This is a genomic window from Streptomyces sp. NPDC090499, assembly GCF_044769305.1.
In the GTDB taxonomy this organism is placed as follows: domain Bacteria; phylum Actinomycetota; class Actinomycetes; order Streptomycetales; family Streptomycetaceae; genus Streptomyces.
This window is the reverse complement of sequence record NZ_JBIVXP010000008.1, coordinates 1-56,192: the sequence shown is the minus strand read 5'-3', so window position 1 is coordinate 56,192 and position 56,192 is coordinate 1. Positions and strand designations below refer to the sequence as shown.

At 70.8% G+C, this 56,192-nt stretch carries 58 protein-coding genes and 2 pseudogenes (1 of these 60 running past the window's edge); 43 read left to right on the top strand and 17 right to left on the bottom strand.

The window, feature by feature from the left end:
- Window positions 1–629, top strand: partial view of a betaine/proline/choline family ABC transporter ATP-binding protein gene (locus ACIQVL_RS27890; RefSeq protein WP_403443091.1) — the 3' portion only. 526 nt of this gene lie to the left of the window's left edge; only the last 629 of its 1,155 coding nucleotides appear in the window; the start codon falls outside the window, past its left edge; the stop codon is at window positions 627–629.
- 20 nt (window positions 630–649) lie between these two features.
- Here ACIQVL_RS27890 and ACIQVL_RS27885 read toward each other — a convergent pair whose 3' ends face one another.
- The 6 genes and pseudogenes from ACIQVL_RS27885 to ACIQVL_RS27860 all read right to left on the bottom strand — a co-directional run.
- Entirely contained in the window at window positions 650–1,255 is a 606-nt protein-coding gene (locus ACIQVL_RS27885) for a hypothetical protein (protein ID WP_403443094.1), read from the bottom strand.
- 56 nt (window positions 1,256–1,311) lie between these two features.
- On the bottom strand, window positions 1,312–2,250 hold the full coding sequence (locus tag ACIQVL_RS27880; RefSeq protein WP_403476671.1) for an ABC transporter substrate-binding protein: 939 nt from the start codon (window positions 2,248–2,250) through the stop codon (window positions 1,312–1,314).
- On the bottom strand, window positions 2,247–2,918 hold the full coding sequence (locus ACIQVL_RS27875) for an ABC transporter permease (protein ID WP_403476670.1): 672 nt from the start codon (window positions 2,916–2,918) through the stop codon (window positions 2,247–2,249). The genes ACIQVL_RS27880 and ACIQVL_RS27875 overlap by 4 nt, the downstream gene beginning before the upstream one ends.
- A complete protein-coding gene (locus tag ACIQVL_RS27870; RefSeq protein ID WP_403476669.1) occupies window positions 2,915–3,595 on the bottom strand; it encodes an ABC transporter permease in 681 nt (226 codons plus the stop codon). Before ACIQVL_RS27870 ends, ACIQVL_RS27875 begins: the two co-directional genes overlap by 4 nt.
- Before the next feature lie 59 nt (window positions 3,596–3,654).
- A complete protein-coding gene (locus tag ACIQVL_RS27865) occupies window positions 3,655–4,086 on the bottom strand; it encodes a TetR/AcrR family transcriptional regulator (protein WP_403476835.1) in 432 nt (143 codons plus the stop codon).
- A gap of 18 nt (window positions 4,087–4,104) precedes the next feature.
- Window positions 4,105–4,323 (bottom strand): annotated as a pseudogene (locus ACIQVL_RS27860) (hypothetical protein); the annotation flags it as partial.
- A gap of 48 nt (window positions 4,324–4,371) precedes the next feature.
- Here ACIQVL_RS27860 and ACIQVL_RS27855 point away from each other — a divergent pair.
- The 8 genes from ACIQVL_RS27855 (at window position 4,372) to ACIQVL_RS27820 (ending at window position 12,482) form a co-directional block, all read left to right on the top strand.
- Window positions 4,372–5,229 carry an AAA family ATPase gene (locus ACIQVL_RS27855; protein ID WP_403443105.1) on the top strand — a complete coding sequence of 286 codons (858 nt, stop codon included), beginning with the start codon at window positions 4,372–4,374 and terminating at the stop codon, window positions 5,227–5,229.
- Window positions 5,226–6,635: a VWA domain-containing protein gene (locus ACIQVL_RS27850; RefSeq protein WP_403476668.1), complete on the top strand. Its 1,410-nt coding sequence runs from the start codon at window positions 5,226–5,228 to the stop codon at window positions 6,633–6,635. The genes ACIQVL_RS27855 and ACIQVL_RS27850 overlap by 4 nt, the downstream gene beginning before the upstream one ends.
- A 166-nt stretch (window positions 6,636–6,801) precedes the next feature.
- On the top strand, window positions 6,802–7,953 hold the full coding sequence (locus ACIQVL_RS27845) for an NAD(P)/FAD-dependent oxidoreductase (RefSeq protein ID WP_403443110.1): 1,152 nt from the start codon (window positions 6,802–6,804) through the stop codon (window positions 7,951–7,953).
- A complete protein-coding gene (locus tag ACIQVL_RS27840; protein ID WP_403443113.1) occupies window positions 7,950–8,249 on the top strand; it encodes a (2Fe-2S)-binding protein in 300 nt (99 codons plus the stop codon). The genes ACIQVL_RS27845 and ACIQVL_RS27840 overlap by 4 nt, the downstream gene beginning before the upstream one ends.
- Entirely contained in the window at window positions 8,242–9,744 is a 1,503-nt protein-coding gene (locus tag ACIQVL_RS27835) for an FAD-dependent oxidoreductase (protein WP_403476667.1), read from the top strand. The genes ACIQVL_RS27840 and ACIQVL_RS27835 overlap by 8 nt, the downstream gene beginning before the upstream one ends.
- Complete coding sequence (locus ACIQVL_RS27830) at window positions 9,744–10,670, top strand: dihydrodipicolinate synthase family protein (RefSeq protein WP_403443119.1); 927 nt, start codon at window positions 9,744–9,746, stop codon at window positions 10,668–10,670. The genes ACIQVL_RS27835 and ACIQVL_RS27830 overlap by 1 nt, the downstream gene beginning before the upstream one ends.
- A 28-nt stretch (window positions 10,671–10,698) precedes the next feature.
- Window positions 10,699–11,700: a proline racemase family protein gene (locus ACIQVL_RS27825; RefSeq protein ID WP_403443121.1), complete on the top strand. Its 1,002-nt coding sequence runs from the start codon at window positions 10,699–10,701 to the stop codon at window positions 11,698–11,700.
- Between the two features lie 53 nt (window positions 11,701–11,753).
- Window positions 11,754–12,482 carry a GntR family transcriptional regulator gene (locus ACIQVL_RS27820; protein WP_403443124.1) on the top strand — a complete coding sequence of 243 codons (729 nt, stop codon included), beginning with the start codon at window positions 11,754–11,756 and terminating at the stop codon, window positions 12,480–12,482.
- 235 nt (window positions 12,483–12,717) lie between these two features.
- On the opposite strand, the gene ACIQVL_RS27815 is transcribed toward ACIQVL_RS27820, so the two are convergent.
- Window positions 12,718–15,009, bottom strand: a complete 2,292-nt coding sequence (locus tag ACIQVL_RS27815; protein WP_403476666.1) for an MFS transporter — start codon at window positions 15,007–15,009, stop codon at window positions 12,718–12,720.
- A gap of 124 nt (window positions 15,010–15,133) precedes the next feature.
- On the bottom strand, window positions 15,134–16,156 hold the full coding sequence (locus tag ACIQVL_RS27810) for a LacI family DNA-binding transcriptional regulator (RefSeq protein WP_403476665.1): 1,023 nt from the start codon (window positions 16,154–16,156) through the stop codon (window positions 15,134–15,136).
- A gap of 306 nt (window positions 16,157–16,462) precedes the next feature.
- Here ACIQVL_RS27810 and ACIQVL_RS27805 point away from each other — a divergent pair, with 306 nt between their 5' ends.
- From ACIQVL_RS27805 to ACIQVL_RS27770, 8 genes are all read left to right on the top strand, one after another.
- Window positions 16,463–18,382 carry a glycoside hydrolase family 127 protein gene (locus ACIQVL_RS27805; RefSeq protein ID WP_403476664.1) on the top strand — a complete coding sequence of 640 codons (1,920 nt, stop codon included), beginning with the start codon at window positions 16,463–16,465 and terminating at the stop codon, window positions 18,380–18,382.
- Window positions 18,383–18,414: 32 nt separating this feature from the next.
- Window positions 18,415–19,653 carry an extracellular solute-binding protein gene (locus ACIQVL_RS27800; RefSeq protein WP_403443136.1) on the top strand — a complete coding sequence of 413 codons (1,239 nt, stop codon included), beginning with the start codon at window positions 18,415–18,417 and terminating at the stop codon, window positions 19,651–19,653.
- Between the two features lie 111 nt (window positions 19,654–19,764).
- A complete protein-coding gene (locus ACIQVL_RS27795; RefSeq protein WP_403476663.1) occupies window positions 19,765–20,652 on the top strand; it encodes a carbohydrate ABC transporter permease in 888 nt (295 codons plus the stop codon).
- Window positions 20,653–20,696: 44 nt separating this feature from the next.
- On the top strand, window positions 20,697–21,458 hold the full coding sequence (locus ACIQVL_RS27790; protein ID WP_403476827.1) for a carbohydrate ABC transporter permease: 762 nt from the start codon (window positions 20,697–20,699) through the stop codon (window positions 21,456–21,458).
- 38 nt (window positions 21,459–21,496) lie between these two features.
- Window positions 21,497–23,230 (top strand): RICIN domain-containing protein, encoded by a 1,734-nt coding sequence (locus ACIQVL_RS27785; RefSeq protein WP_403476662.1) that lies wholly within the window; start codon window positions 21,497–21,499, stop codon window positions 23,228–23,230.
- Between the two features lie 222 nt (window positions 23,231–23,452).
- A complete protein-coding gene (locus tag ACIQVL_RS27780) occupies window positions 23,453–24,955 on the top strand; it encodes a protein kinase (RefSeq protein ID WP_403476661.1) in 1,503 nt (500 codons plus the stop codon).
- Window positions 24,956–24,996: 41 nt separating this feature from the next.
- Window positions 24,997–25,962 (top strand): pirin family protein, encoded by a 966-nt coding sequence (locus ACIQVL_RS27775; protein WP_403476660.1) that lies wholly within the window; start codon window positions 24,997–24,999, stop codon window positions 25,960–25,962.
- Window positions 25,963–26,780: 818 nt separating this feature from the next.
- Window positions 26,781–27,794 carry an NAD-dependent epimerase/dehydratase family protein gene (locus tag ACIQVL_RS27770; protein WP_403476659.1) on the top strand — a complete coding sequence of 338 codons (1,014 nt, stop codon included), beginning with the start codon at window positions 26,781–26,783 and terminating at the stop codon, window positions 27,792–27,794.
- Window position 27,795: 1 nt separating this feature from the next.
- Here ACIQVL_RS27770 and ACIQVL_RS27765 read toward each other — a convergent pair whose 3' ends face one another.
- Window positions 27,796–29,121, bottom strand: coding sequence for a DNA-binding protein (locus ACIQVL_RS27765; protein WP_403476658.1), 1,326 nt, complete (start codon window positions 29,119–29,121; stop codon window positions 27,796–27,798).
- Window positions 29,122–29,382: 261 nt separating this feature from the next.
- Between ACIQVL_RS27765 and ACIQVL_RS27760 the strand changes: the two genes are divergently transcribed.
- From ACIQVL_RS27760 to ACIQVL_RS27685, 16 genes are all read left to right on the top strand, one after another.
- Window positions 29,383–29,952, top strand: a complete 570-nt coding sequence (locus ACIQVL_RS27760) for an ATP-binding protein (protein ID WP_403476657.1) — start codon at window positions 29,383–29,385, stop codon at window positions 29,950–29,952.
- Window positions 29,953–30,035: 83 nt separating this feature from the next.
- Window positions 30,036–31,073 carry a hypothetical protein gene (locus ACIQVL_RS27755; protein ID WP_403476656.1) on the top strand — a complete coding sequence of 346 codons (1,038 nt, stop codon included), beginning with the start codon at window positions 30,036–30,038 and terminating at the stop codon, window positions 31,071–31,073.
- An 80-nt stretch (window positions 31,074–31,153) separates the two neighbouring features.
- Window positions 31,154–32,665: an amino acid permease gene (locus tag ACIQVL_RS27750; RefSeq protein ID WP_403476655.1), complete on the top strand. Its 1,512-nt coding sequence runs from the start codon at window positions 31,154–31,156 to the stop codon at window positions 32,663–32,665.
- A 3-nt stretch (window positions 32,666–32,668) separates the two neighbouring features.
- Entirely contained in the window at window positions 32,669–34,030 is a 1,362-nt protein-coding gene (locus ACIQVL_RS27745; RefSeq protein WP_403476654.1) for a glutamine synthetase family protein, read from the top strand.
- A gap of 95 nt (window positions 34,031–34,125) precedes the next feature.
- The gene (locus ACIQVL_RS27740; protein WP_403476653.1) at window positions 34,126–34,965 is read left to right on the top strand and encodes a hypothetical protein; all 840 of its coding nucleotides are present in this window, start codon (window positions 34,126–34,128) and stop codon (window positions 34,963–34,965) included.
- Window positions 34,966–35,265: 300 nt separating this feature from the next.
- On the top strand, window positions 35,266–35,457 hold the full coding sequence (locus ACIQVL_RS27735) for a hypothetical protein (RefSeq protein ID WP_403476652.1): 192 nt from the start codon (window positions 35,266–35,268) through the stop codon (window positions 35,455–35,457).
- Between the two features lie 16 nt (window positions 35,458–35,473).
- A complete protein-coding gene (locus ACIQVL_RS27730; RefSeq protein ID WP_403476651.1) occupies window positions 35,474–35,830 on the top strand; it encodes a hypothetical protein in 357 nt (118 codons plus the stop codon).
- A 9-nt stretch (window positions 35,831–35,839) separates the two neighbouring features.
- A complete protein-coding gene (locus ACIQVL_RS27725; RefSeq protein ID WP_403476650.1) occupies window positions 35,840–36,475 on the top strand; it encodes a JmjC domain-containing protein in 636 nt (211 codons plus the stop codon).
- A 92-nt stretch (window positions 36,476–36,567) separates the two neighbouring features.
- Window positions 36,568–37,086 (top strand): NUDIX domain-containing protein, encoded by a 519-nt coding sequence (locus ACIQVL_RS27720; RefSeq protein ID WP_403476649.1) that lies wholly within the window; start codon window positions 36,568–36,570, stop codon window positions 37,084–37,086.
- Between the two features lie 224 nt (window positions 37,087–37,310).
- The gene (locus ACIQVL_RS27715) at window positions 37,311–38,336 is read left to right on the top strand and encodes a radical SAM protein (RefSeq protein WP_403476648.1); all 1,026 of its coding nucleotides are present in this window, start codon (window positions 37,311–37,313) and stop codon (window positions 38,334–38,336) included.
- A complete protein-coding gene (locus ACIQVL_RS27710) occupies window positions 38,333–38,971 on the top strand; it encodes a dTMP kinase (protein WP_403476647.1) in 639 nt (212 codons plus the stop codon). Before ACIQVL_RS27715 ends, ACIQVL_RS27710 begins: the two co-directional genes overlap by 4 nt.
- Window positions 38,964–39,467 (top strand): hypothetical protein, encoded by a 504-nt coding sequence (locus ACIQVL_RS27705; protein ID WP_403476646.1) that lies wholly within the window; start codon window positions 38,964–38,966, stop codon window positions 39,465–39,467. Before ACIQVL_RS27710 ends, ACIQVL_RS27705 begins: the two co-directional genes overlap by 8 nt.
- Window positions 39,464–40,261: an STM4013/SEN3800 family hydrolase gene (locus tag ACIQVL_RS27700; RefSeq protein WP_403476645.1), complete on the top strand. Its 798-nt coding sequence runs from the start codon at window positions 39,464–39,466 to the stop codon at window positions 40,259–40,261. Before ACIQVL_RS27705 ends, ACIQVL_RS27700 begins: the two co-directional genes overlap by 4 nt.
- An 18-nt stretch (window positions 40,262–40,279) precedes the next feature.
- Window positions 40,280–40,729 (top strand): NUDIX hydrolase, encoded by a 450-nt coding sequence (locus ACIQVL_RS27695; RefSeq protein WP_403476644.1) that lies wholly within the window; start codon window positions 40,280–40,282, stop codon window positions 40,727–40,729.
- Between the two features lie 285 nt (window positions 40,730–41,014).
- Window positions 41,015–41,329: a transposase family protein gene (locus ACIQVL_RS27690; RefSeq protein WP_403476643.1), complete on the top strand. Its 315-nt coding sequence runs from the start codon at window positions 41,015–41,017 to the stop codon at window positions 41,327–41,329.
- Between the two features lie 44 nt (window positions 41,330–41,373).
- A complete protein-coding gene (locus tag ACIQVL_RS27685) occupies window positions 41,374–41,757 on the top strand; it encodes a transposase family protein (RefSeq protein ID WP_403476642.1) in 384 nt (127 codons plus the stop codon).
- Window positions 41,758–41,995: 238 nt separating this feature from the next.
- Here the strand turns inward: ACIQVL_RS27685 and ACIQVL_RS27680 are convergent, their stop codons facing one another.
- The 3 genes from ACIQVL_RS27680 to ACIQVL_RS27670 form a co-directional block, all read right to left on the bottom strand.
- Window positions 41,996–42,454 carry a DUF6228 family protein gene (locus tag ACIQVL_RS27680; protein WP_403476641.1) on the bottom strand — a complete coding sequence of 153 codons (459 nt, stop codon included), beginning with the start codon at window positions 42,452–42,454 and terminating at the stop codon, window positions 41,996–41,998.
- Between the two features lie 641 nt (window positions 42,455–43,095).
- The gene (locus ACIQVL_RS27675; RefSeq protein WP_403476640.1) at window positions 43,096–43,920 is read right to left on the bottom strand and encodes a helix-turn-helix transcriptional regulator; all 825 of its coding nucleotides are present in this window, start codon (window positions 43,918–43,920) and stop codon (window positions 43,096–43,098) included.
- Window positions 43,921–44,391: 471 nt separating this feature from the next.
- Entirely contained in the window at window positions 44,392–44,520 is a 129-nt protein-coding gene (locus tag ACIQVL_RS27670) for a hypothetical protein (protein ID WP_403476639.1), read from the bottom strand.
- 796 nt (window positions 44,521–45,316) lie between these two features.
- Between ACIQVL_RS27670 and ACIQVL_RS27665 the strand changes: the two genes are divergently transcribed.
- The 10 genes from ACIQVL_RS27665 to ACIQVL_RS27620 all read left to right on the top strand — a co-directional run bounded on the left by ACIQVL_RS27665 (window position 45,317) and on the right by ACIQVL_RS27620 (window position 53,604).
- Window positions 45,317–46,210: a helix-turn-helix domain-containing protein gene (locus ACIQVL_RS27665; RefSeq protein WP_403476638.1), complete on the top strand. Its 894-nt coding sequence runs from the start codon at window positions 45,317–45,319 to the stop codon at window positions 46,208–46,210.
- A gap of 2 nt (window positions 46,211–46,212) precedes the next feature.
- Complete coding sequence (locus ACIQVL_RS27660) at window positions 46,213–46,929, top strand: hypothetical protein (RefSeq protein WP_403476637.1); 717 nt, start codon at window positions 46,213–46,215, stop codon at window positions 46,927–46,929.
- A 132-nt stretch (window positions 46,930–47,061) separates the two neighbouring features.
- Window positions 47,062–47,700 carry a WhiB family transcriptional regulator gene (locus ACIQVL_RS27655; RefSeq protein WP_403476636.1) on the top strand — a complete coding sequence of 213 codons (639 nt, stop codon included), beginning with the start codon at window positions 47,062–47,064 and terminating at the stop codon, window positions 47,698–47,700.
- Window positions 47,697–49,271, top strand: a complete 1,575-nt coding sequence (locus tag ACIQVL_RS27650) for a hypothetical protein (protein WP_403476635.1) — start codon at window positions 47,697–47,699, stop codon at window positions 49,269–49,271. Before ACIQVL_RS27655 ends, ACIQVL_RS27650 begins: the two co-directional genes overlap by 4 nt.
- Complete coding sequence (locus ACIQVL_RS27645) at window positions 49,268–49,459, top strand: hypothetical protein (protein ID WP_362659884.1); 192 nt, start codon at window positions 49,268–49,270, stop codon at window positions 49,457–49,459. Before ACIQVL_RS27650 ends, ACIQVL_RS27645 begins: the two co-directional genes overlap by 4 nt.
- 88 nt (window positions 49,460–49,547) lie before the next feature.
- Window positions 49,548–49,784 (top strand): hypothetical protein, encoded by a 237-nt coding sequence (locus ACIQVL_RS27640; RefSeq protein WP_403476634.1) that lies wholly within the window; start codon window positions 49,548–49,550, stop codon window positions 49,782–49,784.
- A gap of 92 nt (window positions 49,785–49,876) precedes the next feature.
- Entirely contained in the window at window positions 49,877–50,392 is a 516-nt protein-coding gene (locus tag ACIQVL_RS27635; RefSeq protein WP_403445848.1) for a plasmid mobilization protein, read from the top strand.
- Window positions 50,393–50,407: 15 nt separating this feature from the next.
- Entirely contained in the window at window positions 50,408–52,141 is a 1,734-nt protein-coding gene (locus ACIQVL_RS27630) for a relaxase/mobilization nuclease domain-containing protein (protein WP_403476633.1), read from the top strand.
- A gap of 253 nt (window positions 52,142–52,394) precedes the next feature.
- Window positions 52,395–52,838: a hypothetical protein gene (locus tag ACIQVL_RS27625; protein ID WP_403445843.1), complete on the top strand. Its 444-nt coding sequence runs from the start codon at window positions 52,395–52,397 to the stop codon at window positions 52,836–52,838.
- 79 nt (window positions 52,839–52,917) lie between these two features.
- A complete protein-coding gene (locus tag ACIQVL_RS27620) occupies window positions 52,918–53,604 on the top strand; it encodes a hypothetical protein (RefSeq protein WP_403476632.1) in 687 nt (228 codons plus the stop codon).
- A 61-nt stretch (window positions 53,605–53,665) separates the two neighbouring features.
- Here the strand turns inward: ACIQVL_RS27620 and ACIQVL_RS27615 are convergent, their stop codons facing one another.
- The 5 genes and pseudogenes from ACIQVL_RS27615 to ACIQVL_RS27595 form a co-directional block, all read right to left on the bottom strand.
- Complete coding sequence (locus tag ACIQVL_RS27615) at window positions 53,666–54,073, bottom strand: hypothetical protein (protein WP_403476631.1); 408 nt, start codon at window positions 54,071–54,073, stop codon at window positions 53,666–53,668.
- 145 nt (window positions 54,074–54,218) lie between these two features.
- Entirely contained in the window at window positions 54,219–55,040 is an 822-nt protein-coding gene (locus tag ACIQVL_RS27610; protein ID WP_403476630.1) for a DUF317 domain-containing protein, read from the bottom strand.
- Window positions 55,041–55,055: 15 nt separating this feature from the next.
- Window positions 55,056–55,346, bottom strand: coding sequence for a hypothetical protein (locus ACIQVL_RS27605; protein ID WP_403445831.1), 291 nt, complete (start codon window positions 55,344–55,346; stop codon window positions 55,056–55,058).
- A gap of 101 nt (window positions 55,347–55,447) precedes the next feature.
- Window positions 55,448–55,789 carry a DUF317 domain-containing protein gene (locus ACIQVL_RS27600; RefSeq protein ID WP_403476629.1) on the bottom strand — a complete coding sequence of 114 codons (342 nt, stop codon included), beginning with the start codon at window positions 55,787–55,789 and terminating at the stop codon, window positions 55,448–55,450.
- 110 nt (window positions 55,790–55,899) lie between these two features.
- Window positions 55,900–56,192, bottom strand: a pseudogene (locus ACIQVL_RS27595) (IS110 family transposase); the annotation flags it as partial.

Genomic DNA, 56,192 nt, shown 5'->3' with positions numbered 1-56,192 from the left:
AGGACGAGTTCCTCCGGATGCAGGCCGCCGTGCGCAAGACGGTGCTGCTGGTCACGCACGACATCGAGGAGGCGGTGCGGCTCGGCGACCGGATCGCGGTGTACGGACAGGGCCGGATCGAGCAGTTCGACACTCCGGGTACGGTTCTGGGCAGGCCGGCCACGCCGTACGTGGCCGGGTTCGTGGGCGCGGACCGCGGGCTGAAGCGGCTGTCGGTGACCGACATCGAGCCGGACGACCTGGAGCAGCCGCCGGTCGCCCGCCTGGGCGAGTCCGCCGAGCACGCCGCCGCGCGGCTGCGGGCGGAGGGCGCCCGGTGGGCGGTGGTCCTGGACCGGCACGGCGACCTGCACGGCTGGGTCGGCCGGGACGAGCTGGCGGCGGGCGGCACGATCGACGGACTCGCCCACCGGATGACCGCGTGGGTACCGGTGGGCGCCCCGCTGAAGCAGGCGTTCGGTGTGATGCTCCAGCACGACGCCGGTTGGGTCGCGGTGCTGGACGGATCGCGCTTCCTCGGTGTCCTCACCCCGGCCAAGCTGCACGAGGCGCTGCGCCGCTCGGTGGACGCGGAGGCGCGTGGTGTCCCGCGCGGCCAGGTGCCGTTCGACTCGGTCTCCGACGCCTGACCGGCGGCGCCCGGTGGCCGTCAGCAGTACGTCATCGGGCAGCCGCGGCGCAGCGAGTGCTGGGCGGCCCGCAGGTACAGCGCGACGTAGAAGGCGGTGTCCAGGTCCTCGCCCCACGGGCCGGGGCGGGACTCGGCCGTCTCCTTCGCCTGGCCCTCCAGGAACCACATGGTCAGGTCGAGGTTGTCGCAGGCCTCCGGTATCGCCTCGATGGGAAGGCCGATCGCCGCCGCCAGCCGTTGTGCCAGGGCCAGTACCTCGGGGGCACCGGCGACCACCGTCTCATCGTCGTAGGCGGAGCTCAGCGGCAGCCTGATCTCCTCGTCCAGGGAGAGCGGCACCAGCACCGACCAGCCCAGCAGCAGCTCCGTCTCGCGCGGTGCGAGATGGTCCTGGCACAGGGCGGTGAGCCCGGCCATGGACGGCACCAGCTTCTCCTCGAACGACAGCCCCGAGCCACGCACGAAGGCGGCCGTCTCCGGCACCGACTCGTACGGTGCCAGCCCGCGCCGCCGCAACTCGTCGTTGAGGGCCGAGGCGAGGGCACCCCGGCCGCCCTCGTCCTCGTCTCCCTCGTCGCCGTCGAGCCACTCCTGCGCGCCGACACTCACCAGATAGATCCCCATGCCCCGAACGTACCGCCCGCCACTGACATCGGCCCCGGACGTCACGGCACCGGCCGTCACTTCAGCAGGCCCTTGTCCTGCAGATAGGTCCGGGCCACGTCCTGGGCCAGCCGGCGCCAGCTGTCGACCTGCTGGTTCATCGCGGCCAGGTCGGCCGTCGTCAGAACCTCGTTGAGTCTGCCGAGCGCCTTGGTGACCCGCTCGCTGCCGGCCCGCGCGCGGTTGACGACCGGGACGATGTAGTCGGCGTTCTGCAGGTGCCTGTCGTCGGCGAGGAGGACCAGGCCGAACTGGTCGAGCGTCGCGTCGGTGGTCGTGGTCAGCACCATCTGGTCCTGCCCGCTCTGCACGGCCCGCTTGGCCTGGGTGGTGCCGACGCCCTTGGGGTCGATCCCGGTGATGTCGATGCCGTAGACCTTCTTGAGCCCCGGTTCGCAGTACGGCCGCTGCACGCATTCGTCGCCCGCCGCGAGCCGTACCTTCAGGCCCGAGGCGCCGAGGTCGCTGAGCGTCCTGAGGTGGTGCTGCCGGGCGTAGGCGGCGGTGACGGCGAAGGCGTTCTGGTCCACCGCCCGGCCCGGGTCGAGGACGGTGAGGCCACGCGGGGTGGCGAGGCCGCGCAGCGCCTTCATCGTGCTGGCGAGGTCGGGCGAGCCCACGGGGGGTGCGTCGGGGCCGTTGGTCTTGGCGTTGAGCCAGTCGGCGAAGGTGGCCGCGTATTCGGGGACCACGTCGATCTGCCCGGACTCCAGGGCGGGTTCGTAGAGTTCGCGGTTGGCGACGGTGATGAGGGAGGTCCGGTAACCGGCCTGGTTCAGGAGCTGGGCGTACATCTGGGCGAGCAGGTCGCTCTCGGTGAAGCCCGCGGAGCCGATGGTCAGGTGTCTGCTGTCGCCCGGCGGCGCGGTGACCTCGCCGCGGTCCTCCAGGGAGGGTCCGGTGGTGCACCCGGTGAGGGCGAGGAGTACGGCGGCGGCCGCCGTACGGAGTCTCATCGCGAGCCCCGCAGCCGGACCGGGGCGAGGCGCTCGGTGAGTTCGAAGACGCCCTCGACGAGCAGGGCGAAGACCGCGACCAGGATCGCCCCGGCGACCACCATGGCGGTGCTGGCCAGGTTGAACCCGGCGGTGATGATCCGGCCGAGTCCGCCGCCGCCGGCGAGTGCGGCGATGGTGGCCGTGGCGACGAGCTGGACGGCTGCGATCCGCACCCCGTTGAGGACCATGGGGAGCGAAAGGGGCAGTTCCACGTGGCACAACACCTGGCACCCGGTCATCCCCATCCCCCGGGCCGCCTGCACGATGCTCCGGTCGACTTCGCGCATGCCGACATAGGCGTTGGTGAGCAGGGGCGGTACGGCGAACAGCACCAGGGCGACCACCGTGGGGCCCTCGCCCCATCTGCCGATCGGGGTGAGCAGGAGCAGCACCAGGACGGCGAAGGTGGGGACGGCCCGGCCGACGTTGGAGATGTTCACGGCGAGCGCGCCGCCCCTGCCGAGGTGGCCGAGGACCAGTGCGACCGGGAGCGCGATCAGGCAGCTGATGACCAGGCAGACGACGGTGAGGACGAGGTGCTGGAGCAGCCGGTGCCCGATGCCGTCGTCACCGGACCAGTGCGCGGGGTCGGTGAGCCAGGCCCAGGCGCCGGTGAGCGTCTTCACGCGCGGGCCGCCCGCGTCCACGGGGTGAGCAGTCGCTGCACCCCGAGCAGCAGCAGGTCGGCGAGGACCGCGATCAGCACGCAGAGCACGGAGGCGGTGAGCACCTGGGCCTTGAAGTAGGTGTTCATGCCGGCGTAGATCAGGTTGCCGAGCCCGCCGAAGCCGACGATCGCGCCGACGGTGACCAGGGAGACCGCGGAGACGGTGGCGATGCGCAGGCCGGCCATCGCGGCGGGCAGCGCGAGGGGCAGTTCGACGGTGAGCAGGAGGCGGATCGGGCCGTAGCCGAGGCCGCGGGCGGCCTGCCGGGTCTCCTCGGGGACGGCGCGCAGGCCGGCGAGGATGTTGCGCACGAGCAGGGTGAGCGAGTAGAGGACGAGGCCGGCGACGACGAGGGTGGCCGAGAGGCCGTACAGGGGCAGGAGCAGGGAGAACATCGCCAAGGAGGGGATGGTGTAGAGGACGGTCGTGATGCCGAGGACGGGTCCGGCCGACCAGCGCCAGCGGCGCGCGAGCACCGCCAGCGGAACGGCGATGACGAGTCCGAGGAGCACCGAGACCGCGGTGAGCCGCAGGTGCTGGCCGACCGCGTCGAGGAGGATCTGGCGGCGGCTGGTGAGATAGGCGCCGCAGATCCACTCGTTGCGCGCGAGGCAGTCGTTCGGGGGCGCGGTCACGCCTCCATTGCACCGGGCGGGCGGCCGGCCCGGCGCGTTGTGGTGATCCGTCCGGGCGGCTACTTCACGCCGGCCGCGTCCAGCAGAGTGGTCGCCGTCGGCGTGAGCAGGCCGTCGTCGAGGTGCTCGATCCGGGCGCCGGCCCCGTCGAAGATCAGCATGAGCTGCTGGGCGAGCAGCGCCGGGTCCGCCGCGCCGCCCTGCGCGGCCTGCTCCTCGAAGTAGCCCCGCAGCAGTTCCTTGGCCGCTCGGGCCACCATGCTCGCGGGATGCTCGCTGTCCTTCAGCTCGACCAGGACGGCCAGGGACGGGCAGCCGCAGTAGCCGGGGGCCGCCGCGCTCTCCTCCGCCCGCCGGAACACGTACCCGATCCGCTCGCGAGGGGTGGCCGACTCGCCGTCCGGGGACCTGAGCTGGGTCTCGTACCAGGGCCTGCGCCGTTCCAGGCTGGCGGCCAGTACCTCGTCCTTGCTGCCGAAGAGCTGGTACATCGAGCGCTTCGAGACCCCTGCGGACCTGCACAGCGCCTCGACGCCGATGGAGACGCCGTCACGGTAGAAGAGCTCGCCGGCGGCGTCGAGCAGGCGGTCGCGGGGGGGACGCCTTGTCTGTGGTGGCCGTACGGCCGAGGTTACCGCGCGGGGCAGTGTGAGGAAACCGATCGGTATACAGGGTGGCAGGGGAGGTGAACAAGCGCTTAGATAGGAACCCTGACCTGTTCCCCGCACGCGTCCCACCTGCGTGCGTTCCCCGACCCCGATCAGCCGGAGGCCCCGTTGTTCACTTCCGTCGACGACGTCTCCGCCCGCCTCGCGGAGACCGGCTACCTCGCCTCCCCCGCCGTCGCCACCACCGTCTTCCTGGCCGACCGGCTGGGCAAGCCGCTCCTCGTCGAGGGCCCCGCCGGGGTCGGCAAGACCGAGCTGGCGAAGGCCGTGGCCCAGGTCGCCGGGGCCCGGCTGGTGCGGCTGCAGTGCTACGAGGGCGTGGACGAGTCCCGGGCGCTGTACGAGTGGAACCACGCCAAGCAGCTGCTGCGGATCAGCGCCGGCCGGGACGAGACGTGGGACGAGGCCCGCACCGACATCTTCAGCGAGGAGTTCCTGCTCCCCCGCCCGCTGCTCACCGCGATCCGGGGCGACGACCCCAAGGTGCTGCTGATCGACGAGACCGACAAGGCCGACGTCGAGGTGGAGGGCCTGCTCCTGGAGGTGCTCAGCGACTTCCAGGTGACCGTCCCCGAGCTGGGCACGGTCACCGCGACCCGCCGCCCCTTCGTCGTCCTCACCTCCAACGCCAGCCGTGAGCTGTCCGAGGCGCTGCGCCGCCGCTGCCTGTTCCTGCACATCGGCTTCCCCGAGGAGGAGCTGGAGCGGCGGATCGTACGGCTGAAGGTGCCGGGGCTCGGCGAGGCGCTCACGGAGTCCGTGGTCCGGGTGGTCGGGGCGCTGCGGGCGATGGACCTGCGCAAGGTCCCGTCGGTGGCGGAGACGATCGACTGGGCCCGCACGCTGCTGGCCCTGGGCGCCGACACACTGGACGAGCAGGTCGTACGGGACTCCCTGGGCGTGATCCTCAAGCACCAGGACGACATCCAGAAGGCGGCCGCCAAGCTGGACCTGGACGCGCTGTGAGCACACCGGCCGACGCACCGGCCGACGCTCCGGGCGGTGCCCCTGCCGACCTCGCCGACCGGCTGACCGGACTGGTCGGCGCGCTGCGGGCGCACGGGGTGCGGGTCGGCACCGGGGAGACCGTGGACGCGGGCCGGGCGGTGGCGGCGCTGGGTCTTGCGGAGCGGGAGCTGCTGCGCGAGGGGCTGGCCGCGACCCTGCTGCACGGCACCGGGCAACGGGCCGTGTTCGACCAGGTCTTCGACCTCTACTTCCCGCGTGCGGTCGGTGCGCCCGGCGGCGGCTCCGGTGACCCGTCCGGCGACCGGGAGGAGCTTCGGGAGCGGCTCGCCGCCGCCCTCGCCGACGACGACACCGCGCTGCTGCGGCAGTTGGCGGCCGAGGCGGTGGGCGGACTGGGCGGATACGGGAGTTCGCCGGGTTCGGACGGCTGGTCGTCGTACCAGACCCTGGACCGGCTGCGGCCGCAGACGCTGCTCGCGCGGGTGCGGGCGGATGTCCGCGCGCGGGGCGGGAACGGCTCCGGGTTCACGGACCGGCTGCTCGACGACGAGATCCGGCGGCGGATCGAGTCCTTCCGGGGCATGGTCGCGGCCGAGGCCCGGCGGCGGGTGTCCGAGCGGCGCGGGCGGGATCAGATCGCCCGGCGGGCGGTGGCGCCGACCGCCGACCGCGTGGACTTCCTGTCCGCCGGGCGGGAGCAGCTCACCGAACTGCGCAGGACCGTGCAGCCGTTGGCGCGGAAGCTGGCGACCCGGCTGGCCGCGCGCCGCCGCCGGGCCGCGCGGGGCAGCATCGACCTGCGGCGCACCCTGCGCGGCTCGCTGTCCACGGGCGGGGTGCCGATGCGGCCGGTGCTGCGCCGACGCCGCCCGGTCCGCCCCGAACTGGTGCTGCTGTGCGACGTCTCGGGCTCGGTGTCGGGGTTCTCCGACTTCACGATGCTGCTGGTGCAGGCGCTGCACGACCAGTTCAGCAAGGTCCGGGTGTTCGCGTTCGTCAACCGGATCGACGAGGTGACCGGCCTGCTGGAGCACGGCCGGGCCGATCCGGAGGGGCTCGGCGCCCGGATCCGCGCCGAGGCGACGCTCACCGGCTGGCACGGCAGCAGCGACTACGGCATGGCGCTGGGCGAGTTCGCGGAGCGGTACGGCGCCGCCGTGGGCCCGCGGACCACGGTGTTCGTGCTCGGCGACGCCCGTACCAACAACCTCGACCCGAACCTCGCCGCCGTGCGCCGCATCGCCGGACAGGCGCGGCGCGTCTACTGGCTGAACCCCGAGCCGCACTCCCTGTGGGGCACCGGGGACTCGGCCGCGCCGGACTACGCGAAGCTGGTGGAGATGCACGAGTGCCGCACCGCCCGCCAGCTCGGCGGGCTGATCGCGCGGCTGCTGCCGGTCTGACACACCGGGTGCCGTCACCCACGAAGGTGACGGCACCGGTCGGCTGCTCTCAGCTCTCCGTGGCTCTCGCGTGGTCCATCGCCATGTCGTCGCGATGCTGCCGGCTATGGCGTGCACGATGTCGGCGGTCTTCCCGCCCGCTTGCGCTATGTGACATATTACTGCCGTGAGCATGCGACTGACCTGCGACGTCGTGGTGATCGGGGCAGGCATGGCAGGCGCCGCCTGCGCCTTCTACGCGTCCCGGGCAGGGCTGGACGTCATCGTGGTGGATCGCGGGCCGGTGGCCGGCGGCACGACCGGGGCCGGTGAGGGCAATCTGCTCGTCTCCGACAAGGAACCCGGCCCCGAGCTCGAACTCGCCCTGTTCTCCCGCCGGTTGTGGACCGGCCTGGCCGGCGAGCTGGGCGACCGGATCGAGTACGAGCCCAAGGGCGGGGTGGTCGTCGCCGCCGGGCCCGGCGAACTGTCCGCCCTGGAAGGGCTCGCGGCCGGGCAACGGGCCGCCGGGGTGACCGCGGAGAACGTCGACGCGGACCAGCTCCACGACCTGGAGCCGTACTTGGCACCCGGCCTGGCGGGCGGCGTGCACTACCCGCAGGACGCCCAGGTCATGCCGACCCTGGCCGCCGCGCATCTCGTACGGGCCTCGGGCGCCCGTCTGTCGGCCGGCCGCGCGGTGACGGAGGTGCTGCGGGGCGCCGACGGTGCCGTACGGGGCGTCCGTACCGACCGCGGTGACATCCACGCCCCGGCCGTGGTGAACGCGGCCGGGACCTGGGGCGGTGAGGTGGCCGCCCTCGCGGGTGTGCACCTGCCCGTCCTCCCCCGGCGCGGCTTCGTCCTGGTCACCGAGCCGTTGCCGCGCCGGGTACGGCACAAGGTGTACGCCGCCGACTACGTGGCCGACGTGGCCAGCGACTCGGCCGCCCTGCAGACCTCGCCGGTCGTCGAGGGCACGGCCGCCGGGCCGGTGCTGATCGGCGCGAGCCGGGAACGCGTCGGCTTCGACCGGTCGTTCTCGCTGCCGGCCGTACGGGCGCTGGCGGCCGGTGCCGTCCGGCTGTTCCCCTTCCTGTCCGGGGTCCGGGCGATGCGCACCTACCTGGGTTTCCGCCCGTATCTGCCCGACCACCTCCCCGCCATCGGCCCCGACCCCCGGGCGCCCGGACTCTTCCACGCCTGCGGGCACGAGGGCGCGGGCATCGGACTGGCCACCGGCACCGGGCAGTTGATCGCCCAGGTACTGAGCGGCAAGGCACCCGAGCTGGACCTGACCCCGTTCCGTCCCGAGCGTTTCGGCGAGGAGAGCCCGTGAATCCCCTGGAGTTGGTGCAGGCCCGCCCCGGCCCGGCCTTCACCGTCACCTTCGACGGGCGCGAGATCGTGGCACTGCCGGGCCAGACGGTCGCGGCCGCGCTCTGGGCGTCCGGTGTCACGTCCTGGCGGACCACCCGGGGCGAGGGCCGTCCACGCGGGGTCTTCTGCGGGATCGGCGTCTGCTTCGACTGCCTGGTCACCGTCAACGACCGCCCCGGTCAACGGGCTTGCGTGGTGCCCGTGCACCCCGGCGACGCGATCCGCACGCAGCAGGGGACGGGGCACGATGAGTGACGCGCACGGGCAGGAGCCGGCACCCCGCCTCGCCGTGATCGGTGCGGGCCCTGCCGGTCTCGCCGCCACCCTGGCAGCCGCCCGAGGCGGCCTGCGGGTCACCCTGGTCGACGCGGCGCCCGAGGCGGGCGGCCAGTTCTACCGGCAGCCCGCCGCCGGGCTGGGCGCCCGCCGCCCGCAGGCGCTGCACCACCAGTGGCGCGACTGGGAGCGGCTGCGCGACGGCCTCCACCGGCTCGTCGCGCCAGGGCTGGTGACGCATCTGCGGGACCATCACGTGTGGTGCGTGACGCGACGTCGGTCCGGTTTCACCGTGCACGCGCTGCACGGTCCGGCGCAGGAGCAGTCCGTCGAGGTGCGCGCGGACGCGGTGCTGCTGGCGACCGGCGGCTACGAGAAGGTGCTGCCCTTCCCCGGCTGGACCCTCCCCGGTGTCGTCACGGCGGGCGGGGCGCAGGCCATGCTGAAGGGCGGACTGGTACTGCCGGGCCGTACCGCGGTCGTCGCCGGCACCGGACCACTGCTGCTGCCGGTCGCGACCGGCCTCGCGGCGGCGGGCGCCCGGGTGGCCGCGCTGGTGGAGTCCGCCGACCCACGGGACTTCGTACGACGCTCCCCCGCACTGGCCGCCCGGCCGGCCAAGCTCGCCGAAGGCGCCCACTACGCGGCCCGGTTGCTGCGCCACGGGGTACGCACCCTGGTCCACCACACCGTCGTCGAGGCCCACGGCGACCGGCGCGGCGAGCGGCTCGCAGCCGTCACCGTCGCCGCGCTCGACACCGCGGGCCGGGTACGGCCGGGCACCCGGCGGCACATCGACTGCGACACCCTGGCCGTCGGGCACGGCATGCTCCCGCACACCGACCTCGCCGAGGTCCTTGGCTGCCGGATCGACGGGGTCGCCGTGCACGTGGACGGCGAGCAGCGCACCGACGTGCCGGGGGTGTGGGCGGCGGGCGAGGCCACCGGCGTCGGCGGCGCGGTGCTCGCCCTCGCCGAAGGGCACGTTGCGGGCCGGTCGGCCGCCGCGCGGCTGTCGGGCCGGGAGCCGGACCCGCGCGACTGGGCGGGGGCCGCTCGGGCCCGTGCCGCGCTGCGCCGGTTCACCGCGGCGATGGACGACGCCTACGCGCCGCCCGCGCACTGGACCGAGCAGGTCACGGACGACACGGTCGTCTGCCGCTGCGAGGAGGTCACCGGCGGGGCGGTGCGGCGGGCCGTGACCGAGCTGGGCGCCGGAGACGTACGGACCGTCAAACTGCTCACGCGGGCCGGGATGGGCTGGTGCCAGGGGCGGATGTGCGGGCCGGCGGTCGCCGGGCTGGCCGGCTGCCCCGAGACGGCGGCACGCAGGCCGTTCGCCCGGCCGGTGCCGCTCGGGGTGCTCGCGCGGGCCGGTGACGCCGACGAGGTCGACGAGGTCGACGACGCACAGTGCTATGTCACATACCACCCGGATGGCGCAGACCACCCGACCCCCTCGGAGGAACCCTGATGCCCACCTCTCACCCTCACCTTCACCCTCACCCCCACGCCCACGCCCACCCCTGGCGGGGCGTCCTCGTAGCCACCGCCCTCCCGCTCCGCGACGACCTCTCCGTCGACCACGACAGGTACGCCGAGCACTGCGCCTGGCTGGTCGGGAACGGCTGCGACGGCGTCGTTCCGAACGGCTCTCTCGGTGAGTACCAGGTACTCACCCCCGAGGAGCGCGCGAAGGTCGTCGAGACCGCCGTGGCCGCGGTCGGCGGGGCGCGGGTCATGCCCGGGGTCGCCGCCTACGGCTCGGCCGAGGCCCGCCGCTGGGCCGAGCAGGCCCGGGACGCCGGCTGCGGGGCGGTGATGCTGCTGCCGCCCAACGCCTACCGTGCCGACGAGCGCTCGGTGCTGGCGCACTACGCGGAGGTCGCGAAGGCGGGGGTGCCGGTGGTGGCGTACAACAACCCCATCGACACCAAGGTCGACCTGGTTCCGGAACTCCTCGCCGAGCTGCACGGCGAGGGGTACATCCACGCCGTCAAGGAGTTCTCGGGAGATGTCCGGCGCGCCTACCGGCTGGCCGAACTGGCCCCGGAGCTGGACCTGTTGATCGGTGCCGACGACGTCCTGCTGGAGCTGGCGATCGCGGGCGCCAAGGGCTGGGTGGCCGGTTACCCGAACGCGCTGCCGGCCGCGTCGGTCGAGCTGTACCGGGCGGCGGTGCGCGGCGACCTGGACACCGCCGGGCGGTTGTACGCGCAGTTGCATCCGCTGCTGCGCTGGGACTCCAGGGTCGAGTTCGTGCAGGCCATCAAGTTGTCCATGGACATCGTCGGCCGGTACGGCGGTGCCTGCCGCCCGCCGCGCGTGCCGCTGCTGCCCGAGCAGGAGGCCGTGGTCCGCGCGGCCACCGAGAAGGCCGTCGCGGCCGGACTGGCGTGACCCGACCCGCCCACCCTCAAGGAGCGTCATGCGCAGCAAACTCGTCCTGCACGCCGTCGACTCGCACACCGAGGGCATGCCCACCCGCGTGATCACCGGCGGGATCGGCACCGTTCCCGGCGCGACCATGAACGAGCGGCGGCTGTACTTCCGTGAACACCGTGACGACATCAAGCAGTTGCTGATGAACGAGCCGCGCGGGCACTCCGCGATGAGCGGGGCCGTCCTGCAGCCGCCGACGCGGCCCGACTGCGACTGGGGCGTGGTCTACATCGAGGTCTCCGGCTATCTGCCGATGTGCGGGCACGGCACGATCGGCGTGGCGACGGTGCTCGTGGAGACCGGGATGGTGGAGGTGGTGGAGCCGGTCACGACCATCCGGCTCGACACCCCGGCCGGTGTGGTCGTCGCCGAGGTGGCGGTGGAGGACGGCGCGGCGAGGAACGTCACGCTGCGGAACGTGCCGTCGTTCTCGGTCGCGCTGGACCGGAAGATCGTGCTGGCTGACGGGCGGACAGTGACATATGACATGGCATACGGCGGCAACTTCTACGCCATCCTCCCCCTGGACGAGTTCGACCTCCCCTTCGACCGCACCCGAAAGGACGACATCCTCCGGGCGGGCCTCTCCCTCATGGCGGCGATCAACGCGGAGGCGGAGCCGGTCCATCCCGAGGACCCGTCCATCCGCGGCTGCCACCACGTCCACCTGATCGCGCCCGGCTCCACGGCCCGCCACTCCCGGCACGCGATGGCCATCCATCCCGGCTGGTTCGACCGCTCCCCCTGCGGCACCGGCACCAGCGCGCGGATGGCCCAGCTGCACGCCCGCGGCGAACTCCCGCTGGACACCGAGTTCGTGAACGAGTCGTTCATCGGCACCCGATTCACCGGCCGGCTCCTCGGCACCACCGAGGTCGCGGGCCGCCCCGCGGTCCTGCCGAGCTTCACCGGCCGGGCCTGGATCACCGGCACCGCCCAGTATCTGCTTGACCCGGACGACCCGTTCCCGGCGGGCTTCGTACTCTGATTCATCCGACGACCCTCCGGACCCTCCGGCGACGACCCTCCAGGAGTTCCACCATGGCCGACCGGCCCAGCAGCACGCCCACCGCCGCCAAGCCCGCCGTCCCGGCCGCCAAGCCCGCCATTCCGTCGCTCGGCGGCCGGAAGCCGAACTTCCGGGAGCGGGTCGTGGACGTCCTGCGGGCCGCGCTGATCGCCGGTGAGCTGCGCCCCGGCGAGGTGTACTCGGCGCCGGGGCTCGCTCCCCGCCTGGGCGTCTCCGTGACCCCGGTGCGCGAGGCCATGCTGGAGCTGGTGAAGGAGGGCATGGTCGAGATCGTCCCGAACAAGGGGTTCCGGGTCACGGCCGTCTCCGAGCGGCAGCTCGACGAGTACACGCACGTCCGGTCCCTGATCGAGATCCCGACGACCGTCGCCCTCGCGGCCACCGCCGACCCCGACGACCTGGAGGCGTTGCGCCCGGTCGCCCTGGAGATCGTCACCTCGGCCGTGAAGGGCGACCTGATCGCCTACGTCGAGGCCGACCTTGCCTTCCATCTGCGGCTGCTGGCGCTGGCGGGCAACGACCATCTCGTCGAGGTGGTGCGGGACCTGCGGCGCCGTTCGCGACTGTACGGGCTGACGGCGCTGGTGGCGGCGGGACGCCTGAAGGCCTCCGCCGAGGAGCACGTGGAGCTCCTCGACGCCCTGCTGGCCCGTGACGAGCAGGCCGTGCGCGAGATCATGACCCGCCACCTGGGCCACGTCCGCGGCCTGTGGGCGGCCCGCCGGCCCGAGCGCGGCTGAGCGCGGCTGAGCGCGGCTGAGCGCGGCTAAGCGCGGCTAAGCGCGGCTAAGCGCGGCTAAGCGCGGCTAAGCGCGGCTAAGCGCGGCTAAGCGCGGCTAAGCGCGGCTAAGCGCGGCTGAGCGCGGCTGAGCGCGGCTGAGCGCCGCGCCGCAGCCGCCGCGACAGGTCGTCGGCCGACCGCGACGCCGCCGGACCGCCTGCACTTCGCCGGACCCGACGAGCAGCTCCCGCGAACTACGCTCCCGGATGGGCGAGTTCGATGTCGTGGTCGTGAACGTCGGCGCCGAAGACGGCCACTCCGGCAGCGTTCGGCGGGTAGCCGGTCGCGACGACCGTGTACTGTCCGCTGTCCAGGTCGGAGAAGGCGTACGCGCCGTCGTCGCCGGTGGTGGTCGTGCCGACGACGTTGCCCGCGGCGTCCACCAGCGTGACCCGGGCGTCGGCCAGCGGGCCCCCGGCTCCCCGGACGGTGCCGCGCACATGGGCGCCGGGCCGCAGTTCGACGTCGACCCGGGTGGTCCCGGTCCCGGCTATCTCGACGGGCAGGGCGAGCGGCCGGTGCTTGGGTGAGCTGACGGCGAGGGTCACGGTGCCCGGCACCAGCTCGCCGACCACGAACTCGCCGAGCCCGTCGGTCTGCTGGGTGGCGAGCACGTCCCCGCGCACGTCGGTGACGACCACCGTGGCTCCGGCGACCGGCGCCCCGCTGTCCGCGGCCCGCACCAGTCCGGCCAGGCCGCTGCTGCCGGTGAGCAGCAGGTCGTACGCGACCGGTGCGGAGCTCACGACGAGGGTGGTGGCCTGCGGCCGGCAGCCGTCGGCGGAGGCGATCAGGACGTACGTCCCCTCGCCCGGTGCGGCCACCGCGTAGCCGCCCTCGGCGTCCGCGACCGCGCGGCCCAGCTGGCGGCCGCCGAGGGAGATCAGGGTGACGGCGGCCCGGCCGACGCCGGTTCCGTCGGCGCCGCGCACCCGGCCGTGCACCTGGATGCCGTCGTCGCCGACGACGAGGACGGGCCCGGGGACGGTCGGCGCAGCCGCTGCCGCGCCCGGCGGCTCCTCGGCCGCCGGTCCGGCCGCCGGCTGCGGCGCCCCGCCCGTCGCGGCGACCGGCTTCCGGCGCGGGATGAACGCGGCCACCAGCAGCGCGAGGACCGCCGCGCCCGAGCCCGCCGCCATCACCACCTTGAAGCCGTTCTCGGAGGGCACGGTCACCGAGCCGAAGGCGGTGGTCATCTGGGCCAGGATCACCCCGGCGACGGCGCTCGCGGTCGACGTGCCGATGGACCGCATCAGGGTGTTGAGGCTGTTCGCGGCGGCCGTCTCGTGCGGGTCGACGGCGCCCATGATGAGCGCGGGCATCGCGCCGTAGGCGAAGCCGATGCCGGCGCCGATGATGCAGGAGACCAGCACGAGCTGCCAGACGGCGTCCATCAGCACGATGTTGAGCCCGTACCCGGCGGCCACGATCACCGCGCCGCACATCAGGGTGATCTTCGGGCCGAAGTTCTTGGAGATGAGGGCCGACAGGGGCGCCATCGCCATCATCACCAGGCCGGTCGGGGCCATCACCAGGCCGGCGGCGAGCAGCGACTTGCCCAGACCGTAGCCGGTCGCCTGAGGCAACTGCAGGAGCTGCGGAAGCACGAGGGACATCGCGAACATCGAGAACCCGAAGGCGATCGAGGCGAGGTTCGTGACGAGGACCTGGCGGCGGGCCGTGGTGCGCAGGTCGACCAGCGGTTGCCGGGTGCGCAGTTCGTAGAAGCCCCAGGCGAGCAGGACGACCACGGCGGCGGCGAACAGGCCGAGCGTGGTGCCGCTGGACCAGCCCCAGTCGGCGCCCTTGGAGATGCCGAGCAGCAGGCAGACCAGGCCGGCCGCCATGCCGAGGGCGCCGGGCAGGTCGAAACGGCCGCCGGTGCGCACCTTCGACTCCGGCACGAGGACCAGCACGAGCAGGGCGGCGACGACGCCGAGTGCGGCCGAGGTCCAGAACAGCATGTGCCAGTCGAAGTGGTCGGCGATCAGCGCGGCGGCGGGCAGGCCGAGGGCGCCGCCCACGCCTAGGGAGGCGCTCATCAACGCGGTGGCGGAGCCGAGCCGTTCGGCAGGGAGTTCGTCGCGCATGATGCTGATGCCGAGCGGGATCACGCCGGAGGCCAGCCCCTGCAGGGCGCGCCCGATGATCATCGGCACGAGGGTGTCGCTCAGCGCGGCGGTGACCGAACCGGCGACCAGCATGACGATGCTGGTCAGCAGCATCAGCCGCTTGCCGTACATGTCGCCGAGCCGCCCCATCACGGGGGTGGCGACGGCGGCCGCGAGGAGGGTGGCGGTGACGGCCCAGGCCGCGTTGGAGGCCGAGGCGTTGAGCAGCTTCGGCAGTTCGGGCACGATGGGGATCACCAGGGTCTGCATCAGCGAGACCACGATCCCGCCGAAGGCCAGCACCGCGACGACTACGTTGGCCCGCGGCGCGGCGGGGTCCCCGGCGACGTCCGGCCGGGGCTGTGCATGGGACATGGTCGGGCCTCCGTTGGGCCGCTGGGGTCTGCACGACCCTCCCGAATGTAAGTCAATTGATTGACTTAAGCAACCAGGATTCGGGGGCTGCGCGGTGAAGATTCGCCGCACGTCCGGCGTCGCGTCAGCTCGACTCGCGCACCACCAGCCGGCACGGCACCGTGTGCACTCCCGGCTCCGGCTCGGCGTCGATGGCCTGCAGCAGCCGCAGCGCGGCGATCCGCCCGATCTCGGCCAGGTTCATGTCGACGGTGGTGAGCGGCGGCCGGCAGGCGAGGGCCATGGTGTCCCAGTTGTCGTAGCCGACCACGGCGATGTCCCCCGGCACGCCCTTCCCCCGCTCGCGCAGGGCGTCCGCGACCCCCCGGGCGATCTGGTCGTTGCCGCAGAAGACGGCGTCCGTGCCGGGTGCCGTCCGCAGCACCGCGTCGGCGGCGCGCCGCCCCCAGGCCTCGCTCCACTCCCCGAAGTGCACGCGTCCCGCGGCGAGTTCGAGGCCCGCCTCGGCCAGGTGCCCGACGGCGTGCCGGGCGCGGTCGCGGGCGGCCTGGTGGTGTTCGGGCCCGGTGACGTGGGCGATGCGGGTACGACCGGTGGCGAGCAGGTGCTCGACGGCGAGCCGGGCGCCGCCGTGGTCGTCGGTGACGACGGAGGTGTCGTCCGGGTCGGTCGACGGGGAGAGGGCGTAGACCACCGGGATCGCCGGGTCGATGCCGGTCAGCGGCGGGCGGGGGTCGGTACGGCGGCCGGCGACGATGATGCCGTCGACCCGGCGGTCGGTGAGGGTGCGCAGGTGGTGCTGCTCGCGGATGGCGTCGCCGCGGGTGTCGCAGAGCAGGACGGAGATCTTCCCGGCGCCCAGCGCGTCCTCGGCACCGAGCAGGACCGGGGTGCTGAAGCGGCCGATGCCGTCCGTCGTCATCAGGCCGACCGTCCAGCTGCGGCCACTGTGCAGGCTCTGCGCGTGCTGGTTGGGCCGGAACCCGAGCGCTGCCACCGCGTCCAGCACCCGCTGCCGGGTCTCCGGGCGCATCCGGCCGGCGCCGTTCAGCGCCTTGGACGCCGTACCGACGCTGACACCGGCGAGCGCGGCGACATCGGCGAGCCTGGCCCGGCCGGTCGGCGGAGAGTCTGGAGCAGAGGTCACGGGCAAACCTTTTCCTTGACGGTTTCTCGACCGCGCTGTTTCTCGACCGCGTCGCCCATCGCACGGCGACAGAGCCGCCCGCCATCCTCGCAGCCGGTCGAGTGAAGCACCAGATCCGGCGGGCAAGTTGAGAAATCCGCGCCGGGCGTCTTGACCCTTCCCTCCGACTGCCCTGTACTTCTCGGCGAGAAAACGGTTGCTCAAATTGGTCTCACGCTTCGGCACGCCCGAGGCTCCAGACAGCGTTCGACATATCGACAGCACTGACGTCAGGACGCCCAGCCCCCCTCCTCACCCCGGAGAGCCATGCCCCGCACCCACTCCGCCCTGCCGTCCCCTCTCGGCCCGGTCCGTCCCACCCCCGACGCCCGTACCGCGCTGCGCCCTGCGGCCGTCGACGTCGACGGCGGCTTCTGGCACGACCGCCGCGCGACCAACGCCGGCGTCTCCCTCCCACAGGGCCCGGACCTGCTGGAGTCCGCCGGAAACCTGCACAACCTGCGGCTGGCGGCGGGCACCGCCGAGGGCGCGTTCCAGGGCGCGTACCCGTTCGTCGACACCGACGTCTACAAGTGGCTGGAGGCGGCCTCCTGGCAACTCGCCGATGAGGGCGCCGAATCGCTGGCCGCCGACGTCGACCGGATCGTCGCCCTGGTGGCCGCCGCCCAGCAGCCCGACGGCTATCTCAACACCTGGTTCCAGCTGGTCAAGGGCGGAGAGCGGTACCGGGACCTGCGCTGGGGCCACGAGCTGTACTGCGCCGGCCATCTGATCCAGGCCGCCGTCGCCCACCACCGCTCCACCGGCCGCACCAAACTCCTCGACGTCGCCCGCAAGTTCGCCGACCACATCGACTCGGTGTTCGGTCTCCCCGGCAGCGGCAGGCCCGTCGACGGCATCGACGGCCACCCGGAGGTCGAGACGGCGTTGGTGGAGCTGTACCGGGAGACCGGTGAGCGCCGCTACCTCGACCTGGCGGGCTACTTCGTCGACCGGCACGGCCACGGCCTGCTCGACGGTGACGCCTACAGCCAGGACCGGGTCCCGCTGCGCGAGGCGACGAACGTCGAGGGCCACGCCGTACGGCAGTTGTACCTGCTGGCGGCGGCCGCGGACCTGGCGGCGGAGACCGGGGACGCCGAACTCCGGGCGGCGGGCGAGCGGTTGTGGCACGCCATGACGACCACCAAGACCCACCTCACCGGCGGCGTGGGCGCGCACCACGACAGGGAGGACTTCGGCGACCCCTACGAACTCCCCAACGAGCGCGCCTACTGCGAGACCTGCGCCGCGATCGCCTCCGTCCAGTGGAGCTGGCGGATGGCTCTGCTCACCGGCGAGGCCCGCTACTCCGATCTGATCGAGCGCACCCTCTACAACGGGTTCCTGGCCGGGGTCTCGCTGGACGGCGAGCGCTGGCTGTACGTCAACCCGCTCCAGGTCCGCGACGGCCACACCGACACCGGCGGCGACCAGTCGGCCCGCCGCACCCGCTGGTTCCGCTGCGCCTGCTGCCCGCCCAACGTGATGCGGCTGCTGGCGAGCCTGCAGCACTACCTGGCGTCGAGCGACGAACAGGGCCTGCAGATCCACCAGTTCGTCACCGGTACGTACGCGACCGACCGGGTCCGGGTGCGGGCCGAGACGGACTATCCCTGGCACGGCACGATCGCGTTCACCGTCGAGGAGACCCCCTCCGACGGCCCCTGGACGCTGTCGCTGCGCATCCCCGAGTGGTGCCGGGAGTTCCGGGTGCGGTGCGGCGAGGAGACCTACGACTCGCCGGCCGACGACGGCTGGCTGCGGCTGTCGCGGACCTGGACGCCGGGCGACCTGGTGGTGCTGGAGCTCACCCTGGAGCCGCGGCTCACCGCCGCCGACCCGCGCGTGGACGCCGTACGCGGCTGTGTGGCGATCGAGCGCGGGCCGCTCGTGCACTGCCTGGAGCAGGTCGACCACCCCGGCGGCGGTCTCGACGACATCGTCCTCGACCCGTCCCGGCCGCTCGCCGTGAAGCACCGCCCGGACCTGCTCGGCGGAGTCACCACCGTGGTGGCCGCGGGCCGGCGCCGCCGCATTCCCGACCGGGGCTGGTGGCCGTACGCCCCCGCGACCGGCCCGGCGGCCGAACCCGAGGGCGAGCCGGTCGAGTTGACCGCGATCCCGTACCACGTCTGGGCCAACCGCGAGGACGGCAGCATGCGCGTCTGGCTCCCCACCTCCTGAGACACCCCGTCCTACGACAACGAGGTCACCCCGTGATACCCACCCGCCGTACCCTCCTGGCCCTCACCACGGCCGCCCTGCTCCCCCTCACCGCCTGCGGTGGCGGTTCCGGCTCCTCGGGATCGTCGTCCTCGGCCGGCGGGACGTACACCTTCTGGGACCCGTACCCGCAGTTCGACGCCTCCTCGGACTGGGGCAGGCAAGTGGCCGCGTGCGGCACCGCGGCCGGGGTGAAGCTCAAGCGGACCGCGTACGACACCACCGACCTCGGCAACAAGGCGCTGCTGGCCGCCCAGCAGGGCAACGCACCGGACGTGATGCTGGTCGACAACCCGGTGGTCTCCACGCTGGTGGAGGCGGGCATCCTCAACAAGACGAGCGACCTCGGCCTCGACACCGCGTCCATCCAGAAGAACATCATCGGCGCGGGCACGATCGACGGCGCCTCCTACGGCGTCCCGATCGGCGCCAACACCCTCGCGCTCTACTACAACAAGAAGGTGCTCGCCGCGGCCGGCGTCGACCCGGCCTCCGTCAAGGACTGGGCCTCGCTCACGGCCGCGCTGAAGAAGGTCGCGGCGGCCGGGAAGAAGGGGATCACCTTCTCGGCGATCAACACCGAGGAGGGCAGCTTCCAGTTCCTGCCCTGGTTCTGGGGCGCGGGCGGCGACCTGACAAAGCTCGACTCCGCCAAGGGAGTTGCCGCGCTGGCCCTGTGGAAGCAGTGGGTGGACGCGGGGTACGCCCCGAAGGACGTGCTGCAGAACACCCAGACCACCAGCTGGCAGGAGTTCGCCACCGGCGACTACGCGTTCAGCGAGAACGGCACCTGGCAGCTGGGCAACGCCGACAAGGCCGGGTTCGGCTACGGCGTCATCAACATCCCCGCGCAGAACGGCGGTTCCGCGCCGGTGCCGACGGGCGGCGAGTTCGTCACCGTGCCGGTGCAGAAGGACACCTCGCGCTATGACGTCAGCAAGAAGATCGTCGCCTGTCTGACCAGCTCCACGAACCTGCTGGCCACCGACACCACGCTCATGTACGTGGCGCCGACCTCGGCCGTGCAGACCGAACAGGTTGCCAAGAACGCCGAGTTGAAGCCATGGGTGGCGGCGGTCGCGGCGGCCCGGGGCCGGACCAGCGGCGGGCTCGGCACGAAGTACCCGACGATCTCGCAGCCGATGTGGACGGCCGTCCAGGCGGCGCTGTCGGGGAGCAAGAGTCCGCAGGACGCGCTGAGTGCTGCGCAGGCTGCGGCGGGGAAGGGCTGAGCGGTGGCTGTGAATCTGCGGGTGCGTGGGGGCTTGCCGCGCCACGCGGCGGAGCCGCAGGTCGATGCGGCCCCGCGCCCCTACGGGGGCGCTGTGCCGCGGGGAGTTCGCATGTCCCCCGCGCTTCGAAGCAGGCTGACGGCGCTTGCCTTCGTGACGCCCCTGCTCGTCTACCTCGCCGCCTTCTACCTCTACCCCCTCTACCGCAACCTCGATCTGAGCCTGCGCGACTACACCGTGCGCTCCTTCGTGGCGGGCGACGCACCGTTCTCCGGCTGGGCCAACTTCCGCACCGTGCTGGACGATCCGACGTTCGGTCCCGCGATGCGGCACACGATGGTCTTCACCTTCGTGTCGATCGCCTTCCAGTACGTGATCGGTCTCGCTCTCGCGGTCTTCTTCAACCGGCACTTCCGGCTGTCGACCGTGCTGCGGGCGCTGTTCCTGATCCCGTGGCTGCTCCCGCTGATCGTGTCGGCGTCCACCTGGTCGTGGATGTTCAACAGCGAGTCAGGGGTGGTGAACTACTTCCTGCACTTCCTCGGCGTCGCCCCGGTCGGCTGGCTGACCTCGCCGGACTGGGCGCTGGTCTCGGTGATCGTCGCCAACATCTGGATCGGCATCCCCTTCAACCTGGTCATCCTGTACAGCGGCCTGCAGAACATCCCGCGTGAGCTGTACGAGGCGGCGGCGCTCGACGGGGCGGGTGCCTGGCAGCAGTTCCGCCGGATCACCTTCCCGCTGCTGCGCCCGGTGTCGGCGATCACCCTGCTGCTCGGGCTCGTCTACACCCTCAAGGTGTTCGACCTGATCTGGATCATGACCAAGGGCGGTCCCGGCGACGCCTCCTCCACGCTGGCCACCTGGTCGTACCAGCTCGGCTTCGGCACGCTGCTGCCCAAGTTCGGCCCCGGCGCCGCGGTCGGCGACATCCTCATCCTGATCGCCCTGGTCTTCGGCCTCCTGTACATCCGCGTCCAGAGGAGGCAGGAGGCGTGAAGTCCCGTGGCTACACCCTGGTGGGTCTCGCCCTCACGGCACTGATGCTGTTCCCCGTGTACTGGATGGTCAACGTCTCCCTCACCCCGCAGCAGGACATGCGCAAGAGCCCGCCGGACCTGCTCCCGCTGCACCCGACCTTCGAGGGCTACAAGGCGGTCCTCGACGACCAACTCCCCTACCTGGGCACCAGCCTGCTGATCGGCCTCGGCACGGTCGCCCTCACCCTCCTGCTCTCCGCTCCGGCGGGCTTCGCGCTGGCGAAGCTCCGGCCCCGCGGCGGCGGCGCCCTCGGCCTGGCGCTCCTCGTCGCGCAGATGGTCCCCGGGATCGTCATGGCGATGGGCTTCTACGGCATCTTCCTGGACCTCGGTCTGCTCAACTCCTGGTGGGGACTGATCGTCGCGGACTCCACCATCGCCGTGCCGTTCGGCGTCATGATCTTCACCGCGTTCATGTCGGGCATCCCCGGCGAACTCGTCTCGGCCGCCCGGATCGACGGCGCCGGTACCTGGCGCACCTTCCGGTCGGTCGTCCTCCCACTGAGCCGCAACGCGATCGTCACCGTCTCGCTGTTCGGCTTCCTGTGGGCCTGGTCCGACTTCGTCTTCGCCAACACCCTCGACGGCGGCGGCAGTTGGAAGCCGATCACGCTCGGCATCTACAAGTACATCGGCAACAACAACCAGGAGTGGAACGCGATCATGGCGACCGCCGTCGTCGCGTCGGTCCCCGCGGCCGTCCTCCTGATCCTCGCCCAGCGCTATGTGGCCGCGGGCGTGACCGCGGGCGCGGTGAAGGACTGAACCCTCCGACTCGCCCACTTCCTGAGGAGATCCATGCCATGAGCCGCATTCCCCGCAGAGCCGCCCTGGGTGCCGTGGTCCTCGCCGCCGCCGCCCTCGGCACCACCGCCCCGGCCCAGGCGTCCCCCACCTCCGCCACCACCCTCGTGGTGAGCGCGAACCAGACGCTGCGCTCGGTCACGCACGTCGCCACCGGCAGCCTCTACGGCCTGGACACGGCGAGCGTCCCCGCCGACAGCCTGGTCGAGCCGCTGAAGCCGAACACCTTCGTCCAGATGGCCCCCGGCGGCAGCCAGCTGCCCAACGGTGAGTCCAGCCCCGGCGGCGACGCCCTGGTAGTCGCCCCCGAGGCGGCGAAGGCCGGCGCCAAGGTCGTCGTACGGATGCCGGACTGGTATCCGAACTTCCCCTACAAGTGGGTGAGCTGGAGCGACTGGCTGTCGGCCGTGGACAAACAGGTCGCGTCCGTGCAGGCGTCCGGCGCCACGAACATCAGCGCCTACGAACTGTGGAACGAGCCCGACGGCACCTGGGACACCTCGGCGGCGGGCGCCTTCGACGACGGCTGGTCACGGACGTACAAGGAGGTCCGCGCCAAGGACGCCGCCACGCCCGTCCAGGGCCCCAGCTTCGCGACGTACACCGACAGCAAGATGAAGACGTTCCTCCAGGACGCCATCGCGAACAACACGGTGCCGGACATCATCGCCTGGCACGAACTCCAGAGCAGCGCGAACATCGCCGCGCACGTGGCCGACTACCGGACGCTGGAGTCGAGCCTCGGTCTCAGCGCGCGCCCGATCGCCATCGAGGAGTACGGCACCACGGGCGAGGTCGGCGTCCCCGGGCCGCTCGCGAGCTACGTCGCCAAGTTCGAGCGGGCCGGCGTGCACGACGCCGAACTCGCCTTCTGGAACCACTACGGCACCCTCGGCGACACCCTCACCGACACCGGCGGCTCGCCCAACGGCGCCTACTGGCTGTACAAGTGGTACGGCGACATGTCCGGGAACATGCTGGTCACCACGCCTCCGGCGCAGACCGGCATCGACGGCTTCGCCGCCCGCAACGCCGCGGGCAACCAGATCAGCGTGGTCAGCGGCGGCTGCACCGGTTCGTGTGCCGTCACCGTCAACGGGCTGTCCTCGCTCTCCGCCTTCGGCAGTACCGTGCACGTCAAGCTGGAGTACACGCCGTCCAAAGGCCGGACGACCGCGGTCTCCGGGCCGGTGACGATCTCGGACACCGACTACGCGGTCAGCGGCGGCTCGGTCACCGTACCGGTGACGATGAACGCTTCCGACGGCTACCACCTGACCATCACCCCGAGCGGAACCGCCACCTCACTGGCCAGCCGCTACCAGATCACCAACAGGAACAGCGGCCTCGCCCTGGACACCAACGGCGCGGGCACCGCCCAGGGCACCCTCGTCGTCCAGGCGGCCTCCTCCTCGGGCACCGACCAGAACTGGACCCTGGTGGCCGCGGGCAACGGCCTCTACAAGATCCAGCAGCAGGCGAGCGGCCTGCTCCTCGGCATCACCAACGCGGGCACGGGCGACGGCGGCACCGCCCTGATCTGGGGCGACAACGGCACCGCCGACCACCTCTGGCAGCTGATCCCGTCCGGCGACGGCTACTACAAGATCGCCAACTACAACAGCGGGCTGCTGCTCGGGGTGACCGGCATGAGCACCTCGTCCGGTGCCCAGGTCCTCCAGTGGGACGACAACGGCACCGCCGACCACCTGTGGAGACTGACCGCGCGCTGACGTGCGCCACAGTGAACCCGAGCACATCCGTGCGGGGCGACGAGCTGCATTCGTTGCCCCGCACACCTCTACTCGATGGATTTGCAGACGGAAAGGTCGACCCGCCCCCACCTTCCCAGGACCGCAGGTCCGACTGCCGACAGAACCGAACAGGTGACCAGCAACGCGCGGTTATCGTGACGGGACTCATCGAACGCGGACAGAGCTGGCGGAGGACGGGCGGTGTCGGACGAGGGGCGGCTGGTCGCCGGGCGGTACCGGCTGACCGAGCGGATCGGGCGCGGCGGCATGGGCACCGTGTGGCGGGCCGAGGACGAGGTGCTGGCCCGGCAGGTCGCGCTCAAGCAGCTGCATCCCCGCCCGCACCTGTCCGACGACGAGCTGGCCACCCTCTACGAGCGCACCCGTCGCGAGGCGCGCAGCGCGGCCCGGGTCGTCCACCCCAACGTGGTCGTCGTGCACGACGTGGTGGACGACGACGGCCGCCCCTGCATCGTCATGGAGTACGTCCCCGCGCCCACCCTCGCCGACCTCCTCGACGGCGGCCGGACCCTGCAGCCCGAGGAGGCCGCCCGGATCGGCCTCGGCATGACCGGCGCGCTGCGCGCCGCGCACGCCGCGGGAGTCCTGCACCGGGACGTCAAGCCCGGCAACGTGCTGCTCGGCCCGGGTGACCGGGTCGTCCTCACCGATTTCGGCATCGCGCTGACGGTCGGCTCGTCGACGCTCACCCAGACCGGCCAGATGGTCGGCTCGATCCCCTACATGGCCCCGGAGCGGCTGCGCGGGCTGACCCCGGGACCGGCCTCGGACCTGTGGTCGCTGGGGGCCACGCTGTACCAGGCGGTGGAGGGCCGGCCGCCGTTCCGGCGCGAGACCGCGATGGAGACGGCGTACGCCATCGTCAGCGACCCCGTGGAGCCGATGAAGCGGGCGGGCCCGCTGGAGCCGCTCGTCCGGCTGCTGCTCGCCAAGGACCCGGCGGACCGGCCCTCGGCCGAGCAGACCGAACGGGCGCTGCTGGCGACCTGGTCGGGAGCGGTGACGGAGGCGACCCGAAGCCGGCCGACCGCACCGGTGCCGACCCGGGCACAGCCGACAGCCACCGGCACCGGGCGGCGGCGCACCCGACGGCGCCGGGGCATCCTGACGGCCGCGACGGTCTCCCTCGTGGCGGCCGTCGTGGCAACGGCGGCCCTCGTACTCCCCCGCACCCACGCCGACAAGCACGCGGCGAAGACTCCGGCGACCACGGCGAGCCCGGCCGCCTCCCCCTCGCCACTCCCCCAGGGCTACCACCTCGTCGCCGACAAGACCCTCGGCGTCGCCTTCCCCGTCCCCGACGGCTGGACCGCGGGCACCCGGGCCACCGACGAGGTCACCTACAAGGACCCGACCGGCCTGGCCGGCGTCACCGTCGGCATGGTGGAACCAGCCGGCGCGAACCCCGTCACGCACTTCGCGGACATCGAGGCCAACACCAAGGTCAACTACCCGACCTACCGCAGGCTGCGGATGCAGCGGACGGCGTTCCGCGGGCTGCCGGCCGCGGCCTGGGAGTTCACCTTCCGGGGCCGGGCCCGTGTCTTCCGCGCCATCGACCTGGGCTACGGCAGGGAGGGCGGCCGGGAGTACGACATCTACCTCTCCGCGCCGGACGCGGCATGGGGCACCTACCGGCCGGTCTTCGACAACGTGAGGGACGGATTCCGGACGACCGGCTGACCGCTCGGCAACGGGGACCTCGGGCCGCTAGGTTGTCCGACATGAGCAACCTTGACCGCGCGCCCGTTCCGAGCGTGTGCGGCGGCCGCGGATTCGTCGTCGCCGAACCCGTCCGCGAGCTGCTGAGCCCCCGCCACGTGAAACTCGGCGAGTCGACCGAGGTGCGCCGGCTGCTGCCGAACCTCGGCCGCCGCATGATCGGTGCCTGGGCGTTCGTCGACCACTACGGCCCCGACGACATCGCCGACGAGCCCGGGATGCAGGTTCCGCCGCACCCGCACATCGGGCTGCAGACGGTCAGCTGGCTGCACCAGGGCGAGGTCCTGCACCGCGACTCGACCGGCAGCCTGCAGACGATCCGCCCGCGCGAGCTGGGCCTGATGACCTCGGGCCGGGCGATCAGCCACTCGGAGGAGAGCCCCAAGTCGCACGCCCGGTACCTGCACGGCGCGCAGCTGTGGGTGGCCCTCCCGGACTCCCACCGGCACACGGACCCGAGGTTCGAGCACCACCCCGACCTGCCGACGGTGACGGCCCCCGGCCTGACCGCCACGGTCGTCCTCGGCTCCGTCGACGGCGCGACGTCCCCCGGTACGACGTTCACCCCCATCGTCGGCGCGGACCTGGCCCTCACCCAGGGCGCCGACCTCCGCCTGCCGCTGCAGCCCGACTTCGAGTACGGCGTCCTCGCCATGTCCGGCGAGGTTCACGTCGACGGCGTGCCGGTGCTCCCGGGCTCGATGCTCTACCTGGGCTGCGGCCGCACCGAACTCCCCCTGCGCGCGGAGTCGGACGCGGCGATCATGCTCCTGGGCGGCGAGCCGTTCGAGGAAGAGCTGATCATGTGGTGGAACTTCATCGGCCGCTCCCAGGACGAGATCGTACAGGCCCGCGAGGACTGGGCCAAGGGCACCCGATTCGGCGAAGTAAAGGGCTACGACGGGGCCCCGCTCCCCGCGCCGGCACTGCCCCAGACCCCGCTCAAGCCGCGAGGACGGGCCCGCTGACCAGGCAAGACTCTAGATACTCCCACCCAGCGCCCAGAGTTCCCCGGACGTCCACGTCACCTTGACGTTCACTGACGCAAGTCACCTCGGAGGCCGCTGCAGCGGCGCCTCCGAGGGACTTCCCGATTCCAAGCTGTGGGCATCTGTGGGCAGCTTTGCCAGGACGAATGCTGACCCAATGCTGACTTTACTGACAAGTAATCAGATTCCGAGACGGTGGGGCGCTCAACTCTGGTGAAGCACGGCTGCGGATGTCAGCGATGCGCCGCGGTCATCTCACGACGGAATGGCCGAGGTGGCTTCGAGAGCCACAACGGATCAGCGAGTCACCTGACAACCCTCTTGTGCAGGTTCCACAAACTCGGGCGTGCCACAACGACCGCACCTCGAAAGCACATCCGACATCTCTCGTACACCCCTCCCCGCGGGCGTGGGGAGCAAGCCGGCCCCGCGGTAGTGCAGCGCCCCCTTCGGGGACCATCCCCGCGGGCGCGGGGGTGTTCCCGTCTACCGGCTCGAAGAGGACCTGCTGGACCTCTGCTCCCCGCACCCGCGGGGGTGTTCCCGAGTGGCGCGTCACGACGGGGGACCCCACCGTCTGCTCCCCACACCCGCGGGGGTGTTCCCGGCCTCGTGGTCGCCGTCCGCCCGGCTATGGGCTGCTTCCGGCACCCGCGGGGGTGTTCCCACCCTGTCCGGCCCGCGTGCCTTCATCGTCTTCTGCTCCCCGCATCTGCAAGTATGTCCCCGCTTCAGACCGCGGCGTCACCGCCCCTGGTCACTTCCATCGCCTCCCGCCGCACGGCAGGATCAGCCCCATGAGACTTCTGGTCATGGGCGGGACATGGTTCCTGGGCAGGCACATCGTGGACGGAGCACTGGCGCGGGGCTGGCAGGTCACCACCTTCAACCGCGGGCGCTCCGGCCGCGATGCGGACGGCGTGGACGCGGTTCACGGAAACCGCACGAACCCCATCGACTTGGAGCACCTTGCCGGGCACGGGCCGTGGGATGCCGTGATCGACACATCAAGTTCCGAACTGCCCCCGCGTGACGTCCTGGCAGCGGTGACCGCGCTGCGCCCGGCTGCCCGCCGATGGGTGCACATCTCCACTGTGTCCGTGTACGAGGGATGGCCTCACAAGCCGCTCAACGACGCGTCACCGCTACTCGACTGCCCCGCGGACGCCGACGAGTCCTACGGCTACACCGGCCCGGACGGCTCCCCCACCCAATACGGGTTCCAGAAGGCTGGTGGCGAGCGCGCCGTGACCGAAGTGTTCGGCGACGGCGCGGTATTGCTGCGCCCCGGCGTGATCCTGGGGCCAGGTGAGTACGTTGGCCGACTGCCCTGGTGGCTGGAACGGGCAAAGCGCGGCGGTCGTATCCTCGCCCCGGCTCCGGCGGAGCAGCGCATCCAGCCGGTAGATGTCCGTGACGTCGCCGCCTTCGCCCTGAACCAGGCAGCCGGCTCGGCGAGCGGCGGCTTCAACATCACCCATCCTAAAGGCATCACCTTCCGTAGCTTCCTCGAAGCGTGCCTTGCCGAGACGGGTGGCGCCGGGGCACCGGCGTGGGTGAACCCCGGGGTGCTGATCGAGCAGGGGGTGAAGCAGTGGACAGAGCTGCCCCTGTGGCGCACGCACGCAGGGGTGTGGGCCGTGGACTCCAGTCACGCCGTAGCTGCTGGGTTTCAGTGCCGGCCACTTGCCGACACCATCCGGGACACGTGGCGCTGGTGGGCCGGGGACGGGCGTCCCGTGGATCACCCGCGGTGGGCGGAACACGGGATCGCCCCGGAGAAAGAGGCGAAGATCCTCGCCTCCCTATAGCTCAGCTCTCGATCGCGAGCAGCCCGACGTGTGGGCCTATGCGGTGCGGTGGGGAGACACGGTTGAACTCCTCGACCCGCTCCCTGAGTTCTCTGGGGAGCGGAGAGCCGTGGTACTCAGGCCTGTTCAGGTGGCGGCCGATGCGAGCCGTCCGGACGACGATGCCTGTCTGCCGGCGCTCCTCGGGAACCTCCCACACCAGCTGTAGGGCCTCGGCCGCACCGTCCACGTCGCTCGCGATGAGGCGAGCGTATGCGAGGTCAGCGGCCGCACCTGCCCGCACGTGCGCCGACTGCTCCTCGGCCGGCCGCCGCTCGATGAGGCCCAATGCGCGCCGTGCGTCGGCTTCGGCCTGCGCGGCGTCGCCGATGACCAAGGCCGTTGTACTGGTCGACATGGCTAGGCGCTCCAGTGAGAAGGCGAACTCCCCGCCGATCCCGTCGTGCAGATCGTCCCGGTGCCCAGGGCCGTCCTCCGAGGACAGCAAGATCGCTCGTCGGGCCGAGGAGACATCGCCGAGGTGCGCGTGCGCCCGCGCCTTGATCGCCTGGTGCCGTCGGCGCGCCATGTCCCCGAGACCGCCGTAGGCAAGAGCCCGGGTGGCCTTTGCTACCGCCTCGGTGGCGTTGCCGGTGTGGTAGGCGATGTACGCGAGCGTGCCGTCAGCGAAGGCTTGCAGCGGCGTGAAGCGAGTTGTCTCACCGAACACGGCGGCCGTACGCGCAAGGGCTCGGGCGCTCGGGAAGTACCCGAGGTTGAACGCTGCGACCGCGAGCAAGGCGGCGGCCTGCCCGTTAAGGATCATGAGCTGTTGTTGCTGGACGGGAACCTGCGTTCGGTCTCGGTGCCGCTCGATCGCCAAGCGCAGCCGGTCGACGGTCTCGTAGGCTTCGGCGGGTGGCACCAGGTGGTACCTGCGGGCTATGCCCTCCACTTGGTCGCGTAGTTCGTCGATGGTGTTGTCGGAGATGGACGCCGAAGCAGTTGAGTCGGCGCCCTGAAGGGCTTCTTCTGCGGTCATTCGAACTCGCTCTTCCAGGTCTTTCGCGGGTGCCTGGGGATCCGCCTTCGGCGGCGGCCCGAACAGCTGCTCAGCCGTGTAGCCGGGCCACATTGCTTCAAGAATCTGGCAGGCCTCGGTGACGGGAAGCCCCTGTAACTGGCCGCCTGTCCACCGTCGGAACTGAGTCTCGCCACATGTCGGGCTGGCGCTGCTGTTCCCGAAGAGCTGCACGCCAAGCGCGGTGAAATTCTTCGAGAACCGGCGGTAGGTGGCCTTGTCCCGGGCGCACAGCCACGCGAGCAGCGTCCTTGGCTCAGTCCTCATTCCGCCCCCAGTCTGCGAGACGCGGGCCGTCGGCCCGCGCATCGATCCCCTTCTCCGGAAGGGGATACCGCTATTGCCCCACAGGGCAACCTCTCCCGAGCAGAAGCCACTTTGAAGCTACCCCGAGGCCACGTCGCTCGCCCGGAGGTATCGAAGAAGCCACGTCGCAGGTCATGGCGGAGCCACCTGGAGTGGGTGAACTCTGATCGCCTACTTCGCTGTGAGTGCTCGACCGGACACAGAAGCCAGGGAGTAACCGCAATGCCTCCAAAACCTGCCGAACTGACGAGCCTGTCGATGGCACCGTTGCTCGTTCCGGTCCGATACCCCGTAACGGACGGATTCGACATCGCGGTGCCGGCGGCTGCGTCGAGCGTCAGGCAGGCACGGCGGGTCGCGCGGGCCTGGTGCCGCTACTGCAGACTGCCAGCTGACCTGATCGACAGCGTGCTTCTCATCGTCTCCGAGATGTGCGCGAACGCCATCCTGCACGGCGGGTCCGACAGCATCGGCGTACGGGCGTGGCTGCCGTCCTTCGGCGTGCTGCGCATCGAGGTCGCTGACTACACCCCTTCCCAGCCCCCCACGGTGCAGCCCCCGTCTGCCGACAGCGAGAACGGCCGCGGCCTGTTCCTCGTCGACGCCGTGGCGGCGGAAGCGGGGGGCAGTTGGGGATTCACTGCCGACGGCACCCGCGCTTGGTGCACGCTCCCCCTGCCCACGAAGGCCTCTGATCAGCAGCCTGCCGCTCCGGAACCTGATCACCGCTCTCCGGCCCGAGCCCCTCAAGCCTCAGCCCCAGTTCCGGCAAGCTTCTACGCCCACCCCTAATCCCCAAGGCCTCCCCCATGCCTGATTCCTTAGCGACCGGTGCCACTTACGCACGCTTTGCCCCCAACGGCACCCCCGATGACATGCATCTGATCGTCAGCCCGATCGGCGCCGATACCGACTTGCGTAACGCCTTACAGGACCTGCAACTGGGGCGCTTTCACGCCGCCCAGGACCTCCTCCGAATGACGGGCCGCAACTGGGGGCTGAGGACGAGCCGCAGCCAGTTGCTGGCCGCCGGCGCCAGCGAGCCGGGCGTCTTCAAGATGTGGCTGGACGAGGAACCGGACGACCCGGACGCGGCGATGATGTGGGCGCGGGTGCTTGCCCGGGCCGCGCTCAATGCCCACCGCCGAGGCAAGAGCAGGGACGTGGTGGGGCGGGCCGCCCAGTTGGCCGCGCAGGCGTGCAATCGGGCCAGTGACCTGTTGCCGGAGTGTCCGGTGCCGTGGGTCGACAGACTCCAGCTCACGCAGCTTCCCTACAAGCCGGAGTATTTCGACCCGCACGCACAGGCCCGCCCGATCCCGTGGGACGTGCTGCCTCCCACGGTCGGCGTGCACGATCACGGGATGTATCACCGTGGCCCCTGGCCCCTTCTGCGGGAGATCGACGCCCGTCACCCGGGCAACCGCGAGGGCTATCACCGCATGCGCCAGTATTTCCAGACCCGTCAAGGTACCGCGGCTTCGATGGACTTCTCCTGCTGGATGGTCCTCTCGGAGCCGCCCAGCCCGGAGCTGTGGCTGCTGCCCGTCTACGCCCTCGTGGACAAGTACCGCAAAGAGCACGGCGAGGACGGGGAGACGGGCACGCTGCGCTTCTGGCAGACAGCGAGCGCCGGGCTCCACGCCACCAACGCCTACAGCAGATGGTTCGCCCAGATCCCGCCTGTTGACTACCCGTGGGTGTCCATGACGGACCTCAGCCACCTGGCCCACGCCCTGGTCGCGAACGGTGAAACCCAAAGGGCCGCCGATGTGCTGCGGGCCATGGGCCCCTACGTCACCGCCCAGCCCTGGCAGGACGTCAACAAGGTCTTGGGCCGCTCCAAGAACTGGCAGGACCAGTTCCTCATGACCCGCGCCTCCACGCTGCGCCGTTGGCCCGTCGCGCACTGAGCCGCCACAGGCCATCACTCCTGGCGTTCAACGCCTCCTACCTGTCCCTTCCCCTCTTCCTGACTCGAAAGTGACCTCCGGTGTCTCACAGAAGAACCAGCACAACGACCGCCGATACCGACGACGATGTCCTGGCCCAACTCGGGATCAGGCCCGAACTCAGCCGCCGTACAAGCGCGTTCCAGAACTTCGCGATCAGCCTCACGGTGATCTGCATCCTCGCCGGCGGCCAGACGATGTTCGGGTTCGGCATGATCCACGGCGGGCCCGTGGTCATGCTCGGCACCTGGATAGCCATCGGCTTCTTCACCCTGCTCGTCGGGCTGTCCCTGGCCGATGTAGTCTCCGCCTACCCGACGTCGGGTGGCCCGTACTTCATGGCCAGCAAGCTCGGCGGACCCCGATGGGGCTGGCTGGTCGGCTGGCTCAACTTACTCGGACTGCTCGGCGCCATCGCCGGCATCGACTACGGTGCCGCCCAGTTCACCGGCGCCTTCATCCAGATGCAGTGGGGCATCGCCCCCACCGACGCCACCACCATGCTGATCTTCGCGATCATCCTGCTCGTTCACGGTCTGCTGAACTCGGCCGGCGTCCGCGTCCTCAACCTGCTCAACTCCGTGAGCGTGTGGTGGCAGCTCGGCGGCGTCGCCCTCATCGTCGGCGCACTCACCCTCTCCTCCTCCCCCCACCAGTCCCCCTCGTTCCTGCTCACCTTCCACAACGAGGGCGGCCTCCACAGCCCCCTCCAGGTGGTCCTCGTCGGCTCCCTCGTGGCCGGTTACACGTTCTGCGGCTACGACGCCTCCGCCCACATCGCCGAAGAGACCACCGATGCCCAGGTCTCCGCACCCCGGGGCATCGTCCGCTCCATCTGGGTGTCCTGGGTGGCCGGGTTCATCCTCCTCGCCGGCATGCTGCTCGCGGTCCAGGACTACGACGGCACCCTCAACTCGGCGACCGAGGTTCCCCCCGCCCAGATCTTCCTCGACGCCCTCGGCGCGGCAGGCGCGAAGATGCTGATATTGGTCGTGATCGTGGCGATGCTGCTGTGCGGCAACGCGGAGGTCGGCGCCTCGTCCCGCATGGTCTACGCCTTCTCCCGCAGCCGGGCCCTGTGGGGGTGGCAGAGCTGGCAGATGGTCAACGAACGGACCCGGACACCCACCCGCGCCGTCTGGCTGTCGGTCGTCGTGCCGTTCGTCCTCGCCCTGCCCGCCCTGTACTCGACCGCCGCCTACGGGGCGATCACCGCGATCAACGCGGTCGGCATGATCCCCGCCTACGGCATCCCGGTCTACCTCGCCCTGCGCAAGGGCCGCGACTACCGCCCCGGGCCCTGGAACCTCGGGGCCTGGCGCAAGCCGATCGGCATCATCGCCTGCCTCTACGTCGTGGTCATCACCATCGTCTTCTGCCTGCCCCAGAACGCCCCGATCACCACCGACTCCTTCAACTACGCCGGCATCACGCTCGTGATCGCGCTGCTGTTCGCCTGGGTCACGTGGCAGACGCGGGGCAAGAAGGCCTACCAGCTCACCGCCGACCGCACCGCCCAGCCCAGCGAAGCCCTGATCGAAGAAGGCATCTGACCGATGACAACCGACACCTTCCCCGACGAGCTGCGCGGGCTCATCAGCCAGGACGATCTGCGCGAGGTCGTCAAGCAGGGCCACATCCGTACCGTGATGACGGTCGTCCCGGACATGCTCGGCCGTCTCAAAGGCAAGCGAGCCGCCGGCCTCGCCCTCTTCGAGCGGCTCGACGAAGGCGACGGCGTGCGCGTGGGAGAGGCCTGCTCGTACATCCTGACCGCCAACGCCCACATGGAGGCGCTGCCGGGGTTCGACCTGACCAGCTGGCACGACGGCTTTCACGACATGGGCGTCAACGCCGACTGGACCTCCGCGCGCGTGCTGCCGCACATGCCGGACCTGGCCCTGGTCCACTGCGACGCCGTGGACACCGACGGAGCGCCCATCGAAGTCGCACCCCGCCAGATGCTGCGCCGTCAGATGGAGCGCCTGAGTGAGCTGGGCTACGAGCCGAAAGTCGCGTGGGAGAGCGAGTTCGTCCTCTACAACGGCGACCAGCCAGTCGTGAACCGCAACGGCGATTACGACCTGGACCATCCGCCCCGCCTGGGCGACGTCCTCGGCCACCTGGAAGGCGCCCTGCCGGACGCCGGCATCGAGGTGGAGGCCTTCAAGCAGGAAGGCGCGCCCGGACAGGTCGAGGCCACCTTCCCCAAGAGCGGGGTGATGCTGGCCTGCGACAACTTCACCGTCTTCAAGCACGTGGTCAAGCACATGGCGCGACGCCACGGTCTGACCGCGTCGTTCATGGCGGCGCCCGTCACCGGGGTCGCCAGCGGCCTGCACCTCAACCTCTCCCTGTGGCACGACGAACAGCCGCTGTTCGCCATGCCCTCCCCCCGCGCCCTGCCCACCGAGACCATGGGCTACAGCATCGCCGGGCTCATCGCCGCCGTCCCGCACCTGATGCCGCTGTTCGCCGGGAACACCAACGCCTACAAGCGGTACGCGCTACCGCACGCCTTCGCCCCCCAGTTCGCGAACTGGGGCCCCGACAACCGCGGTTGCGCCATACGCGTCGCCGGGCACGGGACCAGCAGCCGGCTGGAGATCCGGCTCGCAGGTGCGGACGCCAACCCCTACCTGGTGGCCGCCGCCTCGCTCGCGGCCATCGCGCATGGCCTTGACGAGAAGCTGGCCGTGCCGAGTCCGTGCCTGGGCGACGGGTACGGCAGTGACGCCTTCACCCCGCTGCCCCGGGACCTCGCCGAAGCGCTGACGGGCTTCCGCCACGGCGTCATGGCACGCGACCTCCTCGGCCTCCCCATCGTCGCCCACTACGGGCGGGCCGCCCAGGTCGAGATCGACGAGCAGCACCGCGAGGTCACCGACGTCGAACGCCGCCGCTTCGCCCTGGCCTGACCAGCCCGCGCACGCGGTTCCACCTTCCTTGCCGCCCGGGAGGCGGCCCCTGGGCGGCAAGGAACCCCATCACCGACCATCCAAGAGAGCTGTACATGACATCTGCTGTGGTCCGCAACGAGGCCGGACGCCGGTACGACGGGCTCGCGGAACGCTTCAAGACGATCGCCGGCGAGACGCTGCCGCTGGTCGAGAGCGTCACCGAACTGTCCCTGCCCCCCGTGGTGACCATCCGGCTGATGGCACCCCGTGCGGTGCGGAAAGCCCACGCGCGCCGCCGGCGGCGGCTGTGGCGGAGCGAATCCTTCGAACTGGATGCATCGGCAGCGGACATGCGCCAGGGCCTGGCCGTCATCAAGGCCCTCACCAAGAGCTATCGCCAGACGTGGTTCCCGACCGGCGCCCAGTCCGTCCTCTTCACCCCCGGGCAGCCGGAGATCGCCGTCGTACCGCGTGCCCTGTGGGAGGGCGGCGTACTCAACAACGAGCGGTTCCACTACACGACGGTCGCGCACGAAGCCACCCACCTGGCCCAGTACGCGGCGACCCAGGGAAAGGCGTGGGCGGGCATGGACACACTCGTTCCTCATCTGCGCGGCATCGCTGACCGGGACTACGGCTTCCTCCTCGAAGGCCATGCCTACTGGGCCGACAGCCAGATCACCACCAAACTCCTCGGTCCGCCGCAGGACAGCACCTGGCCCAGCCCTCACGCCAGCCTGCGCTTCAAGACCCTGGCCACGGCGTGGAAGAAGTCGAAGAAGGGCGACTACCGCGAGCACACCGCGCCCAGCGTGGAGGCCATCGTCGACGCGTACGGCCTGGCCCGCTTCAACACCGTCTGGGAATGCCTCCCCGAGCTCGTTCCGACCCGAGCGGAGACCCAGACGCCTGCCGAGTGGGCGCACCGCTTCAGCGTCCCCGCCGCACGGTAGGCGCCTCATGACCACGGCTCGGGAAACGAGCGGCACCGTCCCCGAAGACGACGGTGTGGTCACCGAGCGGCTGCGCCGGCGTGGCACGCTCGTGCCATATATCACCCGGTGGACGGCGGAGTCCGTTCCCGAGCCGCGCGTCGTCCGCCGCGTCACCCGGGCCGGCGAGGGGATCGGGTCGAGGACGAGGACCCCCGAACCGATCGCCGCTACGGGGTGCTGTGCATCAGGTCGGCTCTCGCCCCGGGCCGTGGCGAGCCGGAATTCCGCTTTGCCCATCCCCACCGGCAGCGGCGGGCGATGGAGCACAGCCTGTGCCAGGTGTGCAGCGGCCCGGCCGGCACCCGGGCCGACGGCCGCACCCTGTTCCTCCTGGGCGGCGCAAGACCCATCGCCGAAGGCGAGACGACGGCCGCGCCGCCCGTGCACCAGTCCTGCGCCGTCGAGGCGACCGAGGGCTGCCCTGACCATTCCCCGCACATCGAACTCTGATCACGAAGGAGACCCCATGACGTCCGCTGTTGACGAGACGCTCGTGCACCAGGATGCCGATCTTCTCGACCGCCTGCGCTCCGTACTCGGCGACCACCCCGCCGGGCCATCGTTCCAGCTCCTGTTCGCGCCCGAGGGACTGAACGTCGCAGCCGACGAGATCCTCGTCCAAAGGCTCGACCCAGATCGAAACGTCATCGAACTGCACCCCCGCAAGATCGCGGACATCGGGCTCGCGGACGTGCCGCACACCTCGCAGACCGTCAGCCTCTCCGACGACGACTTCGCCCGGTACGCACAGAGTCCCATGGCCACTCGGTATCTCCCCCTCTCCAACCCCAAGGGGCACGCGATGGACCCCGGCGCGAACTGACCTGTGATCATGGACGCTACACAGCACCGGAAACTGGCCGGTCAGGTACTCGCCCGGCTCAGTTCGGCCCTTCTGCCCCGCTGGCAGCCCTCGGGGATGCAGTTCGCCCACATACCGTCAGCGTTCGACGCACCGTGGGCGGCCGGACTGCCACTGCCCTCCGCGGCTGACGTGCAGGGCCCCGTCACGCTCATCGACAAAAGCGAATTCCAACGCGAGACGGACGGAGACGTTCTCGCCGACGCGTACTCCTCCCGGCCCCGCACGCGCGTCCTGGAGAGCCTGCACACCCGCTCCGGCGGCTGGCACGCGCTCACCACCCTGCACCTGAGCGGACTACTCCGGCGCAGGATCTCCTGCTCCGTGTTCGAATCCGCCCCGCAGGACCGCACCTCGGGACGGCACTTCGACGACTGGGACGGCGTCATCGTGCAGATGCGCGGCGCGAAACGCTGGCACCTCTGGCCTTCCCCGGACTCCCCCTGCCGGCTCCAGCTCACCACCCGCCCCGGCGACGTGCTGCTCCTGCCCCGCGGCCTCCGCCACGAGGTGACCACGCCGCAGCACTCGATCCACGTCCTGCTGGCCATCACCAACCGCCCCCTCGGCGACCACCCTCCGCCCGCGCACCACGGCGGCGCCTGAGCCAGCGGATCCAGACCTTCCCTCGCGCCGGCCACGGCGGCGTGACCGGCGCACGGGAAGCCACGCACGACCCCACATCCGAAGGAGAGAACGTGTCATCCGACACCCCGAAGGACTGGTTCACCGACCCGCCACCCCGCCGAGTGGGGGTTCACGCCCTGATCCGGCGGGGACCGACGCTGCTCGGGGTCACCCGCCCGTACAGGGAGTCCGTCTCCCCGTGGGGGCTGCCGGGCGGTTCGCTGGCCCCCAACGAACTCCGGCGCGCCGCAATGAGCCGGCACCTCGCCACGCGCCTGAACCTCCAGGCGACGGCCGGCCGTCTACTCGTGATCGACGACGTCCCGGAGAAGCCGGGGCAGCACCGGGAGGGCACCAACTACGTATACGAGGTGGAGATCCCCGACGACGTCGAGCCGACTGTGACCGAGGCTGGCGGCTTCGGTGAATTGAAGTGGATCGACCTCGATCAGCTGGGTGACTTCGCCGCCGGCCACTCGCTGCGGCGCATCCAGCAGAGCCTCCTGGCCGCTGAGGCGTGGCGGGTCTCCGAACTGTTCCTCGGCGACCCGCAATACGGCGGCCAAGCCGCCAGCGGCCCGGCTGCCTAGAGCTGAGATCGAGCTCCGGGCCTCGCCATCTTCTGGTGATCGTGCTCGGCTCAACAAGCCGCCGCGCACCGCGGCGGTTTCGCCACCAACTCCTGGTGCGGGCCCTCCATCACCGTGTTCCCTCACGGCGCTGTGAATTCCCGCACCGGGTTTCAACTCCTTCCCCCTCCGCCTCCCCGACCGGGAGGTGGCGGTCCGACCTCACGGATGGCTTGGAGGCCAGCATGCAAGAGCTGACCAGGCCGATAGAAGCCGACGCCGTCGACTCCACGGCCCTGCACAACTTCGCTGCTCTGCGCGGACAACTCCGCGTCTCCTTCACACCGCGGTGCAACATCGCGTGCTGGTTCTGCCACAACGAGGGCGATGTCCCGCCCCCGTTGACGAAGGCAGACCGCTCCCGGCAACCACGCTCCCGAGCGCTGGATCCTGACGACTACCTGACCCTGATCCGTGTCTTGACTGCGGCGGGACTCAAACGCGTGTACTTCACCGGCGGAGAGCCTCTGACGTCCTCCATGGCCCGCCCGGTTCTGGAAGGTCTGCCGGAGCAGGGCGCGGATGCCTCGTACACCCTGATCACCAACGGTACCCGCATCCGTACCCACCAGGCGTGGCTCGCGCGAACCCGCCTGGACAAGGTGAAGGTGTCCCTGCACTACTTCTCCGACGAGAGCATGCGTGCCATCGCCGGTACCCGTATCACCATCGACACCGTTCTCGACGGCATCGAGGCGGCACGGGAGAGCTTCGCCCAGGTCGAGCTGAACACGCTCCTTCAGAAGGAGAACGCGCACGAGGTGTCGCACATCCTCGACTTCGCTCTGGAACGGCGCCTGCCCGTGCAGTTCATCGAGTTGGTGGGCACCGACTTCAACGAGGCCCGGGCCTCCTCGGCTGTCTCGGCCGATGCCATCCTGGCCTACCTGCGCACGCTCACCTCGGACGAACACGTTGAGATCGCCGGGGTGGGCCAGGGACGACGCATCTTCCGCATCGACGGCGTCGAGATCGACGTCATCCACCGCGACCTCGGCCGCCATCATGTCGGCCAGTGCGGCACCTGTCGGCTGCGCAGCCAGTGCGTGGAAGGCTTCTGGGCCCTGCGCACGGACCACAACGGCGGCATACAGCCCTGCCTCCTCCGCGATGACCTGCGTCTGAACGTAGCCGAACTCCTCTCCGACTCGGACCGGCTGGTCGCGGCCGTCGCCGGGCACATCGCGTCATTCACCGAGGGAACCCTATGACCGGCACGCCGCCTCCGTACCAGCCCTTCTACGACGAGACCGAGCCGTGTCCGCTCGTCGTCGTAGAAGGTGTCTCCGGCATCGGCAAGTCGACGCTGGCAGGCCTTCTCGCCCATCGACTCAAGGCCTCCCGCATCCACACGCTGACCAGTCCGCACACCGGCTGGTCCTCCACTATCAACACCAGCCTGCGCTCGCTTCCCCAGTTCGCGTTCTACCTGTCCGGCGCGCTTCACACCTCGGACCGGATACGCCAGGCCCGCGCCCACGGCGCGGTCGTAGCGGACCGGTACCTGTCGTCCGTCATCGCCTGCCACGCCGCCGTCCACCGTGTGCCCGTCGACGCCGTCGCCGCGCTGCTGGAGCCCTTCCGCTGGTACCTGACCCAGCCCACCCGCACCTACTACCTCCGCTGCTCGGAGGACGAGCTGCGCAAGCGGCTGGCCGTCAAAGCAGACGCGAAGAGCGACGACACCGACCTGCTCACCATTCCCGACCGCCTCCCCCGGCTGCTCGCCAACTTCGCCCAGGTGGCCGAGGAGGACGACACCGCGGTCTGGCTCGACACCGACGACAAACCGCCGGCGGAACTGGCCGACTGGATCGTCGCCGACCTGGAGCGCAACCGTGCTTAACCCCATCGACCCGGCCGCCGTCATCCGTGACGGCGGCGCAGTCGGTCACTACCCCGGCCAGATCCACGAGGGCGTGGCGTGGTGGCTCGGCGCCTGCCTCGTCGTCACCGCCAGGACCTCGCGTCTCGCGGCGGCCCATGACGGCCAGCTGATCAGCGATGCGTTCGCGGACCGTCTGTGCCGGGGAGCAATCAACGCCCAGCACTACGCCTGCACCGTCCGCCACCTCGGGAAGCTGTCCGAGGACGAACTCCTGGCCCATTTGGGCACCTTCCGAGCCCCGGGAGCGTGGCTGTCCTCGGAGACCACGGGTGACGTCGTCACCGTGCGGATCCGGCTCTACACCGCGCAGGGCGCACTTCTGGACGAGGCCAACGGGCTCGCGGCCATCCGCGAGCTCATCGCCCAGGACCACGTTCCCCGTCCCGTGAACTCCCAGGCCAAAGGGACGATCGAGTGGTGGCACCCCACGGCGACGGATGGAGCCCGCCCGTGATCGACACGGCACAGATCATCAGGTCCGGAACCAACATCCTGTTCGTGACGTTCGACTCCCTGCGCCACGACGTCGCGTACACCGCGCTGGAAGAGGGCCGTACGCCACGCCTCGCCGGGCTGCTGCCCGGCGGGCAGTGGGAACGGCGCCAGACACCCGGGACGTTCACCCTGCCCGCGCACATGGCGTTCTTCTCCGGCTTTCTGCCGAAGCTGCCGCAGCCGCAGCAGCCGCTCCGGTTGTGGGAATGCCGCCCGCCGGCCTTCAAGGAGGTTCCTCCCCAGACGTTCGTGTTCGACGCCCCGAATCTCCTCGACGGACTCGCCCTGTACGACTACCGCACCGTGTGCGTGGGCGGAGTCACCTACTTCTCCCAGGAGACGCCGCTCGGCTCGGTGCTGCCGGCGATGTTCCATGAGGCGCACTGGCGGCCGGAATTCTGCTCACCAGAGCCCGACTCCACCCGCCACCAGGTGGACCACGCCCTCGACATCGCCGACCGCTACGCCGGTCGGCAGCCGCTGTTCCTGTTCGTCAATGTCTCCGCCACCCATGTCCCCCACGGGCACTACCTGAACAGCAGTACCGACAGCACCGCCTCGCAGGCCGCAGCCCTCGCCTACGCCGACGCACACGTGGGCCGACTGCTCGACGGGCTGACCTCCCGCGGGCGGTGGCTGGTCATCATGTGCGCCGACCACGGGGACGCCTACGGCGACGACGGTTTCTACGGTCGCGGTATCGCCCATCCCGCGGTCTTCAACGTACCTTTCGCCGCCTGGGCGCACGCCTGACCGTTACGCTCACCCGGCATGAGCACCGAAGCAATGCGTGACGCCTCCGTGGTAGTGGCCCGCGACGCGAAGGGCCTGGTAGCCCTGCTGAGCGCCGACTTCCCCAACCACGGGGGCGAATTCCTGTTCCTCCCCGGCGGCCGCTTCGAACCCGGCGAAGACCCGCTCCAATGCGCCAGCCGCGAACTCCGCGAGGAAGCAGGAGTCACCGCAGAAGTGTGGCGCCCGCTCGGCGCATACGCGATCACCCTCGGCTCTCCGGCGCGCGTCCATCTGTTCGAGGCCCGCGGCCTCACCCTCGGCGCGCAGGAACTCACCGAGACGGAACAGGACTTCAAGCTCATGTGGTGGCCGATGGACGCCGCTATGCAAGCCGTCCACCAGGGGCGTTTCCTCTTGCCTGCCGGACCGCTGGCCCTCCTCCTGGCCATCCATGCCGCTCCAGAGGGGCAAGCCGTGACCTCATAGCGCACGGCGCGGCCTGCCAGTAGCCGATCTTGACTACTCGTGGGGGCACGTGCCACCCCGTACTGGTCGGATGCCGCGCCACCCTCGCCCCAGATGGCTGACGCGCTGCGGGCCGAAGGCCCGTCGACTCCGAGGGCCCGAACAGTAGCGAGTGCAGACACTAACGACCTCGTGCACGGTCGGCCGTGGTTCGGTGCCCACGTGGCTCCTTGAACTGGCCATGGTGGGGGCTGGGGCACAGGAGTTGATCGTGGCGTAGTACCGGGCACGAGGTTGTCGCCGACGGTGACTGCGGAACTCGTCGCTGAGGTGAGGCCGTTGTGGCACGAACAACATCAGGTACGCCCGTCGACCCGGCCGCGACGACGAGCTTTAGGTGCCCGGGCAAAGCACAGGTTCGACTTCGTCGACCGACTGCTGGCCACGTTGGTGGGGCTGCGTCATGGCACCACTCGCGACGTGTTGGCCTGCTGGTTCGGCGTGGACCGCTCCACCATCACACGCGCCGTCGGCGAGGTACAACCCCTGCTCGCCCAGGGGGATACACCGTCGCCCCCGACGTCCGGCCGCGTACTCTCGCCGAGGTTGTCGAGCACCTGAACGTCGATAGCCGGACCAGGATCATCGACGACACGGAGATCCGCGTGCGACGCCCGGCCGCACGCCGCAAGAACCGGGACACATTCGTCACTGGAAAGACCGGGCAGAACGCCGTGAAGTCCATGGTCCTCACCGATACCGAGGGGCGCGTGCTGTCCTGCAGCCCGGTCCGGCCGGGCAGGTGCGCCGACATCACCCAGGCCCGACAGCTGGGACTGGCCCAGTTCCTGGCCGACGGCCCGTTCGTGGGGATCCTCGCGCATGCCCGCTACCAGGGCATGGGGGCGCAGACCAGCAGACGCGTAATGCCCCGCCCCATCGCAAGTTCAAGAAGAACGCTCCCGCCTGGTACGAGGAATGGCACGAACTACACGGCAAGACGCACTCCTCACGACGCATCCGCGTCGTGTACGGCATTGCACACCTGAAACCTGGTGGGCTCTGGCCCGCCACCTCGGGCGACGCGAGCGCAGGATCGACATCGTCCAGGCCGTCGCCGGTCTGCTCTCACACCAGCAGACCGCCACCCTCTGCGACACCGTTCGAGCGTGAACACGGGCGACATCGTGCACTTCGACGTGCCACGGCCAGCCGTGCACGAGGTCGTTAGCGGTCTGCCGCTGCAAGCGCTTGCAGCGGCAGAAGACCTGGGGTGCTGGCGCCCAATCAGGCGACTCTCTCTGACTTTCCGGAAAACAGGACCTGAAATGCTTCGGAAACTCCGCGCATCTCGTGCTCACCCTTGTGTGATGTGACGGTCTCGAAATACCACGCGCTTTGGGACTCAGCCCCCTTTCCCCATATCCCCCACGTCAAGGCGATACGCCCGTCCGAACGCTGCGCGGATATTTTCAACTGCCCTTCACTGGACTGCCAAGTGGGAGCCTCGCTCCAGCCGCCTGATTCGTCAGCCAGCGATGAGAGGAACTCCGCCAGTCCGTCACCATCCAGCGTCCGCACCAGATCGCTGACGTCCACCCAAGCACCCTTGGCCTGTACGGTTATGTCAAGCACAGGATCGGCGTCCCCGTACGGCCGTGTCGGCGTGGAGAACAGCAGATAGACCCCTTGCCCCGGGTCTCCCATGCGGAGGACATGCCCCCCGCTTACGTCGCGAATGATCATTTGTCCATTCTATTGTCTCCTCCTCTTCCCTGAAGGGTGACTCTGGCCACGCAGTGCTGCTGCGGCCGGCCCGCCAGCCTGCGACAACACCTTATTTTCCGTGGCGGTGCGCGATTCGGTGGTTGCTGTCGTTGTGACGGGATTATCATCGAAGTCAGGCCGTGGGCTTGTGAGTTGAATGCGGCGCATAAGCGTGGGGACCGTTCAACAAGCCGGAGCCACAGTAGTCGCTGCCCTCGGATACGAGGGCAGCGGATAGCTCCGCTGGCGCGGAAGAACGGGGCATGCCGGCCACGGAGGTCGGCCATGCCATGCCGGCCCGGCCTGCACCCACCGGCTGCCGAACAGCATCGGATGGACGGCCTCGCCTCGACCGGGGTACTCCCCGCTTCACCGGCAGACACCTGACCACGTCCAGACTCCAAGAGACCGCCCGCCCGAACTCCTGCGGATATGTCCCCTCGTTTGCCCCCGGCTGCGTGCGCGTCGGAGCGCGGGTATAGACCATGGCCCTCGCGCCGCCACCAACTGTTGGTCACCTCAGGTCTCCCAGCGACCGGCAGGCAGAGGCTGGCTCGGGGGCCGCCCGACAGGGACCCCCGACCAGGCCGCAGAAAACGGAGTGCCGGCGGAGGTGCCCGTCAGTCTGCCTGGACCTGCTGCCCGCCGGCCGGCTCCCGGGGCGCTCGCTGGGTCAGGATCGTCATGCGGCAACCGGGAAGGCCGGCGGGTTGCAGGACGTGGGTGACCAATTCGGTCACCTGACCGTCGAAAGGCGCAAGCGTCATCCGAAGTACGTGGCCGTCATAGTGGTCAGTGAAGTCAGCCGTGCCACGGGTCCACAGGTCGCCTACGGCGGGGTTCTGGCGGGTGTCGCTGATGAGCTGCTGAAGGTCCGGGTCGTGGGGACGGTCGACGGCCGCGTCGCGGAGCATGCGGACGCACACCTCCGCGTCGGCTTCCCAGTTCAGGTGCTGGTCGCGTGCCTCATCGCTGAGGAGCAGCCAGCGCATAAGGTTGGCGTCGGGGGCGGTTGACCACGGGAACAGGGCGGCCATCGACGTGTTGACCGCCAGGACGTTCCAGTTGGCATCTATGACGTAGGCGGGGAAGGGCTGCTGGTCCAGCAGTAAGCGCAGTTCGTCACTGATGCGCGGTGGCTCCTGGGCTTCCAGGCTGGAGGGGCCCCCGCCGTTGCTGACGAGGAACAGCGCACGTCGCTGGACCCGGTCGAGTCCGAGCAGCGTGCCGATGGTGTCGAGTTCGTGGCGGGTAAAGGTCCGGGTGATGATCCCGCCTTCGAGGTCCCGGTACCAGCGCTCGCTCCTGTGCAGAGCGTCGGCTACTTCCCTCTGGAGGACCGGCCGACCGCGCGTGGCACTGGCAGATGCCCGGAAGGCGCGCAGCAGGACACCGATCCCGGTGGATCCTCCTTTACCGCTGCCGTCCTTTATGACCCCGCACATGCCGCTTTCCTCGCAGTTCTCGTCTGCATGGTTCCGATCCTGCCAGATTGTATCTGGCAGAAAACCCGCGAGCCCCCTGCCAATCCGGCGCCGTTCCCTGCGTCACATGGCAGATTGATGGCGGCGGTGCGCGACCGGCAGAAGATTGCCGGTCGCCGATTTTTGACCGACTTGTCCCCAGAGGGCGCAGACGGCCCTCGACAGCTGCGTTACTCAGGTCTCGCGAAGTCCGGCCATGCATAGGCACGTTGAACGGTGATGGCTCATGTCGAGCCTTGCCCGAGCAGGCATCTCGTTACTCCGTCGTGATCGTTTGCGCGGATTGACGAACGATCTGGACCAAGCCCAAGATTTGCCTGTCCGCACAACGGACCGCAGGTCACGGGGGTGAGCCACGGGGGATGGTCGTGAACGATGCCCCGCTGGATCAGCGTGGCCGCTCCTGGGCAGAAGTGATTTGGATCGCCCTGATCAGACGGCTGCAAAAGCCGTTGTGGCATGCGACACAAGGGAGGGCGCATTGAAGATCACCTGGGTGAACGTCGCGGCGGTCATGCTGCTGCCCGCGTCCCGGTCGGCCACCTCCGTCGACAGAGGCACGTACGGACGGTCCCGACAAATTACAGAGAGTCCTTTAGACGAGCGATAGGCGGAGTGTGCGACATAACCGGGTGACGTAGGCCCGCATAAACAGAGCCGACACCCAAGGAGACGTCAAATCCTGGGCGCCGGGCGCTAAATGGCATTCGGGCCTCTACAAGAGCGGGATGCTTCAACCGCCTTCACCGCGCCGGATCTTTCCTACAGGCACTTTGGCGCAGGCTTCACCAGGAGGAGCGCCTTGTATGCCCACCACCCTGCGCAAAGGGGCGGCGCCTCCGGCCGGTGCGGCAGCAGTCGCCGCTCACCGGATCGCAATCCGCCAACGTACCGCCTGAACTCGACTGCGACACTCGATCATTCGGTGACTCTCTGCAACCAGTACAGAGTTTAAGAACCAAGTCTGGATCTTGACGCAGGGTCGTGCGTATGTTCGTCGTCCCCGGGCAGCCCGCCCGCGGCGACGAACCCAAGGAGAGCACGGACCCGGACCGCAAAGGTCCACACACAGCGACGGCGCCCGAGAGCGGTAACTCACGGACGCCGAACGCTAAGCGGCATGCCCGCCCCGGCAAGGGCGGCGACTGCCCACCACCACGCTGAGTCCTTCCAGGGGCGCTTCAGCGTGGCAACACTGCAAAGGGGAGTATCGCATGTCTCCTGCCCTGCGCAAAAGGCCCTTCCGCCTGGCCTGCGCGGCAGCCACCTCCGCCTCGGCGCCTCAGCGCTCCGAGCCGGACCACACTCTCTCGGCCCCGGCCAGCCGCCGGATGCGCCCTCTCGTCGGGAGCGGCCGATGAGCAGCGAAGCCCGCGAGTGGGTGTGGGAGCACAGCTCCAGCCGAGGGGCCGCACGCCTGGTCCTGCTGTCGATCGCCGACCGGGTGGCCGACGAGCAGTGCATCTCCTGGGCCTCGCTGTCCAGCCTGGCCAAGCGCACTCGCGCCTCGGTCTCCACGGTGCGCGAAGCCATCGAGCGCCTGCTCCTGTCCGGCGAGCTGGAGCAGCTCGACGACCTCGCCGGCCCGCTGCGCAGCACGGTCTACCGCATGCCTCTCGCCGCCGAAGCGGTCGCCCGGGCCCGGCGCGAGGAGCAGGACGCGGACGGTGACACGGCGGCTGCACAGGAGCCCGCCGGTCCCCCGACGCTCCGGCTCTCGGCCCTGCGGCGGTACGGAATCGGCCCGCGTGAGGTGCCGGAATCCCCGGCGAGGGTACGGAACCCGGCAGTACCGGAAACCGGCAGGTCGAGGCGGAAACCGGCACCCCGACGTGCCGGAAACCGGCACAGGGATGTACCGGCCACCGGCACACAGAACCGTAGTGAACCGGATTTGAACCGTAGGTACAGCAGTGGTGCTGCCGTCCTCCCGGCTGCCGAGTGGCAGGTCGACCCCGCCTGCCACACCTGGGCCCGCCAGCACGGGCATCTGGACCGCCTCGGCGAGCAGGGCCTGCAGGCCTCCGACGCGAAGTGGCGTGCCCACCGGGCGGGCCACGCACCGAAGCCGGCGGAAGCCTGGGCTGCCGACTGGCGCTCCTGGGTCGCCCGGGAACACGCCCCCAGCCGGCCGAACCTCTACGCCGTGCCCGGCAGGAACACCGCCGCACCGGGGGGCATGACGCGGACGCAGGCCCACACCGCCGCCCTCCTCGCCGCCCTCGACGAGCCAACCGGATCGGAGGGCTGACCGTGGACCGCCGCGAAATCGCCGCCCTGCTGGCCTACATCGGCCGACTCGACCCCCGCACCATCCGCACCGACCAGGGCGAAGCCCGCGACCAGCTCGCCCAGTGGCACGAACTGCTCGCCGACGTACCGACGGCCACCCCGCACGGCTGGGACATCCTCGTCGCCGCCCGACAGCACATCCGCAGCTCGCCGTACCAGATCCTGCCCGCGGACCTGGCCCGTCCCTGGGACAGCTACCGGCGCGACCGCCTGGCCCGGCACTCCGACCCGACGCCGTCCGCCGATCCGGACGACCAGGCCGCCTGGACCGCCGAACTCGCCGGAACCCGCCGCGCGGTGGCCGCCGGGCTCGCCGAGCCCGCACAGGCCCGGGCGATCACCAGCGGTCGCGACGGGATCGACCCGGAGCTGGAGGCGATGCTGGAGAAGGTCGACTCCTGCATCCCGCCCGCGGCCCGAGCCGCCCTCGCCCCCTACCGGCCCGCCCGGGCAGCACGCGAGGCAGCCATGGCCCAAGGGCGGCCCGACGCCCTGAGCGTGCGCTGCGAGTGGTGCAAGGCCCAGCCCGGCGAGCCCTGCCGCCGCCGGCGGATCGGCCCCGACGACGGGGTACGCGCGACCGCTCCGCGCGCCACCCCGCACCCCGGCCGCCTCGACCTCGCCGCCGCCCAGCAGGCACAGCGCACGACGCAGACCGAGCAGCCTGCCCTGGCCTGAGCGGCGCACCGACCTCCACCGTCCCGCACCGGCTGCGGCGCACGCCCGCGCGTGCCGCAGCCGGCACCCGACGCCTCACCCGCCGAGCACCGTCCCGGTCGGCCCGGTGCGGCAGCACATCGGAGACATGCCTTGCGCCACATCACCACCCACGACGCGCCGGCCACCGGCCTGCGGGGCATCGCGGACACCAGCTGGCATACCCGCGGCACGTGCCACGGCATGGACGTCGAAGACGCCGACGCCGTGTTCTTCCCCGGGCCCCGGGACCACGAAGAGATCGCGGAGGCGAAGGAGCTGTGCGGCTGGTGCCCGGTGCGCCGCGAATGCCTCGACTTCGCTCTGGAGAACGTCCTCAAGGAGGGCGTGTGGGGCGGCCTGACCGAAGCCGAGCGGCGCCCTCTGCACGACAACCTGCACCAGCGACTGGACTACCGGCGCGTGACCGCCTTCTTCCAGGGACGCGACGTCCACCTCACCGAAACCGAGCGGCAGGCCGTCATCGACCACGCCTACGTCCGCGGCTGGCGGGCCGACCGGCTCGCCGCCGCCCTGCAGGTCAGCCACAAGCACGCCCGTGACCTGCTCCGGCAAGCCGCCAACAAGGTCCTCGATCGTGACCGCAACTACGGCATGCCCCGCAAGAAGAAGAAGCGGAAGAAGACCTCCACGGCCAAGGGACCCGCGCCCTCAGCTTCCGGCACGCAGCAGCCGGCAGGGCGCCCGGCGGCGTCGGCCCCGGCGCCAGCCCCTCTCGGAAAGGCAGCATGACCCTCGCCTTCGGTGCTACTTCGGACCTCCCTCTCCTCCTGGCCGCCGTCATACCCGCCGCCCTCGCGCTCGTGCTGACCGCCTGGGCCATCCGGCGCCGGGGAATCCGCCCGCAGAAACGTCCCGGCGGGCCTGCGGTCAAGGTCGCCGCGGTCGCCGCCCTGGGCTGCACCGCCTACAGCGCCGACACGAGCTGGCGCTTCGCCGCCGACTATCTCGACATGGCCGGCACCGCCGAGCGGGCCGGGATGTTCGCCGCCGCCGAACTCGCCCTGTTCGCGACCGCGCTGATGGCACGGCAGAACCTGGCCGTCCAGGGCGCTCCCGGTCTGCCGGGCACGCTGGTCTGGGTGATCACCACGGTGCAGGTGATCCCCGCCTACGCGGAGAGCGGCCCGGTCGGCGGCACAGTCCGCGCCTTCGTCGGACCGGTCATGGCGGCGATGCTGTGGCACCTCGCGATGGGCATCGAACTGCGCCTGCGCACCCCCGGCGCCGCCTCGAACGGACTGATCGCCGTCCTGGGCCGGGAGGCACGCGAGCGGCTGCTGTCCCGCCTGGGCATCGCCGCGCGCGACCGCGACGCCGCACAGATCACCCGGGACCGGGCCACCGCCCGCGCGGTCGCCCTCGCGGCTCGTCTCGCCGAGCGCACGCCCGAGCAGCAGCAGAACCGACACGGCCGACGGCTGACCCGGCGTCTGTCGAAGGCGGTCGGCAGGGCCTCGGTCGGCACCGACCCCCTCCAGCGTGCGCAGCTGCTCGACCAGCTCGCCGCCCGTCGGCACGCACTCGCGCTCGCCACGGTCCCGCTCCCCTCTCCCTGGTCCCCGTCACACCGCACCACAGCGGCAGCAACGGTCCCCTCACAGCCGATGCCGGATACGCCGGTCCCCGTCCATGGTCTCGAAGAGTCGGACTCCGACCGGGGGCCGGACGGCCTGCGGGGACCGGTCCCCGACACCACGGTCTCGGAGGCATCGGCAGACGCGGGGACCGACGATGTCGGGACGGGGACCGTCGCGGGGACCAAGGCACCGGTAATCGGCTCGGTCCCGGGGACCGGTCCCGCATCTCCAAAGGCCGCGGAGGGTGACGCCGCAGGCGCGGGGACCGGCTCCGGCTTGCGAGAAGCTCCTGCTCAGGGCCCCAGTTCGCGGGGACCGAGCGCCGCCGATTCGGGGACCGACACCACCGGGGACCGGGGACCAACCGACACCGAATCGGGGACCGACACCACCGGGGACCGGGGACACAAGGTCCCTCTGCGCCGGAAGACGACTCCGAAGGCCCGGACGAAGAACAAGGGCAAGCGCGGCCGTCCCCGGACTCCGCAGGCGCAGCGACCGCCGCGTGAGCCGGAGCAGTCGGTGGACCAGCTCGTCCAGCAGGTCCGTCCGCACGTCCCTGCCCTGCTCGAACGGGACGGCAATGAGGCGGTCACCCGTGTGCAGCTGCGGGAGATCCTCCGCCGCGAGGGCTTGAAGGGCGGCCGGAACGACCGGCTGAGCCTCGTCCTCCAGCAGCTGCGGAGCAACGACACCACGACGCCCAGGAGAAGCGCCCGATGAAGACCTGCCACCAGTTCGACACCGTCCGCGCGGAGTACCAGCGGGAGATCGGCTTCATGGTCGCCCACTCCCAGCGGCACGCGGGCAGGCCGGCGGCGAAGTCCAGCGCGAAGCAGGCTGCCTCGACGAAGCAGCGGATGGCCCGCGCGCTCAACAGCCACGTCAGCCGTTGCCCCGAGTGCGGCTGACCTGGCAAAACCCCAGCTCATAGCCCTCACCGCATCCGGTGGCCCGGCTTCGTGCCGGGCCACCGCCCCGATCCAGGAGACCCCCCCTGTGATTCCTCACCCCTCTCCCTCGGCCGAGCCCACACCCGCCGAGGCCAGCGCCTGGGCCGACGTCCTGGTCCGCCGGCGACTCCTGCACGCCGCCGTCCTCACACCGAGCGGCCAGTGGCTCGTCCAGGACCACCCCGACGGCCCCGTCCACCTCCTTCAAGGGCCGGCCGACGTCCTGGCCCTGGCCGCGGCCATCCAGCACCACACCCGCTCCACGAGGCCCGAAACCCGATGACGAACGCACCCAAGAACAGCACCACCCCGGCACCTGATCCCGACTCCAACTCGGTCTCGGGGCGAGCAAGTTATCCCCTTGGATACTCCGCCTTGAGCGGAGTATCCAAGGGCACCCCGCCCCTTGGGGGGCCGGGGCTCGTCCGGCGCCGGGGGACGCCAGACGAGGAGGCTGCGACCGAGGGCGGATCGCAGCCAGAGGGAAGACAGGACGAACGTGACCAGCCGCGTACACGCCGCCGCAAGTACCAGCGCCGTCAGCGTCCACACGTCCGCAACACCCGCTTCAGTGACGACGAACTCGTCCTCGTAACCGCCGGCGCGAAGGCCGCCGGCCTCACCCTCGCCGGTTTCCTTGCCCGCGCTGCCCTCTCCGCTGCCCGCGACCTCGAACGGACCGCAAGTGCGGTTGCCGACGAGCGTGAGGTGATCGCCGAGTTCTTCTCCGCCCGTCGGCACCTCGGCCGCATCGGCAGCAACTTGAACCAGATCACCCGAGCGGTCAACGCCGGAGCGCACCCGGGCGAACTCGACGTGGTCATCGCAGCCACCGACCGCGCCGTCCAGCGCGTCCAGCACGCCACCGACCGGCTCCTCCACCAGGACTAGGACCTCCTCACCTCCATGATCCCCAGGATCCAAAAGCGCGGGCAGCGCACCATCGGCCTCCTCTACTACCTCTATGGACCAGGCAAGTTCGAGGAGCACACCGACCCCCACCTCGTCGCCTCCTGGGATCACAACGCTCCCGACCCGGGCCGCGACCCTACCTCGACCCTCAAACAGCTTCAGCAGCTCCTGGACCAGCCCGTCGAGAACATCGACCCGACGGAGCGCCCGAAGAAGCACGTGTGGCATCTGTCCGTGCGCAACGGCAGCGAGGACCGGACCCTCTCGGACGAGGAATGGGCAGACGTGGCCCGCCGGATGGTCGCCGCTGCGGGGATCGACAACCCCGAGGCAGGTCCGGGCTGCCGGTGGGCGGCCGTCCGGCACGCGGATGACCACATCCACATCGTCGCCACCCTCGTCCGCGAAGACGGATACAAACCTGACCTCGACCACGACGCGGCCCGTGTGCAGGCCCAGGCCCGGACCCTCGAAGCGGAGCTGGGTCTGCGACGCCTGAACAAGGGTGACGGCACCGCTGCGAAGCGACCCACCAGCGCCGAACGGCACAAGGCCACTCGGCAGGGGCGCAACCTCACCGCCCGCGAGGAACTGCGCGAAACCGTACGGCGGGCGGTGGCCGGCGCCAGGAGCGACGCGGAGTTCTTCGACCGGCTCGCCACCGCCGGCCTCCTGATCCGCAAGCGCGCCGCGCCCTCCGGCGACCTGCTCGGATACAAGGTCGCCCTGCCCGACGACCTGAACAAGGACGGCGAGCCCATCTTCTACCCCGGCGCGCGCCTGGCCCCCGACCTGTCCCTGCCCCGCATCCGCGAGCGCTGGTCCGGCGACACTCCGGCTTCGCGGCAGGAGGATGCGATCCGTACGGGGCCGGGCAGTCCGGCCGCAGCACGCCGCAGGACGGCCTCGGCGGTGTGGCAGGCCGTGCTCGTCGTCGAGCATGGCGACGACGCGGTCGCCGCCGCCCACATCGCCGCGGCCGGCGAGGTCCTGGATGCCCTCGCGAAGACCTCCGCTGCCCACACCCGCCGCGAACTGCGCGACGCAGCAGCGGCTTTCGAGCGGGCCTCGCGCTCTCACGTCCGCGCGGTGCGCGGGCACGACCGAGCCCTGCGGCAGGCCGCCCGCGACCTCGTCCAGGGCGGCCCTGCCCTCGGCCGCGGTGAGGACGGCGCCACCACGGCGATGGCGATCGACATGCTGTTCTTCCTCATCACCGCCGCCGCGCACTGGCACGCCAGGAAGGGACACGCCCAGCAGGCCGAGGCCGCCGCCCGGACTGCCGAGCACCTTCGCACCGCCTACCAGGCCGCCGCCGCGCACCCCCTCGGTGTCCTGTACCAGCGCGGCCGACGCCTGAGCCGGCCGATGCTCCAGCGGCAGACCGTACTGCTGCGCGACGTACTGCCGGAGCTGGCCGAGCAGATCCTCGCCGAACCCGGCTGGTACGCCCTCGCGGCGACCATCGCGGAAATCGAAGCCGCCGGCCACGACCCTGCCGCCCTGCTGTCCGACGCTGCCGCACGACGCGAACTCGGCACCGCGGACTCCGTCAGCGACGTACTCGTGTGGCGAATGCGACGGACCGCCGATCTGCCCGCCGACGCCCCCCACCTGCCGGAGACCAGCACCGCAGGAACACGGTCGGCGACGCGGCAGGCGACCACCAGGCCCTCCACGCCCGGCAGGCGGCGCAGCGGCGAGGAAACCTCGCATCAGACCCGGTAAGCCCGCCGGACACCGGCACGCAGCCTCGGCGCATCTCAGAGAAGAGGGACAGCGTCACCACTCCGCTTGTCATCCACAGCATGGTCGAGCGCCCCCGTCCTGGCCAACTCGTCACCAGGGCAGTCGAGAAGCCGAGCACCCGCACTGACCTGGCCGGATGGACTGTGGACTTTGCGAGTTGAAGCCGCCGGGGGTATCGGGCACGATCATGAAACGCGCAGGTCGAGATGACGAGGTACAGGAGGACGCCAGGGTGTTTCACCGGATACGCCGCCGGGCCAAGGAGCCGAGCGAGGCTCAGAAGCAGTTCGCCGAACTGCATGCGCAGCTGCAGGGCCAGGTCCCGCCCGGCATCGGAGTGCCGACGCCTGAGCCGGAGCCCGCCGACCCGGCCGCCGCCGTGGACGACTTCCTCCCGCCCGAGTTGCGTGTGCCGAGCCACGACCAGGTCGACGGCAAGATGATGCCGTGGAAGCAGCCCCTCGTCCTCGACGGCGAGATGGCCGCCTGTGCCGAGTGCGGCGCGTACCGGGACTGGCTCATCCTCTCTACCCGCGGCGAGATCTGGCTGCGCTGCCGGGCCGGCCATCAGCAACTGGAGAGCCGCATCGACACCGCCTGGTACAACCGGCACTCCGGGCCGGCGGACGCGACGTTCGCGACGTTCGAGGACTGCCTGCGCCACCTCGGGCACTGACCACCATTCCTACGACCTCACCGGGCCCACGGGCCCGTACTGACCACCCGTCGCCTAGTACCAAGGGGTCAGTTCCGTCATGCGCGTTCGCGTCGCCACCACCGCCCTCGGCATCACCGCCGCCCTTCTCGCCCTGCCCGCTTGCTCCACCACCACCGGAAACCGGCACGCTTCTGCGGCCCGGGCGGGAAAGCCGTCCGGCAGCGTTCCGGAGACGATCGTGCTCTCCTCGGCCGCGCTCAAGTCCCGCCTGCTCGACCCGAGCGACCTCGGCAGCGGCTACCTGCCCAAGCCGGAGCGCCCGGCCCGGCACGACGACGTCACCGTCCTCGGCTGCCCGGCCCTGAGCGAGCTGGGCGGCGACGCTGCGACCGGCGGCACGCTCACCTTCCCGCACATCGCGAAGGCGGCCTTCACCTACGCCGGCACCTCTTCGGAGGTCTCCGAGGAGCTCTACAGCGACAGCGCGAGGAAGCTCTCCGACGGCGTCGACCGGATCTTCGACGCTATGACCGGATGCCCGACCTATCAGGTCGTCTCCGGCGGCGCCCTGGTCGAAGTCGCCTCGCAGAAGCTGACCGCTCCCGGCGCCGACGGTGACCAGCAGTGGAGCCAGCTCCTGACGTTCACCGCCGCGGGGCGAAGCAGTGTGGTCAAGCAGACCGCGATCCGCGACGGCAACCTGCTGGTGATCGTCTCCGGCTCCCCGGCCCTCGTCGACCGCCACCTCGACAAGGCCCTCGCCAAGGCCACGGCAACGAGCTGATCCCCCACGCCCCCAGCCAGCGATGCTGCCCTCGACCGCCATGGTCGGGGGCAGCATCGCGTTACTGGCTGATGCGCTGCGCGGCGTGAGCGGCTTGGCCCGGTACCCAGGCGCGGACCTGGCTGGGCTGGACGTAGAGCACGTTCGGGTTGTGACTGTGCGGCCCGTAGCCGCTGGAAGCGTTCACGAGCAGGTGCGCGCCCGCCGGAACGTGCCAGTTCCAGAACCATGCGTCCTGCTGCCGCCCGGTGTCGCACCAGGTCACGACGGCCTTTGAGCCACGGCGTCCGTGCTGGTAGACCCGCGTGATCTGGAGGAGTTGCCCTTGGCCGGTGCTGCGGTGCTGCTGAAATGCCTGCCACTGCGCCGCGAGGGCCGCTGTGCGCTTGCGGCGTGAACGGACCGTCAACGCGATCGTCACGACGACGATGAGAGCAATGACCAGAAGGGCGCCGGCGCTGGGGTACATTGCCGCATCCTGCATCGTTCCGTCACGGAGCGGCAAACCGCCCTGCGCGTTGAAGACTCAATATCTACTACCCGAGAAGCAAGAAGTCCGGCACCCCTCTTCAGGGGGTACCGGACTGTGATCGTCGAGGGAGGCGCGCGGGACGCTAGCTGGCGGGCGCGCGCAGAAGGCGCCCCTGGGTGGCCTCGGGCAGTACCCGCCGCAAGACCGGTGCGGTCGAGCTGAGGGAGGCGGCGAAGGCGGCGACGAGATCGTGCGGGACGCTGGCGGCGAACGATGCCGCCCACAGGCACGGCGCGCCGAGCGCGGGCTCGGCCCACGCCTGCCACCCGACCAGCCCCGTCTCATCGTCCTCGGCGACCAGGGCGCGCGGGTCGGCGTCCTGAATGAGGGGCGGGACGTCACCGAGGCTGATGTGCGAGGTGAACGTCGGGTCCGTCGCTGCCGCCTGGGGCTTGTCGATGTCGCGGAACCATCCGTGGGCGACGACCGCGTCGAGGACCAAATCGGCTCCGACGAACGGAACTGCGGGCTGGTCGCTCGCGTCGAGCGCGACGAGGAAGTCGACGACCGCCTCGCCGGGGACGTCGGGGGTGAAGTAGGCCGACCACTGGGCGAGCGAGCTGCTCGCCTCGGCGCGAGCGGAGATCTGCCAGGCGATCGGCAGCTCGCCCAGGTGGAACGGCTCGTCCGCCAGGCCCCACTGGGCCCAGCGCAGGGCGTCGGGGCTGATGTGCAGGACGGTGCTGCGCAGGACCTGGCGGTCCTCCGGTGCCTCCTCCGGCTCGTGCCGTCCGCGGACGATCGTCAGGCTCGTCCAGCCCAGGCCGGCGAGCGTGTCGGCGACGACGTCGTAAAGGCGCCCGTCGTCACCGGCCAGGTGCCGGGGGCCCACCCAGAACGCGGGCTGGCCACCGCGCAGGCTGGACGAGTCGAGCGGGAAGTCGGGGTACAGGGGCGCCTCCAAGAAGTCGGTGCGTATCTAGTTGCCGCCCGCGCGGCGGCGGGGACGGCGCGGGGGTGCCTGGACCGGGCCCTGCCACGTCAGCTCGATGGCGACCTCCGGCGGCAGATGGCCGAGCTGTGCGTCCTCGTCCCGCCCTTCAGCGAGGTAGACGACGGTCCGGCCGGTCTCGTCGAGCGACTGCAGGACCTGCGCCAACCGGTGGGCCATCGGGAAGAACGGATTCATGGCCTGGCGGACCGGAGCGTTCAGGTCGCAGCCGGACAGCAGGTCGATGAGATCACCGACGGTCATCTCCGGGGACGTCACGAACAGCCTCCTGGGGTGCGAGGAAAGAGCGGTGGAGCGGGCCGCCGTTCGGACGGCCAGCTGGCGCACAGGGCGGGCACTACCTCTCGGTGTCCGTGCTGTCAGAGGCGGCGTGAGATCTCCAGCACGCGCGCGACGACGTCGGCCGGCGTCTCGGTGTCGAACGACAGGTGGTAACCGTGGACCTTGGCGGTTCCGGTGACGGCGATATTCCATCCCTCGCCGTCCATGCCGGGGCGGCCGAGCGGGAACCGGCCGAGGTAGAACCTGCCGTCCTTGCTGCTGACGTGCACGTCCGCACGGTCGTCGACGATAAGGTCGAAGTCCTCGGCGGAGAACTGGTCCATGACCAGGGTCGGCTGGCCGGGGCCGAGCTGCCACTCCCGCAGTCGCGGGGCTTCGACAGTGGTAGAGAAACCGGGGCCCGTAGGGGCTACGGCCACGGGCAATCACCTCTCTGACGCGTAAATAGGTGCAGGTCAGGGCGATCGTGGGCAGGGCTGGGTGCCGGGTGGCTGTGGGCCGCCGGGCGTCTGGTCTTCTGGTCTTCTGGTCAGGCCGCGCCTTCCAGCGGGTTGAGGGTGACGGTGTAGCCGAGCTGGTTGAGCGCGTTGATCGCGCGGCGGGTGGCGCGTTCGGGGTCGCGGTGGGTGAAGTAGGTGCCGCCGAGGTCCTGGTAGGGGACGTTGTCGGTGAGCATGTGCCAGATCGCGGTGATGATCGAGTGCTCCACGGCGACCAGGGCTTTCAATGGTCCGCGGCGGGCGGTCAGCCGCTTGTAACGGGCCTGCAGGTAGGTGTCCTTGGTTCTGGCCGCCCCGAATGCCGCGATTCCGAGTGCCCCCT

What these genes read in the sequence shown, in the direction of transcription:
- ACIQVL_RS27885 (WP_403443094.1), bottom strand. Translation starts at nt 1,255, where the DNA reads ATGGGGATCTATCTGGTGAGTGTCGGCGCGCAGGAGTGGCTCGACGGC.
- ACIQVL_RS27880 (WP_403476671.1), bottom strand. Translation starts at nt 2,250, where the DNA reads ATGAGACTCCGTACGGCGGCCGCCGCCGTACTCCTCGCCCTCACCGGG.
- ACIQVL_RS27865 (WP_403476835.1), bottom strand. Translation starts at nt 4,086, where the DNA reads ATGTACCAGCTCTTCGGCAGCAAGGACGAGGTACTGGCCGCCAGCCTG.
- ACIQVL_RS27835 (WP_403476667.1), top strand. Translation starts at nt 8,242, where the DNA reads ATGAGTGACGCGCACGGGCAGGAGCCGGCACCCCGCCTCGCCGTGATC.
- ACIQVL_RS27830 (WP_403443119.1), top strand. Translation starts at nt 9,744, where the DNA reads ATGCCCACCTCTCACCCTCACCTTCACCCTCACCCCCACGCCCACGCC.
- ACIQVL_RS27825 (WP_403443121.1), top strand. Translation starts at nt 10,699, where the DNA reads ATGCGCAGCAAACTCGTCCTGCACGCCGTCGACTCGCACACCGAGGGC.
- ACIQVL_RS27820 (WP_403443124.1), top strand. Translation starts at nt 11,754, where the DNA reads ATGGCCGACCGGCCCAGCAGCACGCCCACCGCCGCCAAGCCCGCCGTC.
- ACIQVL_RS27815 (WP_403476666.1), bottom strand. Translation starts at nt 15,009, where the DNA reads ATGTCCCATGCACAGCCCCGGCCGGACGTCGCCGGGGACCCCGCCGCG.
- ACIQVL_RS27805 (WP_403476664.1), top strand. Translation starts at nt 16,463, where the DNA reads ATGCCCCGCACCCACTCCGCCCTGCCGTCCCCTCTCGGCCCGGTCCGT.
- ACIQVL_RS27795 (WP_403476663.1), top strand. Translation starts at nt 19,765, where the DNA reads ATGTCCCCCGCGCTTCGAAGCAGGCTGACGGCGCTTGCCTTCGTGACG.
- ACIQVL_RS27790 (WP_403476827.1), top strand. Translation starts at nt 20,697, where the DNA reads ATGCTGTTCCCCGTGTACTGGATGGTCAACGTCTCCCTCACCCCGCAG.
- ACIQVL_RS27785 (WP_403476662.1), top strand. Translation starts at nt 21,497, where the DNA reads ATGAGCCGCATTCCCCGCAGAGCCGCCCTGGGTGCCGTGGTCCTCGCC.
- ACIQVL_RS27775 (WP_403476660.1), top strand. Translation starts at nt 24,997, where the DNA reads ATGAGCAACCTTGACCGCGCGCCCGTTCCGAGCGTGTGCGGCGGCCGC.
- ACIQVL_RS27770 (WP_403476659.1), top strand. Translation starts at nt 26,781, where the DNA reads ATGAGACTTCTGGTCATGGGCGGGACATGGTTCCTGGGCAGGCACATC.
- ACIQVL_RS27765 (WP_403476658.1), bottom strand. Translation starts at nt 29,121, where the DNA reads ATGAGGACTGAGCCAAGGACGCTGCTCGCGTGGCTGTGCGCCCGGGAC.
- ACIQVL_RS27760 (WP_403476657.1), top strand. Translation starts at nt 29,383, where the DNA reads ATGCCTCCAAAACCTGCCGAACTGACGAGCCTGTCGATGGCACCGTTG.
- ACIQVL_RS27755 (WP_403476656.1), top strand. Translation starts at nt 30,036, where the DNA reads ATGCATCTGATCGTCAGCCCGATCGGCGCCGATACCGACTTGCGTAAC.
- ACIQVL_RS27745 (WP_403476654.1), top strand. Translation starts at nt 32,669, where the DNA reads ATGACAACCGACACCTTCCCCGACGAGCTGCGCGGGCTCATCAGCCAG.
- ACIQVL_RS27740 (WP_403476653.1), top strand. Translation starts at nt 34,126, where the DNA reads ATGACATCTGCTGTGGTCCGCAACGAGGCCGGACGCCGGTACGACGGG.
- ACIQVL_RS27735 (WP_403476652.1), top strand. Translation starts at nt 35,266, where the DNA reads ATGGAGCACAGCCTGTGCCAGGTGTGCAGCGGCCCGGCCGGCACCCGG.
- ACIQVL_RS27730 (WP_403476651.1), top strand. Translation starts at nt 35,474, where the DNA reads ATGACGTCCGCTGTTGACGAGACGCTCGTGCACCAGGATGCCGATCTT.
- ACIQVL_RS27725 (WP_403476650.1), top strand. Translation starts at nt 35,840, where the DNA reads ATGGACGCTACACAGCACCGGAAACTGGCCGGTCAGGTACTCGCCCGG.
- ACIQVL_RS27715 (WP_403476648.1), top strand. Translation starts at nt 37,311, where the DNA reads ATGCAAGAGCTGACCAGGCCGATAGAAGCCGACGCCGTCGACTCCACG.
- ACIQVL_RS27710 (WP_403476647.1), top strand. Translation starts at nt 38,333, where the DNA reads ATGACCGGCACGCCGCCTCCGTACCAGCCCTTCTACGACGAGACCGAG.
- ACIQVL_RS27695 (WP_403476644.1), top strand. Translation starts at nt 40,280, where the DNA reads ATGAGCACCGAAGCAATGCGTGACGCCTCCGTGGTAGTGGCCCGCGAC.
- ACIQVL_RS27680 (WP_403476641.1), bottom strand. Translation starts at nt 42,454, where the DNA reads ATGATCATTCGCGACGTAAGCGGGGGGCATGTCCTCCGCATGGGAGAC.
- ACIQVL_RS27675 (WP_403476640.1), bottom strand. Translation starts at nt 43,920, where the DNA reads ATGTGCGGGGTCATAAAGGACGGCAGCGGTAAAGGAGGATCCACCGGG.
- ACIQVL_RS27665 (WP_403476638.1), top strand. Translation starts at nt 45,317, where the DNA reads ATGAGCAGCGAAGCCCGCGAGTGGGTGTGGGAGCACAGCTCCAGCCGA.
- ACIQVL_RS27650 (WP_403476635.1), top strand. Translation starts at nt 47,697, where the DNA reads ATGACCCTCGCCTTCGGTGCTACTTCGGACCTCCCTCTCCTCCTGGCC.
- ACIQVL_RS27645 (WP_362659884.1), top strand. Translation starts at nt 49,268, where the DNA reads ATGAAGACCTGCCACCAGTTCGACACCGTCCGCGCGGAGTACCAGCGG.
- ACIQVL_RS27630 (WP_403476633.1), top strand. Translation starts at nt 50,408, where the DNA reads ATGATCCCCAGGATCCAAAAGCGCGGGCAGCGCACCATCGGCCTCCTC.
- ACIQVL_RS27620 (WP_403476632.1), top strand. Translation starts at nt 52,918, where the DNA reads ATGCGCGTTCGCGTCGCCACCACCGCCCTCGGCATCACCGCCGCCCTT.
- ACIQVL_RS27615 (WP_403476631.1), bottom strand. Translation starts at nt 54,073, where the DNA reads ATGTACCCCAGCGCCGGCGCCCTTCTGGTCATTGCTCTCATCGTCGTC.